At 60.5% G+C, this 57671-nt stretch carries 52 protein-coding genes (1 of these 52 running past the window's edge); 33 read left to right on the forward strand and 19 right to left on the reverse strand.

The genetic code is table 11. From position 1 onward, the window contains the following. The first annotated feature begins 895 nt into the window (after positions 1 to 895). From MCB86_RS17320 to MCB86_RS17440, 26 genes are all read left to right on the forward strand, one after another. On the forward strand, positions 896 to 1612 hold the full coding sequence (locus MCB86_RS17320) for a hypothetical protein (protein ID WP_239611678.1): 717 nt from the start codon (positions 896 to 898) through the stop codon (positions 1610 to 1612). A gap of 68 nt (positions 1613 to 1680) precedes the next feature. After that, positions 1681 to 2862, forward strand: coding sequence for a DegT/DnrJ/EryC1/StrS family aminotransferase (locus tag MCB86_RS17325; protein ID WP_045162510.1), 1182 nt, complete (start codon positions 1681 to 1683; stop codon positions 2860 to 2862). A 23-nt stretch (positions 2863 to 2885) separates the two neighbouring features. Continuing rightward, positions 2886 to 4412 (forward strand): oligosaccharide flippase family protein, encoded by a 1527-nt coding sequence (locus MCB86_RS17330; protein ID WP_239611645.1) that lies wholly within the window; start codon positions 2886 to 2888, stop codon positions 4410 to 4412. A 6-nt stretch (positions 4413 to 4418) separates the two neighbouring features. After that, the gene (locus MCB86_RS17335) at positions 4419 to 5342 is read left to right on the forward strand and encodes a glycosyltransferase (RefSeq protein ID WP_045162576.1); all 924 of its coding nucleotides are present in this window, start codon (positions 4419 to 4421) and stop codon (positions 5340 to 5342) included. Between the two features lie 56 nt (positions 5343 to 5398). Further along, the gene (locus tag MCB86_RS17340) at positions 5399 to 7609 is read left to right on the forward strand and encodes a polysaccharide biosynthesis tyrosine autokinase (protein WP_045162512.1); all 2211 of its coding nucleotides are present in this window, start codon (positions 5399 to 5401) and stop codon (positions 7607 to 7609) included. A 19-nt stretch (positions 7610 to 7628) separates the two neighbouring features. Next, a complete protein-coding gene (locus tag MCB86_RS17345) occupies positions 7629 to 8369 on the forward strand; it encodes a WbqC family protein (protein WP_155397640.1) in 741 nt (246 codons plus the stop codon). Between the two features lie 54 nt (positions 8370 to 8423). Next, entirely contained in the window at positions 8424 to 8948 is a 525-nt protein-coding gene (gene rfaH / locus MCB86_RS17350; protein WP_045162514.1) for a transcription/translation regulatory transformer protein RfaH, read from the forward strand. 16 nt (positions 8949 to 8964) lie between these two features. Continuing rightward, positions 8965 to 10221 carry a glycosyltransferase family 4 protein gene (locus MCB86_RS17355; protein WP_239611646.1) on the forward strand — a complete coding sequence of 419 codons (1257 nt, stop codon included), beginning with the start codon at positions 8965 to 8967 and terminating at the stop codon, positions 10219 to 10221. Further along, positions 10166 to 11482 (forward strand): hypothetical protein, encoded by a 1317-nt coding sequence (locus MCB86_RS17360; RefSeq protein ID WP_239611647.1) that lies wholly within the window; start codon positions 10166 to 10168, stop codon positions 11480 to 11482. The genes MCB86_RS17355 and MCB86_RS17360 overlap by 56 nt, the downstream gene beginning before the upstream one ends. After that, positions 11479 to 12801: a hypothetical protein gene (locus tag MCB86_RS17365; protein WP_239611648.1), complete on the forward strand. Its 1323-nt coding sequence runs from the start codon at positions 11479 to 11481 to the stop codon at positions 12799 to 12801. The genes MCB86_RS17360 and MCB86_RS17365 overlap by 4 nt, the downstream gene beginning before the upstream one ends. Positions 12802 to 12846: 45 nt before the next feature. Continuing rightward, positions 12847 to 13965 carry a glycosyltransferase family 1 protein gene (locus tag MCB86_RS17370; RefSeq protein WP_239611649.1) on the forward strand — a complete coding sequence of 373 codons (1119 nt, stop codon included), beginning with the start codon at positions 12847 to 12849 and terminating at the stop codon, positions 13963 to 13965. Positions 13966 to 14065: 100 nt separating this feature from the next. Then, complete coding sequence (locus MCB86_RS17375) at positions 14066 to 15283, forward strand: glycosyltransferase family 4 protein (protein ID WP_045162519.1); 1218 nt, start codon at positions 14066 to 14068, stop codon at positions 15281 to 15283. A gap of 33 nt (positions 15284 to 15316) precedes the next feature. Beyond that, positions 15317 to 15646, forward strand: coding sequence for a hypothetical protein (locus tag MCB86_RS17380; RefSeq protein WP_239611650.1), 330 nt, complete (start codon positions 15317 to 15319; stop codon positions 15644 to 15646). 23 nt (positions 15647 to 15669) lie between these two features. Continuing rightward, positions 15670 to 15882: a hypothetical protein gene (locus tag MCB86_RS17385; RefSeq protein WP_045162521.1), complete on the forward strand. Its 213-nt coding sequence runs from the start codon at positions 15670 to 15672 to the stop codon at positions 15880 to 15882. A gap of 108 nt (positions 15883 to 15990) precedes the next feature. Then, positions 15991 to 16989 carry a glycosyltransferase gene (locus MCB86_RS17390; RefSeq protein WP_239611651.1) on the forward strand — a complete coding sequence of 333 codons (999 nt, stop codon included), beginning with the start codon at positions 15991 to 15993 and terminating at the stop codon, positions 16987 to 16989. 46 nt (positions 16990 to 17035) lie between these two features. Further along, positions 17036 to 18106: an acyltransferase gene (locus tag MCB86_RS17395; RefSeq protein WP_239611652.1), complete on the forward strand. Its 1071-nt coding sequence runs from the start codon at positions 17036 to 17038 to the stop codon at positions 18104 to 18106. Positions 18107 to 18228: 122 nt separating this feature from the next. After that, entirely contained in the window at positions 18229 to 18708 is a 480-nt protein-coding gene (locus MCB86_RS23035) for a hypothetical protein (protein ID WP_345772246.1), read from the forward strand. Continuing rightward, entirely contained in the window at positions 18699 to 19832 is a 1134-nt protein-coding gene (locus tag MCB86_RS17400) for a sensor domain-containing diguanylate cyclase (protein ID WP_345772247.1), read from the forward strand. The genes MCB86_RS23035 and MCB86_RS17400 overlap by 10 nt, the downstream gene beginning before the upstream one ends. Positions 19833 to 19963: 131 nt before the next feature. Next, the gene (rimO, locus tag MCB86_RS17405; protein WP_239611653.1) at positions 19964 to 21286 is read left to right on the forward strand and encodes a 30S ribosomal protein S12 methylthiotransferase RimO; all 1323 of its coding nucleotides are present in this window, start codon (positions 19964 to 19966) and stop codon (positions 21284 to 21286) included. A 426-nt stretch (positions 21287 to 21712) separates the two neighbouring features. After that, complete coding sequence (locus MCB86_RS17410; RefSeq protein ID WP_239611654.1) at positions 21713 to 22516, forward strand: outer membrane protein OmpK; 804 nt, start codon at positions 21713 to 21715, stop codon at positions 22514 to 22516. 469 nt (positions 22517 to 22985) lie between these two features. Beyond that, positions 22986 to 23651 (forward strand): TetR/AcrR family transcriptional regulator, encoded by a 666-nt coding sequence (locus tag MCB86_RS17415; RefSeq protein ID WP_239611655.1) that lies wholly within the window; start codon positions 22986 to 22988, stop codon positions 23649 to 23651. A gap of 263 nt (positions 23652 to 23914) precedes the next feature. Continuing rightward, positions 23915 to 24652 (forward strand): SDR family oxidoreductase, encoded by a 738-nt coding sequence (locus MCB86_RS17420; RefSeq protein WP_045162528.1) that lies wholly within the window; start codon positions 23915 to 23917, stop codon positions 24650 to 24652. 10 nt (positions 24653 to 24662) lie between these two features. Next, positions 24663 to 25118, forward strand: coding sequence for a carboxymuconolactone decarboxylase family protein (locus MCB86_RS17425; RefSeq protein WP_045162529.1), 456 nt, complete (start codon positions 24663 to 24665; stop codon positions 25116 to 25118). A 250-nt stretch (positions 25119 to 25368) separates the two neighbouring features. Beyond that, positions 25369 to 26913, forward strand: a complete 1545-nt coding sequence (locus MCB86_RS17430; RefSeq protein WP_239611656.1) for an ABC transporter ATP-binding protein — start codon at positions 25369 to 25371, stop codon at positions 26911 to 26913. 10 nt (positions 26914 to 26923) lie between these two features. After that, positions 26924 to 28027: an ABC transporter permease gene (locus MCB86_RS17435; protein ID WP_239611657.1), complete on the forward strand. Its 1104-nt coding sequence runs from the start codon at positions 26924 to 26926 to the stop codon at positions 28025 to 28027. Between the two features lie 79 nt (positions 28028 to 28106). Next, positions 28107 to 29033 (forward strand): ABC transporter permease, encoded by a 927-nt coding sequence (locus MCB86_RS17440; RefSeq protein WP_045162531.1) that lies wholly within the window; start codon positions 28107 to 28109, stop codon positions 29031 to 29033. A gap of 148 nt (positions 29034 to 29181) precedes the next feature. Here MCB86_RS17440 and MCB86_RS17445 read toward each other — a convergent pair whose 3' ends face one another. Both MCB86_RS17445 and MCB86_RS17450 read right to left on the reverse strand, forming a co-directional pair. Then, a complete protein-coding gene (locus tag MCB86_RS17445) occupies positions 29182 to 29700 on the reverse strand; it encodes a nucleoside 2-deoxyribosyltransferase (RefSeq protein ID WP_239611658.1) in 519 nt (172 codons plus the stop codon). A 24-nt stretch (positions 29701 to 29724) separates the two neighbouring features. Next, complete coding sequence (locus tag MCB86_RS17450) at positions 29725 to 30813, reverse strand: calcium:proton antiporter (RefSeq protein WP_239611659.1); 1089 nt, start codon at positions 30811 to 30813, stop codon at positions 29725 to 29727. A 217-nt stretch (positions 30814 to 31030) separates the two neighbouring features. On the opposite strand from MCB86_RS17450, the gene MCB86_RS17455 reads away from it, so the two are divergent. Together MCB86_RS17455 and MCB86_RS17460 are read left to right on the forward strand one after the other, a co-directional pair. After that, the gene (locus tag MCB86_RS17455; protein ID WP_239611660.1) at positions 31031 to 32113 is read left to right on the forward strand and encodes a BMP family ABC transporter substrate-binding protein; all 1083 of its coding nucleotides are present in this window, start codon (positions 31031 to 31033) and stop codon (positions 32111 to 32113) included. A 100-nt stretch (positions 32114 to 32213) separates the two neighbouring features. After that, the gene (locus MCB86_RS17460) at positions 32214 to 33179 is read left to right on the forward strand and encodes a 2-oxoglutarate and iron-dependent oxygenase domain-containing protein (protein ID WP_239611661.1); all 966 of its coding nucleotides are present in this window, start codon (positions 32214 to 32216) and stop codon (positions 33177 to 33179) included. Positions 33180 to 33303: 124 nt separating this feature from the next. On the opposite strand, the gene betA is transcribed toward MCB86_RS17460, so the two are convergent. The 3 genes from betA to betT all read right to left on the reverse strand — a co-directional run bounded on the left by betA (position 33304) and on the right by betT (position 38644). Next, positions 33304 to 34980, reverse strand: a complete 1677-nt coding sequence (gene betA, locus MCB86_RS17465) for a choline dehydrogenase (RefSeq protein ID WP_239611662.1) — start codon at positions 34978 to 34980, stop codon at positions 33304 to 33306. Positions 34981 to 35017: 37 nt separating this feature from the next. Beyond that, positions 35018 to 36490: a betaine-aldehyde dehydrogenase gene (betB, locus tag MCB86_RS17470; RefSeq protein ID WP_239611663.1), complete on the reverse strand. Its 1473-nt coding sequence runs from the start codon at positions 36488 to 36490 to the stop codon at positions 35018 to 35020. 84 nt (positions 36491 to 36574) lie between these two features. Continuing rightward, positions 36575 to 38644, reverse strand: coding sequence for a choline BCCT transporter BetT (gene betT / locus MCB86_RS17475; protein ID WP_045162538.1), 2070 nt, complete (start codon positions 38642 to 38644; stop codon positions 36575 to 36577). A gap of 371 nt (positions 38645 to 39015) precedes the next feature. On the opposite strand from betT, the gene tsaA reads away from it, so the two are divergent. After that, positions 39016 to 39708: a tRNA (N6-threonylcarbamoyladenosine(37)-N6)-methyltransferase TrmO gene (gene tsaA / locus MCB86_RS17480; RefSeq protein WP_239611679.1), complete on the forward strand. Its 693-nt coding sequence runs from the start codon at positions 39016 to 39018 to the stop codon at positions 39706 to 39708. 17 nt (positions 39709 to 39725) lie between these two features. Here the strand turns inward: tsaA and MCB86_RS17485 are convergent, their stop codons facing one another. The 8 genes from MCB86_RS17485 to MCB86_RS17520 form a co-directional block, all read right to left on the reverse strand. Further along, positions 39726 to 42263 carry a penicillin acylase family protein gene (locus MCB86_RS17485; protein WP_239611664.1) on the reverse strand — a complete coding sequence of 846 codons (2538 nt, stop codon included), beginning with the start codon at positions 42261 to 42263 and terminating at the stop codon, positions 39726 to 39728. A 71-nt stretch (positions 42264 to 42334) separates the two neighbouring features. Continuing rightward, on the reverse strand, positions 42335 to 42799 hold the full coding sequence (locus tag MCB86_RS17490; RefSeq protein WP_045162541.1) for a DUF2489 domain-containing protein: 465 nt from the start codon (positions 42797 to 42799) through the stop codon (positions 42335 to 42337). A 7-nt stretch (positions 42800 to 42806) separates the two neighbouring features. After that, positions 42807 to 42998, reverse strand: a complete 192-nt coding sequence (locus MCB86_RS17495) for an SEC-C metal-binding domain-containing protein (protein ID WP_080890614.1) — start codon at positions 42996 to 42998, stop codon at positions 42807 to 42809. 9 nt (positions 42999 to 43007) lie between these two features. Beyond that, entirely contained in the window at positions 43008 to 43505 is a 498-nt protein-coding gene (locus MCB86_RS17500; RefSeq protein ID WP_045162542.1) for an LEA type 2 family protein, read from the reverse strand. Between the two features lie 193 nt (positions 43506 to 43698). Then, positions 43699 to 44436 (reverse strand): S-methyl-5'-thioinosine phosphorylase, encoded by a 738-nt coding sequence (locus MCB86_RS17505; RefSeq protein WP_239611665.1) that lies wholly within the window; start codon positions 44434 to 44436, stop codon positions 43699 to 43701. Between the two features lie 14 nt (positions 44437 to 44450). Next, positions 44451 to 45449: a beta-N-acetylhexosaminidase gene (gene nagZ / locus MCB86_RS17510; RefSeq protein ID WP_239611666.1), complete on the reverse strand. Its 999-nt coding sequence runs from the start codon at positions 45447 to 45449 to the stop codon at positions 44451 to 44453. Between the two features lie 16 nt (positions 45450 to 45465). Beyond that, positions 45466 to 45990, reverse strand: a complete 525-nt coding sequence (locus MCB86_RS17515; RefSeq protein ID WP_045162545.1) for a L,D-transpeptidase — start codon at positions 45988 to 45990, stop codon at positions 45466 to 45468. A gap of 39 nt (positions 45991 to 46029) precedes the next feature. Then, complete coding sequence (locus tag MCB86_RS17520) at positions 46030 to 46737, reverse strand: TetR/AcrR family transcriptional regulator (RefSeq protein WP_045162546.1); 708 nt, start codon at positions 46735 to 46737, stop codon at positions 46030 to 46032. Between the two features lie 194 nt (positions 46738 to 46931). Between MCB86_RS17520 and lexA the strand changes: the two genes are divergently transcribed. Beyond that, positions 46932 to 47540, forward strand: coding sequence for a transcriptional repressor LexA (gene lexA, locus MCB86_RS17525; protein ID WP_045162547.1), 609 nt, complete (start codon positions 46932 to 46934; stop codon positions 47538 to 47540). 11 nt (positions 47541 to 47551) lie between these two features. Further along, positions 47552 to 48034 carry an SOS-induced cell division inhibitor SulA gene (gene sulA / locus MCB86_RS17530; protein ID WP_045162548.1) on the forward strand — a complete coding sequence of 161 codons (483 nt, stop codon included), beginning with the start codon at positions 47552 to 47554 and terminating at the stop codon, positions 48032 to 48034. Between the two features lie 71 nt (positions 48035 to 48105). Here the strand turns inward: sulA and MCB86_RS17535 are convergent, their stop codons facing one another. Then, complete coding sequence (locus MCB86_RS17535) at positions 48106 to 48345, reverse strand: hypothetical protein (RefSeq protein WP_045162549.1); 240 nt, start codon at positions 48343 to 48345, stop codon at positions 48106 to 48108. Positions 48346 to 48550: 205 nt separating this feature from the next. Between MCB86_RS17535 and MCB86_RS17540 the strand changes: the two genes are divergently transcribed. Further along, positions 48551 to 49390 (forward strand): DMT family transporter, encoded by an 840-nt coding sequence (locus MCB86_RS17540; protein WP_239611667.1) that lies wholly within the window; start codon positions 48551 to 48553, stop codon positions 49388 to 49390. Positions 49391 to 49428: 38 nt separating this feature from the next. Here MCB86_RS17540 and MCB86_RS17545 read toward each other — a convergent pair whose 3' ends face one another. The 5 genes from MCB86_RS17545 to fadB form a co-directional block, all read right to left on the reverse strand. Beyond that, positions 49429 to 49947 carry a DUF6586 family protein gene (locus tag MCB86_RS17545; RefSeq protein ID WP_045162578.1) on the reverse strand — a complete coding sequence of 173 codons (519 nt, stop codon included), beginning with the start codon at positions 49945 to 49947 and terminating at the stop codon, positions 49429 to 49431. Positions 49948 to 50019: 72 nt separating this feature from the next. Then, positions 50020 to 52632 (reverse strand): type I DNA topoisomerase, encoded by a 2613-nt coding sequence (gene topA, locus MCB86_RS17550; protein ID WP_239611668.1) that lies wholly within the window; start codon positions 52630 to 52632, stop codon positions 50020 to 50022. A 304-nt stretch (positions 52633 to 52936) separates the two neighbouring features. Next, a complete protein-coding gene (locus tag MCB86_RS17555) occupies positions 52937 to 53164 on the reverse strand; it encodes a DUF1653 domain-containing protein (protein WP_045162552.1) in 228 nt (75 codons plus the stop codon). 80 nt (positions 53165 to 53244) lie between these two features. Beyond that, positions 53245 to 54420, reverse strand: coding sequence for an acetyl-CoA C-acyltransferase FadA (gene fadA / locus MCB86_RS17560; RefSeq protein WP_239611669.1), 1176 nt, complete (start codon positions 54418 to 54420; stop codon positions 53245 to 53247). Between the two features lie 16 nt (positions 54421 to 54436). Continuing rightward, positions 54437 to 56584, reverse strand: a complete 2148-nt coding sequence (gene fadB / locus MCB86_RS17565) for a fatty acid oxidation complex subunit alpha FadB (protein ID WP_045162554.1) — start codon at positions 56582 to 56584, stop codon at positions 54437 to 54439. A 464-nt stretch (positions 56585 to 57048) separates the two neighbouring features. On the opposite strand from fadB, the gene MCB86_RS17570 reads away from it, so the two are divergent. After that, positions 57049 to 57671, forward strand: partial view of a S9 family peptidase gene (locus MCB86_RS17570; RefSeq protein WP_239611670.1) — the 5' portion only. It continues 1411 nt past the right edge of the window; the window shows 623 of its 2034 coding nt (coding positions 1-623); its start codon is at positions 57049 to 57051; the stop codon falls past the right edge of the window.

Raw genomic sequence — 57671 nt, forward strand, 5'->3', positions numbered from 1 at the left:
GCTCATAACCCGAAGGTCGTCGGTTCAAATCCGGCTCCCGCAACCAAATACGAAAAGGCCACTCTTGCGAGTGGCCTTTTTCGTTTCTGTTTGCCAGACGCGCTGCTTAGCTCTTCCCCCCGCCTCTGCCCGCCTGGTCGTGCCACTCCGCTCGTTTAAAGCTGCCTAAGGCCGCCCCATGGATACTTGCTCATCTTTCAACTAAACATTGATAGATCGTTCGGCTTAGTTCCAAAGATGTATGCCCTTAAAAATAACTTTTATTGCTGATGCCCGCTGCAGTCGAGCATTCTTTTGTCTATCAATGCATTACGACAGGCGGTCAGAGAATCCATCAAAAAAACAAGGTTTTCGTCTTGACTGCCGCCTGGATCTGAATGATAACTAGATCACACAAATGAGACAGGACGTTTCCGGAGCCGCAAACCAAATAAAAACCAGGTATTGCAGCCAAGAAGTGCGCAGGGATGGCATCCCCGTTACAGCTTATTTGCTGTTCTGCGCTAACAGTATTCGCACCTTAAAGCTTCTCTCGAATCCCAGCCGAGTGCGGTAGCTTTGCCTAAAGCCCGCGCCATGCCTGGCGAGTACTGAGTTGGGTACCGTTCAGGAAGCAAGTCGGATGACGGCGTAACCCGGCAGTGGCGGTAGCTTTGCTTAATGAAAAAAAAGAAATTTGCGTGGCATCTTTTATACATTATCCGTTTAACTCGCCATTATATTGATCATTAACGGTTCGCTATTTCTGCACACGTTTTCATTCCGACTTGCGTACCTAACAAGCACCCCTCCCGGAAAATTCCCGTAGATTCATCCGCAGTTCAACTCGGAGTTCATCGTGACTATCCAGTTCCGCAGCCTCGACATCGAAGCGAAACAATTAATTGCCAAGGAAATGAACTTGAAAGGGAGCTCCTGCATCGCAAATTTCCTTACACCAGAACAACTATCGTCGCTGCAGCAACATGTCAGGATCGATGCCGAAAAACATAATGGTAAATACTTCGCTCACCATGGTGGAGCTGCGATAGAAAGTTCTCTAATAGGCGAGCTAGGCGCTGCGCCAGAGTTTCGGGAGCTACTGGCGAGCCTCTACCAGACAGGCATTGGAAAAGCTGCCTACAGCGACGAGATTCTCAAAGTGCTGCGCTGTGTGCAGGGAAATTCAGGCCGTCGCGAATCCAATTGCTTTCATTACGACGCAAGTCTTGTGACGGTACTGTTGCCCATCGAGATTCCTCAGAACGGCGTCGATCGCGGTGATCTGATTATTTTTCCCAATCTTCGAGGCGTGCGCTCGAGTGTGCTGGTCAACGTGTTTGAGAAAGCACTGTTGCAGAATGCAGTGACTCGAAAGCTGATAACCAAGGCAATCCGCCACCGTATTCTGAAGCCGGAGCGGCTGCAGCTGGTTCCCGGCAATCTGTATCTGTTCTGGGGCTACCGCACGCTGCATGCAAACGAGCCCTGCGACCCTGCCAGTCGCCGAGCAACCGCCATCTTGCACTATGGCGACCCTCATGCTGGCAGCTTTACGACCCGCCTGATTCTCAAGCTGAACCAACGCCGCGCCCGGCGCGCAACCGCCCTCGGTACACAACCAATCGCATGACCGAAGCAGGCCGACGCCGTTAGTTATCGCTTCCTGATCTCGATGTGACGACCGATAAGGACATCACGATGATCCATGTCACCAAATCGTATCTGGGTAACAAAGCCAAGTTTCTCGGCTATGTGGACAGCATTTATGCGTCCGGCTGGCTGACCAACCACGGGCCGCTGCTCACCGAGCTGGAAGATCGCCTGCGGGACTATCTGGGTGTCCGAAACATCATCCTCACGAACAACGGCACCCTGGCGCTGCAGATCGCCTATCGGGCATTGAACCTCTCAGGCAGCGCCATCACGACCCCATTCAGCTTCGTCGCCACCACCAGTTCGCTGCAGTGGGAAGGTATCCGACCGATATTCGCCGACATCGACAGGACCACCTGGAACATGGATCCACAGGCGATAGAAGCGAGGATCGACCGCGACACCTGCGCGATCGTCGCTACGCACGTGTTCGGCAACCCCTGTGATGTGGAAGGCATCGCGCAGATCGCCGAACGGCATCGCCTCAAGGTGATCTATGACGGCGCCCACGCGTTCAGTGTGCGCTACAAGGAGCGCTCGGTATTCAATTGGGGTGATATCAGCACGCTCAGTTTTCATGCAACCAAGCTTTTCCACACCATCGAAGGCGGGGCCATCGTCACCAATGACGATGCATTGGCCGCCAAGATTCGTTTGTTGTGCAATTTCGGCATTGTCGACACCGACATCATCGACGGCATCGGCATCAACGCCAAGCTCAACGAATTTGCCGCCGCCATGGGCCTGTGCATCCTCGACGACATGGCGATGATTCTCGAGCAACGGGAAGAGATCGCCAGGTTCTATGAAGAACGCCTGAGTGACCACTTCGATCTTCAGCAACAGCAACCACACTCCCTACGCAACCATAGCTATTTCCCGATTGCACTGGCCAACGAAGACCAGCTGCTACGTTGTCGCGTGGCGCTGAACGCCAAGGGCATCAACCCCAGGCGCTATTTCTATCCCTCTCTGGACACTCTCGGCTATCTGCAACCGCAACCGCCGCAGATCCAGTCGAGATCCTTGAGTCGCCGAGTGCTATGCCTGCCGATTTATCCCGGCTTGCCGCGGCATATCCAGAACACCGTGGTCCAGACGTTGCTACGCGACGCAACGGGGCGTGATCAGCGGCAAACCGAGCGTCTATGGCCACAAGTCAACGCAACTGGGTTGATGGAGCAGCGTTTCGGCTTGCCTGATTCCGAGCTCAAGAACATTTACTGATTCATTCTCGGCGGCCCGATTACATGTCCGATCGAAAGCTATCGATGATCCGCAACACCGGCTTGAGCTACGCCGGGCAGGCATATGCCCTGCTCATCGGCATTCTCATTCTGCCTTTCTATCTCGGACATCTGGGCGCGGAGGCCTACGGCCTGATCGGTTTCTTCGCGGTGCTACAAGCCTGGCTGCAGCTGCTGGACGCGGGTCTGTCACCGTCGCTGGTGCGTCAGATCGCCCATTTTCGCGGAAGGCAGAACACTGCGGCACAGCGCTACGAACCGGGGCGGCTGCTGCGCTCGTTCGAAATCATTTTCCTGCCGCTGGCATCGCTGACGGTATTGGCCATCCATTTTTCGAGCGGCTGGATCGCTCATCAATGGCTGCAAGCGCAGGAGTTGAGCACGGCCACGATTGTCCATTGCATCAGCCTGATGGGGCTGATGATCGGGCTGAAGCTGTACGCCACCCTTTATAAAAGTGGCTTGCAGGGGCTCGAACTGCATGCATGGCTGAACGGCGCGAATATCCTGATCGCCACCTTGCGCTACTTTGGCGGCCTGTTTCTGGTGGCCAGCATCAGCCAGGACCCTCTGGACTTCTTTCTCTTCCAGACGGCGGTCGCGCTGATCGAGACGCTGTTGTTCGCGGCCAAGGCTTATACCTTGATGCCCAACCCCAGATTGCTGACCGGCTTCGACTGGGCAGTGGTCAAGCCGGTGCTGCCCTTCGCCGCCGGCATGTCGCTCACTTCGGTGCTATGGATCATTCTGACGCAGCTGGACAAGGTGCTGCTTTCCAACGTGCTGCTGCTCAAGGAGTACGGTTATTTCTCGCTGGTGGCGCTCATGTCGACCGGAATCATGACGCTGACCAACCCGTTGGTACAGACGTTGCTGCCGCGCATGACGATGCTCGTCGCCGAAGGTCGGATCGCCGACATGCAGGCGCTCTACCTGAATGCCACCCGGTTCGTCTGCAGCTTCCTGTTTCCGTTAGCGGGCGTCATCGCCTTCCACTCCGCTGAGCTGATCTTCGCCTGGACCGGCGATGAGGAGGCGGCGCAATGGAGCCGGCTGGTGCTGCCCTGGTACGTACTCGGCAGCGCGATCATGGCGGTCACCGCATTTCAGTTCTATCTGCAATACGCTCACGGACAGCTACGCCTCCACGTCTGGTTCAGCCTGATCAGCGCTACGCTCAGCATTCCGCTGGTGGTGTATGCCGCGCTCGAGCATGGCGTGTATGGCGCAGCGCTGGCCTGGTTCGGGCTGCGCATGCTGACCTTCCTGATCTGGCCGCCAATGGTGCACAAGCGCTTTGCCGCCGGCGTGCACCGCCAATGGTTACAGGATTTGCTACGCATCACCGCCATGACCGGCCTGGGTCTCGTGATCGGCGAACCCGTGTTCGCGGCGATCGCCAGCGAGAACCGCTTCGACATCTTCCTGGGATTGGCCGTCAGCGGTCTTATCTGCCTGACGCTAGTCGCTTTCACCTCCAAGCCCGTCGTGTTGCGGCTTTACGTACTGATGACAAAGTCGAGTGTCTGAATGGATATTCAACCAAAGCGTGAACAAGAGCTCATGGCCGCCTGGGGTAATAGGTTCGCCCCCCTGGTGAGCATCGTCTGCTTGGCCTACAACCATGCACCGTTCATACGGGAAACGCTGGACGGCTTCCTCCTGCAGGAGACGGATTTTCCCTTCGAAGTGATCGTCCATGACGACGCCTCGACCGACGCCACCGCCGCGATCATCCGTGAATACGCCGCGCGCTACCCGAGCCTGATCAAACCGATCTATCAGCTAGAAAACCAGTACCGCCAGGGGGTTACCGTCAGCACTCAGCTGTTCGCGCAGGCGCACGGCAGGTATATCGCCTATTGCGAAGGGGACGACTACTGGACCGATCCGCGCAAACTGCAGATCCAGGTCGACTTTCTCGAACGGCATCGCGACTACGTGATGACGTACCACGATGCCTTCATGTTCAACGCCCAGGGGGTGGTCCGCAGTCCCCACATGCAGGGCAAGTTCCGCCGGGATGCCACCGCTCGCCAGCTGATGCAGGCGCGACCGGTTTCCACCCTGACGGCATGCTTTCGCAATCTGCTGCAGGAACTGCCGCCGGAGCTGCGCGGTGTCGAGGTGCTGGACATCTGCTGGTGGTCCCTGCTCGGTGCCTATGGCAAGGGCAAGTTCATCGCTGAAATCAAGCCCGCCGGCTACCGCGTGCATGAGGGCGGGATCTTCTCCATGCGCAGCAGCAAGCAACGCATCCAGATGTCCATGCACGCCTATTACAGCCTCGCCCGCTATTACCAACGGATCGGCGATCAGTCGCTCTACGAATATTTCATGATCCAGGTCTTCTCCCAGGCACTGGCATCGATATCGCCGCTCAGCAAGCTTCAGGCGCTGGGCCAGATATTCCAGAACATCAGCATCAATCTGTTACGCAGACTGACGCCCGGTGCCTGACCGGCATGGCTGGCTTCTGTCGCACTGATAGCGCAACACTCAAGGAAGGATCCGCAATGACTGTCATGGCCCGCTCTTCGCTGGAATACGAGGGAGACAATCGCATCGACCTGGCGCGCATCCTGCGCGTGGCGTTCGATCACAAAGCACTGATTTTCACCATTACCGCCCTCTTCGCCCTGCTTGGCGTGGCCTATGCGATCGTCGCCACGCCCGTTTACCGGGCGAGCGCGATGATCCAGATCGAACCGAAGAAGGCCGGGATAACGGGCATTCCGGAAGCTATTCCCAGGCCCAACTCGGTTTCCCAGGCGGTGACTGAAATCGAGCTTATCAAGTCGCGCTCGGTCCTTGGACGCACGGTTAACGCTCTTAAGCTCTACATCACTGCCCGCCCCAAATATTTCCCGATCCTCGGCAGCTACATGGCGCGTCTGCACGATCCAGAAAAGGACGGCGAGCTCGCCACGCCACTGCTGGGCATGGACAGTTACGCCTGGGGCGGAGAGAAGCTGGTGGTGTTTCAGCTGGACGTACCCGAAGCCTATCTGGGGGAAAAGTTGACGCTGCGTGCCGGCAGTGCAGGTGCATTCAGCCTGTACGACGAGGACGACCAACTGCTGCTGAATGGCAAAATCAACCAAGCCGTGCGGCACGAGGGTTTCCGCGTCCAGATCGCCGAACTCAAGGCCCGCCCGGGGACAGAGTTCTTCGTGGTGCGTAGCCGCCCGCAGACCACGGCGCTGGACTACCAGAAGCGGTTGAAGGTGGGTGAAGCCGGCAAGGACTCCGGAATCATCTACCTCACTCTGGAAGACCCGGACGCGGACAAGGCCAACCATGTGCTCGATCAGATCAGTCGGCTCTATGTGCGCCAGAACATCGAACGCAGCTCCGCCGAAGCCGCGCAGCGCCTGGAGTTTCTGCGTTCGCAGGTACCGCTGGTACGCAAGGAATTGGAAAAGGCCGAAGCCGCCCTCAATGCCTATCAGACCAGCGCCCAGTCGGTGGACATCAGCATCGAGACCAAGAGTGTGCTGGACCAGATCGTCGCGCTGGAGTCGCAGATCTCCGAGCACAATCTCAAGCGTACGGAGTACAACCAGCTCTTTACCCCGGAACACCCGACCTATCAGACGCTGATGACCAAGATCGCTCAGCTGCAAGCGCAGAAGAACGCGCTGATGAGCAAGATCGATACCTTGCCGATGACCCAGCAGGAACTGTTGCGCCTGAATCGCGACATGCAGGTCACGACTCGCACCTACACACTGCTGCTGGACAAGGCTCAGGAACAGGACATTCTGCGCGCGGGCACCATTGGCAATGTGCGCATCATCGACAGTGCCTACGCCGTGGTGGAGAAGCCGGCCAAGCCCATCAAGCCGCTGGTGGTGCTGATCGCCATCTTCGTCGGGCTGCTTGTGTCAGCGCTGGTGATTCTGATACGCCAGGTGTTCTATCGCGGCATCGAAAGCCCCGAGACGATCGAGCACCTGGGTATCCCGGTGTATGCCGCGCTGCCTTTCTCGGCGAAACAGGAGCACCTGTACCGCCTGAGGAAAATCCGCGATGGGCGAAGCAAGCTGCTGGGCGGAGCGGATCCGGCGGACCTGGCGATCGAGTCGCTGCGCAGCCTGCGCACCAGCCTCAAGTTCGCCATGCTCGAGGCCCGCAATCGAACCCTGGTGATCACCAGCCCCACGCCGTCGGTGGGCAAGTCTTTCGTTTCCAGCAACCTGGCGTCGGTTATCGCCCAGGCGGGCCAACGAGTGTTGCTGATCGATGCCGACATGCGTCGCGGCTATCTCGCGGGCGTGTTCGGTCAGGAGCCGCGCCACGGCCTGTCCGATGCGCTGGCCAGCGGACTGCGTCTCGCGGCGGTGACCAACAAGACCGACCAGGCCAACCTGCACTTCGTCGCCAGCGGCTTTTCCGCTCCAAACCCGTCCGAGCTGCTGATGCACGACAACTTCGCCAAGTTGCTCAAAGAGGCGGAGCGGGAATACGACTTCGTCATCATTGATACGCCCCCGGTATTGGCCGTTACCGATGCCGTGCTGGTCGCACAGCTGGCCGGCACCTGTCTGCTGGTCGCACGTTACGGGCTGAGCACGGCCAGCCAGGTCGAGACGTCCAAGCGACGTCTGGCACAGAACGGGGTATTGCTCAAAGGCGCCATTCTCAATGGCGTCAAGCGCAGGGCCTCGAGCACCGCCTATGAAACCGGCGCCTACGGTTATTACAGCTATTCTCAAAAAGCCTGACACATGCGAGGGAGACGCCGTGTTCGGAACCGCCGCGATGATGCAACCTTACCTGTTCCCCTACCTGGGCTATTTTCAGCTGATCGCCCGCAGCGATGTTTTCGTGTTGGGTGACGATCTCCAGTACGTCAAAGGTTCATGGATAAACCGTAACCGGATACTGGTGAACGGACAGCCGCAGCTGATCACCTTTCCCTTGCGCAAAGGCGGCGGGTTCGACCCGATCAACCAGCGTTGGCTGTGCGATGACTTCGCGCGCGAAGCCCAGAAACTGCTGAGGACACTGGAACTCGCCTATTCGCGCGCGCCGTACAAGGCTGAAGTGGTTCCGCTGATCCGCCAGATCCTGACGCATCCGGAACGCAATCTGGCCCGTTTTACCGAGCATTCGATCCGCTGCGTCTGTGCCTATCTGGACATCACGACGCCGATCCGTATCGGCTCCGAGCTGGGGCTGCCGGCTCGCATGGATAAGCAGGAGCGGGTCATCGGCATCGCGAAGAAGCTGGGTGCCGCGCTCTATATCAATCCAATCGGCGGTGTGGCGCTTTACTGTCCAGCCCTCTTCCGATCTCACGGCCTGTCGTTGCGATTTCTGCGCATGGACGACCTCAGCTATCCGCAGTTCAACCAGCCGTTCGTGCCTTCACTGTCAATCATCGACGTGTTGATGTTCAACAGCCAGAAAGATGCACAGGCCCTGCTCAAACGCTTTTCTCTGATCGAAGGGGTCGAGCAACAGACGGCACTGCAGGCATAAACGTCCTCGACAAAACGGACATCGGCAACCTCCCCTATGGAAGGCAGGTTTCACATGACAGCACTTGGCAGCAATCCGCACTGGTACCTGATTCAAACCAAACCCCGCCAGGAGGCCCGCGCCGAAGAGCATCTGGTGCGCCAGGCGTTCGAGTGTTACAGGCCGCAGAAGCCCAGCGGAAACGGCAAGACACCAGAAGCGCTGTTTCCGGGCTACCTGTTCATCCGCCTCGATCGTCAACTGGACAACTGGTATCCCATTCGCTCGACCCGTGGCGTCGCCCGGGTGGTGTCCTTCGGAGGCGAGCCGACGCCGGTCAGGGACGAACTTATCGAACAACTGCGTCAACGCCTCGCGGTGCCGGCCGAAAAGCCGCAGTTCCAACCCGGCGAGCGCGTGCAACTACATGGCGGCAGCTTTAGCGATCTCGAGGCGATCTTCGTCAGCGCCGATGGCCAGGAGCGTTCGGTGATCCTGCTGAAACTGTTGCAGCGTGAACAGAAAGTGCGCGTGCCAACGCGCTACCTCAGCGGTTGCGGCGTGTCTCACAGGGCCGCGCTTGGCTGCGGCGTCGATTGATTCGGGGACTGCAACCATGAAGATCTTGTTTCTGCACAGTCTCTATGAGCCCCATGTGGGCGGAGGCGCGGAGATCGTCGTACGCCAGCTGGCCGAAGGGCTGCAGGTTCGTGGCTATGATGTGGCGGTGCTGGTCACCGGACCGGAGCCCGGCGTTCAGAAGGAGACGTTAGACGGCGTACGGATCTATCGCGCCGGCCTGCACAACCTTTACTGGCATTTCACCCAAAACAGACCCAGCTCGTTGCGTCGCCTTGGCTGGCATTACCGGGATCGTTACAACCGCAGCATGCGCCAGCACGTTCGCGAAGTGATCGCATGCGAACAGCCGGACCTGGTGATGTGCCACAACCTGACGGGCTGGTCGATCTCGGCGTGGGACGAAATAAGTGCCGCCGGCGTGCCGATCGTTCAAGTGCTGCATGACCTCTATCTGCTGTGCCCCAAGGACACCATGTTCAATAAAGGCCGCAGCTGCGAGCGGCAGTGCACGCTCTGTTCGGCCTTTCGGCGGCATCACGCCGTAGCGTCCGCTCAGGTCGACGCGGTGATCGGTGTCAGCCGTTTCGTTCTGGACCGACTCACCGCCCAAGGCTATTTCGGCCGAGCCACCCGCCATGTGGTGCATAACAGCATCGTGCAGAGCGCCAGTGCGCCTCCTGAGCGCCACAGCCACAGCGGGCTGCTGCGTTTCGGCTATATCGGCACGCTGTCGGAAAACAAGGGCGTGGGTTGGCTGATCGAGCAGTTCCAGCAGCTTTCCATCGACGCCACCCTGGAAATCGCCGGGCGCGGCAAGTTGGACTACGAGGCACAGCTCAAGGCGAAGGCCGATCCGGCCAAGGTCCGTTTTGTCGGCTACCAGGATGCCAATGCCTTCATGCGCAACATCGATGTGCTGGTGGTGCCGTCCATATGGGCCGAGCCGTTCGGCCTGGTGGCGGTCGAGGCTTGCGCCCAGCACCTGCCCGTCATCGCGACGAGCATGGGCGGCCTAGGGGAAATCATCGAAGACAACCACAACGGCCTGCTCTGCACACCGGCCGATCCTGACTCGCTTGGCCGGGCGATGCTCAAACTCTACCTGGACAGCAGCCTGCGCCAGCGGTTGTCGCGGCAGGCGCGTACCAGCGTCGCGCCTTTTTTGAACATGGAGCGAATGCTCGATCAGTACCAGTCGATCCTGCATACCGCGCTACACGGCCGGAGAGCCCACGATGACCCCGAGTTCGCTGACCATCACGCGCCCCAGGTCGAGCCCGCTGGCGATTGACAAGCCAACCCTGCTGACCTTGATCGCGGCCTCGCTGCTGATCAGCGAAACCTTTGCCGGCGCGCTGCGCTATTACCTGGACATGGCTGGCATCTCCGCCCTGCTCTACGTGCCGAAGCTGGCGTGCCTGGCGGCGGTCGCGCTGGAACTGCCGCGTGCGCGAAACAAGCCCGGGGTGTGGCTGGTGTTGTTTGCCTTGGCAGTCTCGGGTTTGTTGGCGTTGCTGCACGGGGCCGCGCTGATGAACGTCGGCTTCAGCCTGTTCATCTACATCCCGCTGCTGTTCGGGTTGTTCTGCGGCGGCTACCTGGAAAGCAGAGCCACCCTGCTGGGATGGGTGGCCGGGCTGTGCCTGGTTGCCTCACTGTTCGGCATCGCGCTGGACATGTTCACCAACGTGCCATGGAAGGGCTATAGCTACATGATGGGTGACGTCGAGCTGACCGCGAACAAATCCTGGGCCTTTGGCAGTACCGACCGCCTAGCCGGCTTTGCCCGTATGTCGACCAACCTGGCGGTGATGATCGCGCTGTACAGCCTGTACCTGGCCGCGTTCCTGCATTCGCGGCTGCTGCGAATGCTGCTTTACCCGCTGGCCTTCGGCGCGATCTTCCTCACCACCAACAAGTCCACCGCGGCGGCTTACCTGTTGACCCTGATGATGCTGTTCCTCGCCGGCTACCGCATGCCCAGCGCTACGGCATTTTTCATCGCGGTGCTGACGGGGATGGCGTTGCCGATCGCCAGCCTGTTGCTGAACATTCCGCAGAGCGAAGCCTACAGCGCCAGTCTGCTTGCATCCTTCAACGACCGTCTGATCAACAGCTGGCCGAACTTCATCGACGTGATCACCAACGAAGGCTGGGGCTGGTGGGGCGCAGGGTTCGGTGCGGTCGGCAGCAGCGCAGCGGCCTTTCCGCTGGCCTGGCTGGAGCTGCTGAGCATCGCCGACAACACAGCGCTGTATCTCTGGGGAATGCTAGGGGTGTTCGGCGTCCTGCTATATCTGCTGCTGTTTCCGTTAATGCTGCGCCTGCACGACCGAGGCCCGCGCATCCGTCACGCCCTGCTGGGCATCGTTTTCTGTACCTGCCTGATCGGCTGGGCGACCGACGTCCTGGAGGTGACCACCTCCACCCTGTTCCTCGGAATGGCGATCGCCCATGCCCTGACGCCACGGGAAGTGCTGCACCGAGGGCCACACCACCCGATCGCTACCGCGCAACCGCATGCGCATAGACCCTGGGAAGCCCAGTCATGAGCACCCGCCTTCTTTTGTGCCGTTTGGTGTTTGTCTCAGCCGTGTCGGGCCTGGCACTGCAGGCTTCGGCAGTTGAGCCGGAAGAGCCCTTTATCGTCGGCGTCTGCTCGCATGACCTGCATCTTCGCGACAGCCGCAGCCAGGGCAACCAATTGTTACGGGACGCCGGTATCGAGTCGGTACGAACCGACGCGCATTGGGCGTTTCTTGAGCGTAACCGCGACCAGCTCAAGGTGGAGCCGCACTGGGATCGCTATCTCGCCGGTAACGAAGCGCAGGAGCTCGATAGCCTGTTCATTCTGGGGTACGGCAATCGTTTTCACGGCGGTGGAGAGAAGCCGCGCAGCGAACCGGTACGCGCCGCCTTCAATCGCTACGTCGCCTTCGTTGCCCAGCAGTTTCGGGGGCGGGTCAAGCACTACGAAGTCTGGAACGAGTGGGACGTCGAGGACCCGAGCGATCCTCAGTTCACTCAGGACTATGCCCGGCTGATCGCCGATGCGGCAGGCATCATTCGCCAGCACGATCCCGACGCCAAGGTGTTGGCCGGCGCGGTGACCACCAAGGGCATCGAGTCGGGTTTCGCCCTGCGCCTGATCGAAAATGGCGTAATGCAATCGATCGACGGCCTCTCGTTGCACCCGTACGTCCATTGTCGCGGCCGGGGAAAGAACACCCCGGAAGCCTGGATCGAGTGGCTTGCCGAGGTCGACCTGGAACTGTCCCGTGCGGCCGGTCAGCCGGTGCCCCTGTACCTGACGGAAATGAGCTGGCCGGCCTATCAGGGTTCCTGCGGCATCGATGAAGACCTGCAGGCTGCCTATCTGGCGCGCAGTTTCCTGCTCGTCAGGACGCTGCCGAACGTGCGGGGCATGTGGTGGTACGACTTCCGAAACGACGGGACCGACAAGCGCGAGCGAGAGCACAACTTCGGCTTGGTCCGTCAGGACTACAGCCTCAAGCCAGCCTACCGGGTGCTCGAGGCAGTCGGCCCGATCGTCCAGCACTACCAATTCCTTGGCCATCGCGAAAAAACCGGGAATAACACCGTTCTGATGCGTTTCGGCAACGCGGACGAGCAACTTCTGGTCGCCTGGAGCACCGACCAGGCCCGCGCTGTCAGCATCGAATCCACGGGCAAGGTCACCGGCCCTCTGGAACTGATCGATACCGCACACCCCGAAAACGGCCGAACCCTGGGCGACACGATGTGGACCTGTCCGGTCAACGCGAGCACCTGTACCGCCACTGTGGAGCTCAATGGGTTTCCCAAAATCATCAGCCTCGGCAAGTCCGCCGCGGCTCGTACCAGCCCCTAGCAGAAGATCTCGATTCGGGAACCGTTTTGAAAAGAGGATTTTCAGATGATTGTGATCAATGCTCGCTTTCTGACCCAGGAAATACGGGGAGTACAGCGCTTCGCAGAACAGATCAGCCTGCAACTCAAAACCCTACGCGACGATCTGGTGTTCGTCGCCCCCCAGGATATCCGCCTGCACGACAGTGCCGAGCAACTGCAGGTGCTTCGCATCGGCCGCCACCGCGGACATCTTTGGGAGCAGGTGGACCTCCCGCTGTGGCTGGTACGCAATGGCAGTCCGCCGCTGGTCTCATTTTGCAATACCGCCCCGCTGGTCTACGGCAACCAGATCGCGACCCACCATGACATCACCTATGTCAGGCATCCGGAAAGCTACTCGAGAGCATTCCGGGCCACCTATCGCAACCTGACCCCCCTCTTACTCAAACGAATCAAGGCCTTGATTACCGTGAGCGAATTTTCCCGGAAAGAAATAGCGCGTTTCTACGGCTATCCGGCGCGCCACATCTGGGTGGTGCCCAACGCAGTGGATGCACGCTTTCAGCCCTTCTGCGCAGAGCAATGTCCCCGGGCCTCGGCGCCTTACCTGCTGGCCGTGTCCTCTCATAGCGCGCACAAGAACTTCGCCAGGATGGTTGCCGCGTTCCTGCGAATGGAAGGGCTCGAGGACGTCGAGCTACGCATCATTGGCGACTCGAATCGAGTCTTCTCCGGCAGCCTCCACGACGTTGTCGGCAGCCGTCGAATCCGCATGCTCGGCCGGCTCACCGATGAAGAACTGGTGGAGGCCTACCAGGGCGCAACAGCCTTCGTGTTCCCGTCCGTTTACGAAGGTTTCGGCATCCCCCCGCTCGAGGCGCAGGCCTGCGGCTGCCCGGTCATCGCCGCACGTGCCGCCTCCATTCCGGAGGTACTGGGCGACAGCGCCCTGTACTTCGACCCGCTGAAGGTCAAGGACATCGCGGATTGCATGCAGCGGATCCTGCGCGACGAAGCCTTGCGCCAGGATTTGCGGCGGCGTGGCAAGGCGAACGTGGCACGGTACTGCTGGAATTCATCGGCCCGACAGGTTTCCCGGCTGATCGACCAGGCATTCACCAACGTACGCGACGGCAATAAGGCAGGCCTACAGCGACTCCCGTTCAGCCAGCCGAAGCATTGACCCCCTCGTCGACAGATGCCCATCGCCGCACTTCGATACCCCAGTCGCCGAACGCTCGACGATTGATCCCGCTGCCACCTCATCCCTGAAAGGCTATCGTATGAAAATCGCCATTGTTCATGACTGGCTGGTGACCTATGCCGGCGCCGAACGGGTGCTCGCCGGGCTGCTGGAGACCTGGCCGGAAGCAGACCTGTTCGCCGTGATCGACTTCCTCTCCGATGAAGATCGCAGCAGTCTCGGCGGCAAGCGCGCCACCACCACCTTCATTCAGCAGCTTCCCAAGGCCAAGACGCACTATCAGAAGTACCTGCCCCTGATGCCGCTGGCCATCGAACAGCTCGACATGTCGGCCTATGACCTGGTGATTTCCAGTAGTCACGCCGTGGCGAAGGGCGTACTCACCGGACCGAACCAGTTGCACATCAGCTACGTGCATTCGCCGATCCGCTACGCCTGGGACCTTCAGCATCAGTATCTGCACGAGGCCAGCCTGGACCATGGTTTCAAGGCCAAGCTGGCACGCATGCTTTTGCACTACATGCGTATGTGGGATCAGCGCACTGCGAGCGGCGTGGACGAGTTCATCGCCAACTCGCATTTCATCGGCCGGCGCATCAACAAGAGTTATCGGCGCGAATCAACCGTCATCTATCCACCCGTCGACACCCGTCAGTTCACGCTGTATGCGAACAAGGAAGACTTCTATCTGACGGCCTCACGGATGGTGCCCTACAAGCGCATTCCAATGATCGTCGAAGCGTTTTCCCGGATGCCTGACAAGAAGCTGATCGTCATCGGCGCAGGGCCCGAGATGGAAAAAGCGAAGGAGCTCGCAACGCCAAACGTGACGCTGATGGGTTATCAGAATTTCGCGGTGTTGCTGCACTACATGCAGCGCGCGCGTGCATTCGTTTTCGCCGCAGAGGAAGACTTCGGTATCGCGCCGATCGAAGCCCAGGCGTGCGGAACGCCCGTCATCGCCTACGGTCGAGGCGGAGTACTGGAAACCGTTCGGGGCATTGATCATCCGGAGCCGACCGGGGTGTTCTACCCCGAGCAGACGCCCGAGTCTCTGATCGCTGCGATCGCGGAATTCGAATCGGAAGCACATCACATCTTTCCTGATGCATGCCGAGCCAGCGCGGAGCGTTTTTCAACCGAACGATTCAGGCAGGAGATCAGGGCTTTCGTAGATACTAGGGTTCGAGAGGTTTCGTTGCTTCAAGGGCAGGACGCGCTATTGCACCGAACGACCGTAACTCCGGCAAGCGTTACGCCGGTTTACCCCGCCGCGGTTCCAATGAAGCAAGCCTGACCAAGACCTCATTACAATTGCGAGGTTTCAAGGATGAACACTGCAACCCAATGCATCCGCACCACGTGCGTACTGAGCATCGCCCTGCTGATCTGCGGGACGACCGTTGCCACGCAAATTTCCGAACGTGCCAAAGCAAAACTGTATCCGCAGGGATACGACAGTCTTGCGCGGGACACGTATAGCTGCGCCAGCGGTGACTCCGCAGCAATCGCCTTCGATCATGGTGTTCGCCAGGGCGTTCCCTCCTGCGATGACAGCAGTCGCCGCGTAACGGTATCCCCGTCCCCCGTACGCCTGGCGAAACCGCTCTCCGATAACCATTACATCCGCTCTGGCGACAGCATCCGCTACTCGTTCTAACCCTGCGACCTTTTGGAGGCGCTATGGACAGTGAAGACCAAAACAGGCAATCGCTGATTTATGCCGACGGGTATTCCTATACCGAAATATTCCAGGCCCCCGAACTACCGGGAATGCCTGGCGGCAGTCGGTTGATCAGTGTCTTTCATGCTTTTTTTACCGCAGACCGAGACAACGACATTCTCGACGCCGATCCGACTGCGCTGATGAGGATGAAAATGACCAGCGACCTCTGAAATTCGAACCGCACGCGTCCCGCTGCTGTCCCTAAGCGCCTCGTCAGACGGCCCTTCCGCGCCCTCTGACGCGGCGATCGTTCCCCCCGATTCATGCAGAGCCCCCCAATGACCCCGAAAACCTCCGTGGTGACCGTGACCTATGGAGATCGGCTGGCTTATTTGCAGCAGCTGATCGAGCGCGCGCTGGCGTTCGTCGAGATTAACGAAGTGATCATCGTGAGCAACGCCGCGCTCGCACCGCTGGAACAATTGTCAGAACGCTGGCCGGGAAAGGTCCGATTGATTCAGCTGCAACACAATACCGGCTCGGCGAATGGCTATGCCGTGGCGCTCGAAGCCGCGCTGGCCGGCGGCGCCGATTACATCTGGATGATGGATGACGATAACGCCCCGACGGCCGCCGCAGTGTCGATCCTGCATCGGGAGGTCGCGCGTCTGGGCAGCCTGCTCGGCCCGGATCGGGTGGCAGTACTGGGCTACCGGGCAACACAGCAGGCCGACATCGCCCAAGGCGTACCGCCGCGCTATATCTTGCAGCCGCGCTCCAGCTATTTCGGCTTTCACATCGCCCAGTTACCTTTCAAGATCTGGCGTAGGCTTCCTTGGGCCAAACGGCCCGGCAAGCGGCTGGCGAGTATCAGTCTGCCCTTCGCTCCCTACGGCGGCATGCTCGCGCATCGCAGTCTGTACCAGCGCATCGGCCTGCCATTGAAAGATTTGGTGCTATACGTCGACGACACTGAGTACACCCGGCGCATCACCGCAAGCGGGGGGCGATTGTTCCTGTTCACCGATGCGGTAATCGACGAGCTTGAGCAGTCTTGGAACATCAAGGCGCACACACGCAATATCTACGAAGCCTTTCTGCTCGGTGACTCGGACTTCCGCGCCTATTACACCGCACGCAATCAAGCCTGGTTCGACAAGAACGTCTGGGCCGCCTCCCCCCGGCTGCATCGCCTCAATCGGGCGATCTTTCTCACCCTGCTGCGCCTGATCGCCCGGTTGCGCAATACCCGAGAGCGCCTAGCGCTTATCGAACAAGCCATCCATGACGGCGAAAACGGCGTTCTGGGAATGAGCAAAACTTTCCCGTTGCGTTGAGCCCTGCCTGTAGCAGTGCTGGCGCCCGGATCACCAGGACTTGCCCATGGATATCGCTTCGACTCAGCGCGAGCAGAACAACTTCGACTTCTTGCGTTTTTTTGCCGCTTCGGCAGTGGTCCTTGGCCACTGCTATTGGCTGTCGGGGGCCGGCGAAGTCGAACCGGTACGGCTGTTTACCGGATCCATGGATACCGCTGACATTGCCGTGAACCTGTTCTTCGTCATGAGCGGATTTTTGATCGCCGCATCATGGATCAACAGTCGCAGTCCGCTGGACTTCGCCGCGAAACGCGCCCTGCGGATTTTCCCGGCGTTGGGCGTATCGGTACTTTTGACCGTGCTCATTGTCGGGCCGCTGGCGACCGAGCTGTCACTCGAGGAGTACTTTCTTAACCGCCAGACCTTGGGCTACCTCGGCAACATCGCGCTGATTACGCATTTCCATCTGCCCGAGGTGTTTACCGGCAATCCCTTTCCCGAAACCGTCAACGGCTCCGTCTGGACGTTGCCCTACGAAGTGCTGATGTACGTTTCCTTGCTGCTGATGGGATTGCTCCGTGTATTCGGCCGTATCGCAGTGCTGGTGGTACCTATCGCGTTGATACTGATCCATTTCCAGCTGGCACCGAGCCTGGGCCTGGAAAGCGACATTCTGCGCAAGTCGACCCGACTGGGCATGTTCTTCTTCCTGGGCTCGGCGTTGTACCTGTTTCGCCGCAGCGTGCCGTGGAACTGGAAGATCGCGCTGACGCTGCTGGCCGTATCGCTGCTCAGCGCGCAGACTGAATTGTGGCTGTTCGTCCACGTCCTGACCTTGCCTTACCTGACTATCTATCTGGCGCACCTGCCCATCCCGCGATTGTCCCGGTTCGGCAAATATGGCGATTTTTCCTACGGTATCTACATTTTCAGCTTTCCGATCCAACAGCTGCTGATGCACGGGTCCAGTCCGCAGTTGCCACTGGGTGCGTTCATGGCGATCAGCCTGTCAGCGAGTATCGCTATCGCGGCGTTATCCTGGCATTTGATCGAGTCTCCAGCGCTGCGATTGAAACGCTATCTGCCCGGAGCGCGAGCGAGCATCAGCCGTACAGACCTCAGCCCAGCCCCCTGACCAATGCGTCTGCCTCGCTTGATAGGCCCATCTCTCATAGATTTCGTTGCAGGTCTGGAGCCCTGTAGTCAAACGCCCTACCATGCATCACGATTCCTTCCTGCCTACCACAATCAGACCCCATGCCTTTTGCCCCACTGTTTCGCGTAGACCTGCGACGGCTGATCGTAATGCTGGCCATCCTCAGCGGGTTGATTACGCTGAGCATCAGCTTTTATGCGAGCTATCAGGTGCAGCGCGATTCACTCATCGACAGTACCCTCGAGGCCAACCGGGTCTATGCACTCAAGCTTGCAATCGGCACAGAAACCTTCTTCGATTCGGTACAGCAACAGCTCGCATACAGCGCGGGTATCCTCGGTGGGCAGTTCAACGATAACGGCAAGCTACTCAGCGAGGCCGAACGCCTACGATTGCAGACGAACAGCTTCAATACCGTGGTCGTCACCGATGCCTGGAGCGTAATACGCGCGACGTCGCGTAATGCCGAGCGGCTGATCGGTCAGCGGTTGGATTCGCCCGGTGCACGCGAAGCGCTTCGAGAGCGTAGAGCGCTGATCAGCAGCCCCTACATTTCAGCGATCGGTACGCTGTGGTCCTGATCTCGCATCCGATCGTGGACAAGGAAGGCACCTACCTAGGCTATATCGGCGGAGTCATCAGTCTCAAGGAGCCGAACATACTCAACAGCATGCTTGGCGAGCACTACTACCAGGACGGCTCCTATCTCTACGCCGTTGATCAGAACCGGCGCTTGCTGTACCACCCAGACCCCAAACGGTTAGGCACCGTCGTGAAGGGAAACCCAGTCATCGATCGGGTAATCCACGGCGAGTCGGGCAGCCAGCGGGTCATCAACAGCCAGGGGCAGGACATGCTAGCCGGCTTTGCAGCGGTTCCAACCGCCCGCTGGGGCATCGTCGCGCAACGGCCGACCGCGGTGACGCTGCACCCACTCGACAATCTGATGCTCGAGATCCTGCGGCAAACAGCCCCCCTCGCACTGCTGACGTTTATCGGCGTCTGGTGGTTGTCAGCGCTGATTTCACGCCCGCTCTGGCAGTTGGCGAGAAGCGCCGGCGAAATGGACGCCCCTACCAGCGCGGAAAGAATCCAACGTATCCGCTCCTGGTATTTCGAAGCCGCGCAGCTCAAGCGCGCCTTGAAGCTGGGGATCAGCCTGCTGCACCAACGCATCGGCAAGCTCAATCTCGATGCCCAGACCGACCCGCTGACCGGCCTGCACAACCGCCGCGGTCTTACCCTGGCTCTGGACGCGTTAAGCGCCGAAGGCCACTCGTTCGCCGTCATTGCTCTGGATATCGATCACTTCAAGCGCATCAATGACAACTACGGCCATGACGTTGGCGATCAGGTCATTCTTCATCTCGCTCAGCTGATGACCGCCTGCTCGCGTGGCGCCGACACGCTGTGCCGAAGTGGTGGCGAGGAGTTTCTGATGCTGCTGCCAAACACCAGCATCGAATCCGCACTACGGGTCGCCGAGCGCTTGCGCCAGTGTGTCGAGCAGGAGCAGATTGCACCGGTGGGGCATATCACCATTTCTCTGGGTATTGCCGTCTGGCCGGTACACGCCGACGGAATCGATCGCGTGTTCAAGCTGGCCGACGGCGCGCTGTACCGGGCCAAGCAGCAGGGCCGCAATCGATCAGAGGTCGCCGAACTGGATCGGGACCCAACGGAAGATTCCAACCGGGACGGCTAGCCGACAGGGGCACACCCTACTCGGCCGGCGTGGACTCACACCGGCCGAGCACGACGACCGACATGGCTAAAAAACATCCAGCTCTGTATACTCGCGCGCCTTTTTCATGCGCTGTTCCGAGGTCATTGTCGATGAGCAAAACGCCAACAGTCGGGTTCGTATCACTGGGCTGCCCCAAAGCCACGGTGGACTCCGAACGCATCCTGACTCAGCTGCGCATGGAGGGCTATCAGATCGTGCCCACCTACCAGGACGCCGACGTGGTGGTGGTCAACACCTGCGGCTTCATCGACAGCGCCAAGGCCGAATCGCTGGATGCCATCGGCGAGGCCATCGCCGAGAACGGCAAGGTGATCGTCACCGGCTGCATGGGCGTGGCTGAAGACAGCATCCGCAACGTGCATCCCAGTGTGCTGGCCGTCACCGGTCCGCAGCAGTACGAGCAGGTGGTCAATGCCGTGCATGAAGTGGTGCCGCCGAATATCGACCACGATCCCTTCATCGATCTGGTTCCGCCGCAGGGCATCAAGTTGACCCCGCGCCATTACGCCTATCTGAAGATTTCCGAAGGCTGCAACCACACCTGCAGCTTCTGCATCATCCCCTCCATGCGCGGCAAGCTGGTCAGCCGCCCGGTGGGCGATGTGCTGAGCGAAGCCGAGCGTCTGGTCAAGGCAGGCGTCAAGGAGATCCTGGTGATTTCCCAGGACACCAGCGCTTACGGCGTCGACATGAAATACAAGACCGACTTCTGGAACGGTCAGCCGGTCAAGACGCGCATGCTGGAGCTCTGCCAGGCGCTGTCGAGCATGGGCGTGTGGGTACGTCTGCATTACGTCTACCCGTACCCGAACGTCGACGACGTGATTCCACTGATGGCCGAGGGCAAACTGCTGCCCTACCTCGACATTCCCTTCCAGCACGCCAGCCCGAAAGTACTGAAAGCCATGAAGCGCCCGGCCTTCGAGGACAAGACCCTGGCTCGCATCAAGAAGTGGCGCGAGATCTGCCCGCAGCTGACCATTCGTTCGACCTTCATCGTCGGCTTCCCCGGCGAGACCGAGGAGGACTTTCAGTACCTGCTCGACTGGCTCACCGAAGCACAGTTGGACCGTGTCGGCTGCTTCCAGTACTCCCCGGTCGAGGGCGCACCGGCCGAGGCGCTGGGCCTGGAGCCGGTGCCGGATGAGATCAAGCAAGACCGCTGGGACCGTTTCATGGCCCACCAGCAGGCCATCAGCGCCGCGCGGCTGGAGCGCAAGGTCGGTCAGAAAATCGAAGTTTTGATCGACGAAGTCGATGAAGATGGTGCGATCGGTCGTTCCTACGCCGATGCCCCGGAGATCGACGGCATGGTCTACGTCGACAGCGAACATCCGCTGCAGCCCGGCGACAAGGTCTGGGTTCGTGTGACCAACGCCGACGAGTACGACCTGTGGGCCGAGACCATCTGATCAAAGTCGGCCAAAACCCCATAAAGACCTCGCCCCGGCGGGGCTCGAGGTGACAAAAGAACCCCGCCAATCGGCGGGGTTTTTCGTTTCTCCGGTAGCGATCATCATCGGCCACCTTAAGGAGCAATGGTGGCGCCGCGGCAGCCCTGACGTCGCGCCACGTTGAGTTCGGCCCTGATGGCCAATTGCCCGCATCAAATTGGGGCACTGTCGGTACGGTCAGGTTTTTTATGGAGCGGCATTAGGTAAAGGCGCTTGCAGAAATCGATCAAGCGCCTCATGAACTAAACTATGTACTTGAAATAAAAAGATATTCAAAGAGCCCCCATCGTTAAATAATACTTGGCGCAGGTCTTGCTTAAGCAGCAACATCTGACCATCCGGCCAAGAAAAACAAGCCACATAACGCAATAGGAGCTCTCCTCTATGAAGTCCATTCTGACCATCGCCGCGCTCACGGGCAGCCTGACGCTCGCAGGCCAGGCGGCCGCCGCACCAATGCTGTGGCAAAACAACAGCCTGACCTATCTCTACGGCAAGAACTTCTCTGTAGACGGTGCCGGCGGCAAAGAAGGCGATATCCAACAGACCATCACCTTCGAACATGCCAGCGGTTGGACTTGGGGGGACATGTTCCTGTTCGTCGATAACAAGTGGTACAACGGCATCTCCGGCAGCGACGGCCACACCTACTACGGTGAGTTCAGCCCGCGCCTGTCGCTGGGCAAGATCACCGGCGCCGATCTCTCCTTCGGCCCGGTCACGGACGTGCTGCTCTCGGCCACCTACGAACGCGGCGAAGGACGCAATCGCAACTATCTGCTCGGCCCAGCGGTGGATCTGGAAGTGCCCGGCTTCGACCGGCTCTCAATCAACACCTACTACCGCAAGCCTGACGGCATCACCGGCGCGCCGAGCGGCCAGTGGCAGATCACACCGACCTGGGCCATGACCTTCCCGGTGGGCAACTCAGACATCCTGTTCGATGGCTTTATCGACTGGGTCGTCAACGACGCGGGCTCCAAGGCCAAGGGGGACTACCTGGCCAAAAACTTCCACTTCAACCCGCAGGTCAAGTACGACCTCGGCAAGGCGCTCGATTACACGCCAGGCAAGCTCTACGTCGGTATCGAATATGACTACTGGACGAACAAGTATGGAATCGAGGACAGCAGTGCCTTCAATACCGACAACAACGTCACCAACTTCATCGTCAAGGCTCATTTCTGATACGAACGGCCACGCGCTTCGCCCCTCGGCGTTCGGTTGGAAGTCGTATCTGACATAGCCTGAGACCATGGCGGTCGTTATCGGATGATGACTGCCATTGCTACGAGGCGGCACAAGTAGTTTCGGCCGGTCCGTTGCGAGCCGGCCTTGCCGACAGCGGAGACAGATGCGCTACAAAAGAGGGCAAGCCTCGCCCCATGATCCCATTTTGGTGCACGAATGCGGGTCGGACGCCCGTGCAGCCGGCAGACAAGGGAGTCAAAATCGACGTGCCAGAGCCCTTCGGGTACACGACCCGAATCGCACCGGTAAACCTAAGCGGCTGGTCAGTTTCTTGCAGCCCCGACTCCTGAACGACTGCGACAAATCTGCTCGATCTGCTGCTGTCGCGAGGAAAATCAGCCGATGCCGCCTACGCTAGCATTAGGAAGCGCATCGGGCTGATACCGCCACCACAGGGAACGGACTTATGAATACTTTCGACGCAACGCTCACCCAGCCGTCTGTTGCCAGCAAACGCACCGGCCGGATTCGCCAGAAAAACGAAGAACTGATTCTCTCGGCGGCTGCAGAAGAATTCGCCCGCTATGGCTACAAGGGCACGAGCATGAACGCGATCGCTTTGCGTGCAGCGCTGCCCAAGGCCAATCTGCACTACTACTTCAACAACAAGCTGGGACTTTATGTCGAGGTGATGCGGCATATCCTCGAGCTTTGGGACAACGCTTTCGATAACCTCACCGTCGAGGATGATCCGGCCACCGCGCTGGCGCACTACATCCGCGCCAAGATGGAGTTTTCGCGTAGACAGCCTCAGGCCTCGAAAATCTTCGCCATGGAGGTCATCAGCGGCTGTGAATGCCTGTCGGAGCATTTCAACGAAGACTACCGCGAGTGGTTCCGCGGCCGCGCTGCGGTGTTCCAGGCCTGGAGCGACGCGGGCAAAATGGACCCGGTCGACCCCATGCATCTGATCTTCCTGATCTGGAGCAGCACCCAGCATTATGCGGACTTCTCCGACCAGATCCGCCGCATCACCGGCCAGCGCCGGGTGACCAAGGATGATTTCGAGCGCGGCACGGAGACTCTGATCCGGGTCATCCTCAAAGGTTGTGGCCTGACACCGCCAGCCTGACGTTGCCGCGCAGTCCCGCCGTTGCAGGCTAAGCCGCTATGTCGCAATGACAGCCGTTCGCCGAGGCCGGCCTCCCAACGTCTGAATGATCGGCCATGGGCCGCAAGCGAAAGCGACTGGTCCGTACCAAGGCGTCCGATAGCGCACACACCAGCATCAGGCAAGCGCCCGGCAGGATCGACATAACGCAGCGAACGCCCTCCGCGACAAGATTCATTCGACGGCGCCACCGACGCCGGCACCCAATGAACCGCGGAGGACACATGTCGAACATCAACGGAAAAATCGTACTCATCACCGGCGCCAGCAGTGGTATCGGCGAAGCAACGGCGCGCCTGTTGGCCGCGCAGGGCGCCAGCGTCGTGCTGGGTGCTCGCCGCCTGGATCGCCTGGAACGGCTTGTAGCCGACATCAACGAGGCTGGCGGCGTGGCCGCATGCAAGGCGCTGGACGTCACCCGGCGCGAAGATGTGCAGACCTTCGTCGACTTCGCCGAACAGCGCTTCGGCCGCGTCGACGTGATCGTCAACAACGCCGGGGTCATGCCGCTGTCATCGCTCGATGCACTAAAGGTCGAAGAATGGGACCGGATGATAGATGTGAACATCCGCGGCGTGCTGCATGGCATCGCCGCCGGTCTGCCACTGATGCAACGCCAGCGCTCAGGCCAGTTCATCAATATCGCTTCGATCGGCGCCTACACCGTCAGCCCCACCGCGGCGGTGTACTGCGCGACCAAATATGCGGTACGTGCCATCTCCGAAGGGTTGCGCCAGGAGGTCGGCGGCGACATCCGCGTCACCCTGGTCTCGCCGGGCGTGACCGAATCGGAACTGGCCGAGAGCATTTCGGACAACAACGCCCGGGCGGTCATGGACGATTTCCGGCGCATCGCCATTCCGGCCGAGGCCATCGCCCGCGCCATCGCCTATGCCGTCGATCAACCTGCCGACGTCGATGTCAGCGAACTGATTGTCCGCCCTACAGCCAGCCCTTACTGAGGTCGCTGCGATGAGGATTGCAAATAGCACGCTAATGTTTGCCACTTGGTTAGGCATCTTCGGCCCGCTCGCGCTCGCTTCACCAGAAACAGTTGGCAGCGAACGGCGCGAACGTGGCTTGCAAGTCATGGATCATCTGTCCGGCGGTGCCGGTCAGCCAGTACTCGAGGCGTTGCGACGGGATTATCCGTTTCTTGCCGAGGGCATCACCGATTACGCGTTGGGCGACGTATGGGGCCGTACGGCTCTGGACGCTCGCACCCGGCAACTGGCGGCCGTTGCCGCCTTTGCCGCCCAGGGCAACCTGCCGTACCTGAAAATCCACGCGGGCTATGCACTGCGCCACGGGGTCACGCGTGACGAGCTGAAGGAGGTGATCTACCTGACCACCGTCACGGCGGGCTTTCCTCGTGCCATTGACGCGGCCCAGGCGCTGCGTGAAGTACCGGACCCGGCCGAGCAGTAACACCAAGGCGCTACGCCTACAGGCGTAGCGCCTTCACCTCCGATTTGCATCTGCCCATGTCGTCCCGCCCAGAAACGGTGCGCGCACACCGCACTTCGTACGAACAGGCACCAAAGCGAAGCACAGACTACCCTCGTCCTGTGGTTGCTTGATCACGCAGCCTGCTGATCCATGCTTCGCAGCATTTTCCTGACTACCTGGCCAGTTTTTTGCTAATGCTCTGGTCATGAAGTATCCAGCGGACGCCTATATGCCCGAATCACATACTGCACGCCTGCAACTGGCTGGCATCACCAAACGGTACCCTGGCTGCCTGGCCAACGACCGCATCGACCTGTCGATCCAAGCAGGCGAAATTCACGCGCTGCTGGGCGAGAACGGCGCTGGTAAAAGCACCCTGATGAAAATCATCTACGGCGTGACACAAGCGGACGCCGGCGAGGTTCGTTGGGAAGGGCAGCCGGTGACCATGCGGGACCCGGCACAGGCGCGCGCGTATGGCATCGGCATGGTGTTTCAGCACTTTTCATTGTTCGAAACCCTCAACGTCGCCGAAAACATTGCACTGGCGATGGGTGCCGAAGCCGGCACGCCGAAGCAGCTGGAGCCGAAGATCCGCGAGGTATCGCAACGCTACGGCATGCCGTTGGAGCCGCAGCGGCTGGTGCACAGCCTGTCGATCGGCGAACGCCAACGAGTGGAAATCGTTCGCTGCCTGATGCAGGACATCAAGCTGTTGATTCTCGATGAGCCGACATCGGTGCTCACGCCGCAAGAGGCCGACGATCTGTTCGTCGTGCTGCGCCGGCTCGCTGCCGAAGGCTGCAGCATCCTGTTCATCAGTCACAAGCTCAACGAGGTTCGCGCCCTTTGCGAGCGCGCAACGGTGCTGCGTGCCGGACGCGTATCGGGCGAGTGCGTACCGGCCGAGTGCACCGACATGGACCTGGCGCGCCTGATGGTCGGTGATGCCGAAGGGCTCGAAGCCGAATATCCCAAGGCCCGGGGCGGTGCGCCTTTCCTGCGGGTCGAGGGATTGTCTTGGCATAACGTCGACCCGTTCGGCGTATCGCTGGCGGATCTGATGCTGGAGGTACGCGCTGGCGAGATCGTCGGCATCGCGGGAGTCGCCGGCAACGGCCAAGACGAACTACTGGCGCTGCTCAGCGGCGAGCAGCGCCTGGCTCGCGGCCAGGGTGCGCGCATTCGCTTTCTCGATGCGCCGGTGGCGCACCTGCGTCCCGACGCGCGCCGTCGCCACGGTATGGCCTTCATCCCGGCCGAGCGCCTGGGGCATGGCGCCGTGCCTGACATGAGCCTGTCCGACAACGCCCTGCTCACTGCTTTCCAGCAGGACGATCTGATCGGCGGCGGGCTGATCCGTCATGACCGGGTCGAGGCCTTCGCTCGGCGCATCATCGAACGTTTCGCGGTGAAGACTCCCGGCACCCATACGCCGGCGCGCAGCCTGTCCGGCGGCAACTTGCAGAAGTTCATTCTTGGCCGAGAGATCCTGCAGCAACCGAAACTGCTGGTCGCGGCACACCCGACCTGGGGCGTGGACGTCGGCGCCGCCGCGGCGATTCATCGTGAGCTGATCGAGCTGCGCGACGCCGGTGCCGCCATTCTGGTGATTTCCGAAGACCTGGAAGAGCTGTTCCAGATCAGCGACCGCATCGCGGCATTGAGCCATGGCCGCCTGTCGGCGCTGCGTGCGACGGCCGAGACCACCACAACCGATGTCGGCAGCTGGATGGCCGGCCAGTTCGATCAACCCACGCCCACCGCCGCCTGAGAGCCTTCGCATGCTGTTATCCCTCGAACCACGTGGTCAGCAGTCGCGACCGATGTTCTGGCTTTCGCCGCTACTGGCCGCGTTGCTGACTCTGCTCAGCGGCGCGCTGCTGTTCGCCGCGCTCGGCCATCCGCCACTGGAAACCCTGCGCGTGCTACTGATCGATCCGGTCAGCGATCTCTACGGCGTCTCCGAACTGTTGGTCAAGGCGCTGCCGATCCTGCTTTGTGCGCTGGGCTTGGCGGTGGTGTACAACGCGCGCATCTGGAACATCGGTGCCGAGGGCCAGCTGCTGATCGGCGCGCTGGCCGGCAGCGCACTGGCGGTGCATATCATCGACTGGGATTCGCGCTGGGCGCTCGTCCTCACGCTCGCAGTCGGCACCCTCGGCGGCGCGGTCTGGGCCGGACTCTGCGCCTGGTTGCGCACCCAGTTCAACGCCAATGAGATTCTCACCAGCATCATGCTCAACTACATCGCCTTGAACCTGTTGCTGTTCGCCGTGCACGGGCCGTTGAAGGATCCGCTAGGCTTCAACTTTCCCGAGTCGGCGATGTTCGGCGACGCCACGCGCCTACCGCAACTGTTCGAGGAGCTGCGCGTGCACGCCGGTTTCTATTTCGCCCTGCTGGCGCTCGTAGTGGTGTGGGTTCTGCTGCAAAAGAGCTTTCTCGGCTTCCAGATCAAGGTGCTGGGACTGGACAAGCGCGCGGCCGGTTTCGTCGGTTTTCGCGAGAGGCGCCTGGTCTGGGTCGCCCTGCTGATCAGTGGCGCACTGGCTGGCCTGGCCGGCGTTGCCGAGGTGACCGGGCCGATCGGTCAACTGGTACCACAGGTTTCGCCTGGTTACGGCTATGCGGCCATCACCGTGGCGTTTCTCGGCCGGCTCAACCCACTCGGCATCGTCTTTGCCAGCCTGCTGATGGCACTGCTCTACCTCGGCGGCGAAAACGCACAGATGGCGGCCAACCTGCCGCAATCGATCACGCAGCTGTTTCAGGGCATGGTGCTGTTCTTCCTGCTGGCGTGCGATGTACTGATTCTCTATCGGCCGCGCCTCGGGCGAAACCTGAAGCCGAAAGCTGGCAGCCTGCAGCCAGCGGTGCAGCCATGAACGCCGCGACTCGCTCCGCCAATGCAGTTGCCGCTTTTACTTCCAGCTTCCCGCTTCTGGCTTCCCGCTAAGGAACACCATGGATATCGATCTACTGACCAATATCTTCTACGCCATGATCCGCACCGGTACACCGCTGCTGCTGGTGGCGCTCGGCGAGCTGGTCTGCGAAAAGACTGGCGTACTCAATCTCGGTCAAGAAGGCATGATGCTGTTCGGCGCAGTGGCCGGTTTCATTGCCGCGTTCGCCACCGGCAACCTCTGGCTGGGTGTGGTCTTTGCCTGCCTGGGCGGGATGCTGCTTTCGCAACTGTTCGCCCTGGTGGCGCTGGGTTTCAACGCCAACCAGGTGGCGACCGGGCTGGCGCTGACCATCTTCGGTGTTGGCCTGTCGTCGTTCATCGGTGCCGGCTGGGTCGGCAAGCCGCTAGCGGGCTTCGAACCCATCGCCATTCCTTTCCTGAGCGACATCCCGCTGATCGGTCGCATGCTGTTTGCCCAGGATCTGCTGGTCTATCTGTCCTTCGCACTCTTCGCCCTGGTCGCCTGGGTGCTGCTGAAAAGCCGTATGGGTCTGATCATCCAGGCGGTCGGCGAGAATCCCAACGCCGCCAGCGCCATGGGCCTACCGGTGCTGCGCGTGCGGGTACTGGCGGTGCTGTTCGGCGGCGCTATGGCCGGGCTGGCCGGCGGCTACCTGTCGCTCGCCTATACGCCGATGTGGGCGGAGAACATGACCGCCGGGCGTGGTTGGATCGCCTTGGCGCTTGTTGTGTTCGCCAGCTGGCGAGTGGGTCGCGTACTGCTCGGCGCCTATCTGTTCGGCTTGGCCAGCATTCTGCACCTGGTCGCCCAAGGGCTCGGCCTGTCGATCCCCGGTAATCTGCTGGCGATGCTGCCGTACGTCGCAACGATCATGGTGCTGGTGCTGCTGTCGCGAGACGCGATCCGTACTCGCCTGTATGCACCGGTGTCGTTGGGCCAGCCGTGGAAAGCAGGTCATTGACCGATGACCCGGCACTCGCCCTGGTGGACTGAAGCCCACCCTCGCGCAGACTCGTCGGGCTGAAGCCCCTAGCCCGCTCCGCCCGGTGGGCGCGACGGTGTTCCGCGTTAGCCCGACGACTCGAGGCGCATTGGCAAACCGAGTGGGCCTAGGATCGCTCCGCCAGTTCGTCAGCCAGGCATAACAACGCCTCGCGAGCGCCGCCCGCAACCAACCGGGCCGGCACCGCCAGCATCAGATTCACCGGCAGATCGAAGGCTTCCAGTTGTAAGCCGTCGCAGTCCAAGCCTGGCTGTCCGCACAGATGCGGCAACTGGCGCTGCAGGCGCTCGGCATAGCTGCCCGCGCCGTCCAGATATCCCACCACTGGCTTGCCACGAGCCACGGCATAACCCACTTCGAAGCTGGTGCCGCTGTCGGGCTCACCGCCCCGGAAGAAGTTGAGGTCGGCGATCACCGCATCGGCTTGCTCCAACAGGTCCAGATTGGCCTGGTAGATCCAGGCAGCCTGCTCGCGCGCACCGACGATGTGGCGCGGCACCTGCTTGTCCAGCGGGTACAGCCCAATGAAGCCGAAGTCGGCGCAGAGCGCCTTGAGTCGCTCGCCATGCTCGAGTGCATCGGCGCGGAACACGCCGGGACCGGCGAGGTAGATATGTACGTCCATGAAAGTCCATCTGGCTGATGGGCGTCAGAGCCCTATCAGCGAAAGCATGATGAAGGTGGCGAACAACACGAAGTGGGTCATGCCCTCGATCGCGTTGGTCTCGCCGTCGTTCAGGTTGATCGCGGCCACGATCAGGGTGATGAAAATCATCACCGTCTGCACCGGCGACATCGCCATCTGAAACGGCTGTCCACTATACAACGCCAACGCTTCCATCACCGGCACCGTGAGAATGACCGTGGACAGCGAAGCGCCGAGCGCGATATTGACCACCGACTGCATACGATTAGCTAGCGCTGCTCGCAAGGCGGTGAGTATTTCCGGGCTGGCAGAAATGGCCGCGACCAGCAGCGCGGCCAGCATAGGCGGCGCGCCACTGCCTTCCAACCCGACATCGAGCGCCTGGGACATCACCTCGGCGAGCGCGCCGATGATCACGATGCCGGCACATAGCAGACCGATCGAGCGGCCACGGCTGGTCGTCGCCTCAGACACCACTTCGCCTTTGCGCCGTCGCTTTTCCGGATAGCTGTAGCTGAAGAAGTAGCTGTGCGCACCGACCTGCATGCGCAAGAACAGGCCGTACAACAACAGCATGGCGCCAATGGTGAACACCGAGTACGCCCGCCAGTCTTCACGCGGAATGAACTCCGGCACCACCATCGACACACCCATGGCGGTAAGAATCATCACGCTGTAGGTACGCGCCGAATCGTCGTTGTACGGCTGCTCGCCGTGGCGAAGGCCACCCATCAATGCGGCAAGGCCCAGAATACCGTTGAGATCGAGCATCACCGCCGAGTAAATGGTGTCACGCACCAGCGTTGGTGACGGGTGGTGGGTCATCATGATGCCCAGGATGACCACCTCGACCAATACGGCGGAGAGCGTAAGGATCATCGTTCCGTAGGGATCTCCGACCTTTTCCGCGAGGATCTCGGCGTGGTGTGCGACCCGTATCGACGCCATCACGATCATCAACACGAGTGCGCCGACGGCGGTCAAAGCGACGACGCGTCCGCCACTGAGCAAGCTGCCTTCAACCACGTAGGCGACGACGGCGGCCAACAGGGCCAGGAGCAGGAAGCGCTCTTCTCGCAATAGCGTCAGCATGAAAGATCTCCCGTGGTCTATCGTTCTGATGCACCAAACTGTGGCAGCAACGCTGCCTGTCGCACCTAGCCGGATCCACCATTGGCTCGGCCAGCAACTGCCGGAGAGGTGGATTGGGAACCTCAGCGGGTATCTGTCCAGTTGGTCAGTTTTTTGCAAACCAAACCGCAGCCTCACAGCGGACACGCAAAAAAATATGCAACCAGGAGCAACACCCATGCAGAAGAACACCCGGAAATCCCTGTTCCGCGGCCTCACCGCAGCGATTGGTTTGAGCACTGCCCTTTCCGCCGTTGCAGCCGATCCGCTCAAAGTCGGCTTCGTCTACGTGGGCCCGATCGGCGACCACGGCTGGACCTACCAGCACGAGATGGGTCGTCAGCATCTGGAAAAGGAGCTCGGCGATCAGGTTGAAACCACCTTCGTCGAGAACGTTGCCGAGGGCGCCGACGCCGAGCGAGTGATCCGCAACATGGCCAAGGGCGGCTACGACCTGATCTTCACCACGTCCTTCGGGTATATGAACCCGACGCTCAAGGTGGCGAAACAGTTCCCCAAGGTCACCTTCGAGCACGCCACCGGCTACAAGCAGGACAAGAACCTCGGCACTTACCTGTCTCGTTCCTATGAGGGCCGCTACGTGGGTGGGTTCCTTGCGGCGAAGATGACCAAGACCAAGAAGGTCGGCTATATCGCCTCGTTCCCGATTCCCGAAGTGATCCGCGACATCAATGCCATCCAGCTGGCGCTGGACAAGTACAACCCCGGCACCGAAATCAAGGTGGTGTGGGTGAGCTCCTGGTTCGATCCGGGCAAGGAAGCCGATGCCGCCAACGCGCTGATCGACCAAGGGGTCGACGTGGTTTTCCAACACACCGATAGCCCGGCGCCGATCCAGGCTGCCGAACGTCGTGGTGTCTATTCGGTCGGCTATGCCTCGGACATGGCTCACTTCGGACCGAAGGCGGTACTGACTTCCATCGTCAACGACTGGGGACCGCACTACGTCAAGTCGGCACAAGCCGTGATCGATGGCAGTTGGAAGCCGCAGGACTTCTGGGGTGGACTGGCCGAAGACACCATCAGCCTGCCGATCAGCGACCTGGTGCCGGCGGAGGTGAAGACCGAAGCGGAACAGATCATCGCCGCCATCCGCAGCGGGGAGTTGCACCCCTTCACCGGTCCGATCAAGGATCAGTCAGGTACCGTGCGCATCGCCGATGGGGTGACCGCCAGCAATGGAGATCTGGCGTCGATGAACTACTACGTGCAAGGCATTACCGCTGAGTTGCCGAAGTAGCCGATAAGCAAGCTTGTCGCTTGAGGCCGGGCGCTAGATGCTGCGCGAAGTCGCGTGGGCTTCTAGCTTCTGGCCTCTGGCTGCGACCGAGAGATCCGAAATGAACCAACTGCCCATCATCGATATCGCCCCGCTCTACGCCACAGACGAAAACGGCTGGAACGAGATCGCCCAACAGATCGACGCCGCCTGCCGTGACTGGGGCTTCTTCTACATTCGCAACCATCCGATCGATGCGGCGCGCATCTGTGAGCTGAAGGCACGTGCGCAATCCTTCTTCGCACTGCCGGAAGCCGAAAAGCTCGCCATCGACATCACTAAAAGCCGGCACCACCGCGGCTACGGAGCGATCGCCACCGAGCAGCTCGACCCGAGCAAGCCGAGCGATCTGAAAGAAACCTTCGACATGGGCTTCCACATGCCAGCCGATCACCCGGAGGTGCTCGCCGGCAAGCCGCTGCGCGGCCCCAATCGACATCCGGCCATCGACGGCTGGGAATCCTTGTTCGAACAGCATTATCAGGACATGCATGCGCTGGCCTGCACGCTGTTGCGCGCAATCGCCACGGCGCTGGGTATCGACCGGGACTTTTTCGACCAGCGCTTCGTCGAGCCCATCAGCGTGTTCCGCATGATTCATTACCCACCACGGCAAAGCGCGACCGCCCCCGAACAGCAGGGTGCAGGCGCCCACACCGACTACGGCTGCATCACCTTGCTCTACCAGGATCAGGCCGGCGGACTGCAGGTGCAGAACGTACACGGCGAGTGGATCGACGCACCGCCCATCGAGGGAACCTATGTCGTGAACATCGGCGACATGATGGCGCGCTGGAGCAACGACCGGTACAAGTCCACGCCGCACCGGGTGATCAGCCCACTGGGAGTGGACCGCTATTCGATGCCGTTCTTTGCCGAGCCGAATCCCGACACGGTCATCAGCTGCCTGCCCGGTTGCCAAGGGCCGGGCAACCCTCCTCGCTACCCGGACACCACCTGCAGTGCCTATATGCTCTCGCGCTTTGCCGAGACCTACGCCTATCGGCGCGAGCCATCACCGGTCTGAGCTGGCCGTCCGCTTACGGCGGGGACTCCAAAGTCCGGCATGCCACCGACGGTCGCAACGGGTCGGTTGGATCAATGCCGTTTTCGCCGCTGAAAACGGCAAACCAGGTGTTCTCGTTGCCGCCTCAGTTGCGCAGCGATGGCTGGCGCACCGGCGCGCCATTGGCGACGTAATAAGCGGCGGTGCTACGAGGCAACGGCTGTCGCCCACGAATTCGATCGGCGATCTTTTCGGCGATCATGATGGTGGTGGCGTTGAGGTTGCCGGTGATGATCTGCGGCATGATCGATGCGTCGACGACCCGCAAACCCTCCACGCCATGCACCCGGCCCTGCCCATCGACCACGGCCATCTCATCCGTGCCCATCTTGCAGGAGCAGGACGGGTGATAGGCCGTTTCGCCATGTTCACGAACGAAGGCGTCCAGCTCCGCGTCGCTCTGTGCTTGCGCACCGGGGCTCAGCTCCTTGCCGCGATACGGGTCGAGCGCCGGCTGGGCGATGATCTCGCGGGTCAGGCGGATGCTGTCGCGAAACTCCTGCCAGTCCTGCTCGTGGGACATGTAGTTGAACAGAATGCTCGGATCGACCCGTGGATCGATCGAACGGATCTGAACGCGTCCGCGGCTGGGTGAGCGCATCGAGCCGACGTGGGCCTGGAAGCTGTGACCGTCATGGGCATTGCTGCCGTTGTAGTTGACCGCGACCGGCAGGAAGTGGAACTGGATATTCGGCCACTCGAACTCATCGCGGCTGCGAATGAAGCCACCGGCCTCGAATTGATTGCTGGCACCGATTCCTGAGCCGAGGAATAGCCACTCGGCACCGATCGCCGGTTGATTCCACCATTTCAGTGCCGGGTAAAGGGAGACCGGCTGCTTGCACTCGTACTGTAGATACATCTCCAGGTGGTCCTGCAGATTCTGGCCGACTCCAGGCAGGTCCTGGACGATCCCGATGTTCAGGTCGCGCAGCAGCGCCGCCGGCCCGACTCCGGAGCGCTGCAGTATTTGCGGCGAGGCGATGGCGCCGCCACAGAGCAGCACCTCGCGGCGGGCGCGAACAATGGTCGGCTGTTCCCGCCCGCGCAGGTATTTCACACCAACCGCCCGCGTGTTCTCGAACAGCACCCGGTCGGTTACGGCATGGGTGACGATGGTCAGGTTCGGTCGCTCCTTGGCCTGGTCGAGATAGCCGCGCGCGGTACTGGCGCGACGGCCATTGGGCGTGACCGTGCGATCCATGGGGCCGAAGCCCTCTTGCTGATAGCCGTTCAGATCGTCGGTCTTCGGGTAGCCGGCCTGCACGCCGGCCTCGACCATGGCATGGAACAACACATTGTTGTCGGGTTTGGGCGTGGTGACGCTGACGGGGCCGTCACCGCCGTGGTAATCGTTGGGGCCGATATCGCGGCTTTCGGCCTTGCGGAAGTACGGCAGGCAGTCGTGGTAGGTCCAATCCTCGAGCCCTGGCATACGAGCCCAGTTGTCGTAATCCAGCGCATTGCCGCGGATGTAGCACATGCCGTTGATCAGTGATGATCCACCCAGCCCCTTGCCACGGCCGCAATCCATGCGACGGTTGTTCATGTGCGGTTCGGGATCGGTCCTGTATGCCCAGTTGTAACGGGTCCCCTGCAGCGGATAGGCCAGCGCGGCGGGCATCTGGGTGCGGAAGTCGAAACGGTAATCGGGGCCACCGGCCTCCAGCAGCAGCACGCTGACGTCAGCATCCTCGGTCAGACGCGCCGCCAGTGCATTCCCGGCGGAGCCGGCGCCGATGATGATGTAGTCGTATTCCATGAATCCTCCTTCATACAGGCCGGCGCGTTCGTGCGGCTCAGAACACCGAGGCGAAATCGCCCAGCTCCACTTGCACCGACTTCAGCCGGGTGTAATGCGCCAGGGAAGAAATTCCGTTCTCGCGGCCGATGCCGGATTGCTTGTAGCCGCCAACCGGCATCTGCGCGGCCGACTCGCCCCAGGTATTGATCCAGCAGATACCGGCTTCCATCTGGTGAATGATGCGGTGGGCGCGCGCCAGATCGCGCGTCACCACACCAGCAGCCAGGCCGTAGTCGCTGTCGTTGGCGCGACACACCGCCTCTTCTTCGTCGTCATAGGCCAGCAGGCTCAGCACCGGGCCGAAGATCTCTTCACGGGCGATGATCATGTCGTCGGTGCAGTCGCTGAAGATGGTCGGTTCTATGTAGGCGCCGCGGCCGAACTCACCGTGGGTCACCCGCTCGCCACCGCATAGCAGCCGGGCCCCCTGCGCCTTGCCCTTGGCGATGTAGCCCAGCACGCTCTGCATATGGCCGAAGCTGACCATGGGGCCGAAGGTGGTCTGCTCGTTCTGCGGATCGCCCATGCGGATCCGCTGGACCCGCTCCAGCAGCTTGGCTTCGAACTCGGCCAGCTGCTTACGCGGTACGAAGACCCGAGTGCCATTGGTGCAGACCTGGCCAGAGCTGAAGAAATTAGCCATTACGGCGATATCCGCCGCCCGGTCGAGGTCGGCATCGTCACAAACGATCAGCGGCGACTTACCGCCCAGTTCCATGGTCACGTCCTTGAGCGAGGAGCTGGCAGCGCTGGCCATGACCTTCTTTCCGGTCGCCACGCCGCCGGTGAAGGACACCTTGGCGATGCGCGGATGCTCGGTGAGCATGGCGCCGATTGCGGCACCGGCGCCGGTCAGCACGTTGAACACACCGGCCGGCAGGCCCGCCTCGGTAAAGATTTCGGCCAGTTTGAGCGCGCTCAGCGAGGTCACCTCACTGGGTTTGAAGATCATCGCGTTACCGGCCGCCAACGCGGGCGCGGCCTTCCACAGGGCGATCTGGATCGGGTAGTTCCAGGCGCCGATCCCAGCCACCACGCCGAGGGGCTCGCGTCGGGTATAGACGAAGCTGGTTTCGCGCAGGGGAATCTGTTCGCCCTCGATGGCTGGCGCGAGACCGGCGTAATACTCGAGCACGTCGGCACCGGTAACGATATCGACGCTGCGGGTTTCCATCAGAGGCTTGCCGGTGTCCAGGGTCTCCAGCAGGGCCAGCTCGTCGTTGCGCTCGCGCAGCAGATCGACCGTCTTGCGCAGAATGCGCGAACGTTTCATGCCGGTCAGCGCCGCCCAGAGCTTCTGTCCTTTCTCGGCGCTGGTCACCGCACGTTCGAGATCGCTGCGGGTCGCCTGAGCGACTTCAGCGAGCACTTCGCCGTTGGCAGGGTTGATGCTCTCGAACACCTCGCCGCCGCTGGGATCGACATAGTTTCCGTCGATGTAGAGTCGTTGCCGTGGATAACAAGCCATATTCACCTCTCTCGAATCCGTTTGGGGCGACCGAGTCGCCCGTGTCGGCGAGCCACGGCGAACCTGCCGTTCGCCGCGCCGTGATCAGCTGGCGCCTGGGGCGGTGCCCGGTTCGGATGCGCTGTCGGCCAGCGTGCCTTTCTCGCGCTGCAGATGCAGAAACTGCATGTGATGCTCGTAGTGGTCGAGGATGTCCTCGATCAGTTGCCGTTTGGAGTAACCCATCAGGTCATAGCCGAGACTCCCCTGCCGCAGGTGCACTTCGAGACGGTAGTAGTGCGCCCGGCTACTCTGGGTCCGTACGGCGAACGACGGCATCGCGCTGCGTACCGGCCAGATCTGGTAGGTGAAGTCCAATTCACTGCCCAGGTTGACGTTGAGAATCAGATGCTCGTTGCCCCTCTCGCCCTCGATGATGTCCACCGGCACGCCCTTCTCACCCAGCGCCTGACGTATCTCCTCCATCGCCGGCTTGCCCACTTCCCTCAGATAGCGGCGGATCTGCGACTGGCTGGGAAAGCTCATCGCGCGCGAAAGGCGCTGGCTCCAGTTCAGGTTCGCATGCTCCAGCGTCGCCCGACCGGACAGCTGGCCGGAAAGGCTCTTCTGGTAACTGTCCGCCATCACACCTTCGACATGCAGGGCCTTGAACAATCCCACCATCATGAACAGAAGGACGATGGAGAACGGCAGCCCCATGATCACCACGGTCCCCTGCAACGCCGTCAGCCCACCGGCGATCAGCAGCGCCAGGGTCAACACACCGATGATGGCTGCCCACAGAACGCGCATCCATACCGGTGCGTCGCTGTTCACGTCCTTGAGAATCGAGGTGAAATTGGACAGCACCAGCGAACCCGAATCGCCCGAAGTGACGAAGAAGACGATCGCCAGGATGGTCGCTACCGCGGTGGTCAGGCCGGCCCAGGGCATGCTCTGGAGAAACAGATAGATCGACGAACCCGGATTGCTGACCGCCTGCGCGCCGAACTCGACAGCGCCGTGCATGACCATGTCGATGGCGCTGTTCCCCATGATCGACATCCAGGCCATCATGAAAGCCAGCGGCAACAGCAAGGTGCCAACGACGAACTCGCGAATGGTCCGGCCACGCGAGATGCGCGCCAGAAACAGACCGACGAAGGGGCCCCACGCGATCCACCAGGCCCAGAAGAACACGGTCCAGGCATTCAGCCAGTCGGTGGGCTGATCGTAGGCGTAGGTATCGAACGACAAGCTGATGAAATTGGAAAAGTAGTCGCCAATGTTCATCACCAGCGCGTTGAGCAGAAAGGTCGTCTTGCCGGCGAACAGCACGAACAACAACAGCAGGACCGCCAGCAGCATATTGAACTCGGACAGCCGGCGGATCCCGCGCTCCACCCCCGTGGCGGCCGAGATCGCCGAAAACACCACGATCAGCACCACCAGCACCGCCTGGGTGAAGGTGCCCTCCGGTACGCCGAAAATGTAGTTCAGGCCGAAGTTCAGCTGAATGATGCCAATGCCGAGGCTGGTGGCGATGCCGAACACCGTTCCCAGCACCGCTGCTGTGTCCACGGTGTGTCCGATGGGGCCGTATATGCCTTTGCCAAAAATCGGATAGAGCGACGAGCGAATCGATAGCGGCAGGCCTTGGCGAAAGCTGAAATAGGCCAGGGACATGCCCACCAACGTATAGACGCCCCACCCGGACAGCCCCCAGTGAAGGAAGGTCAGCTCCAGCGCATGGCGCGCTGCCTGTACGGTGCTGCCCTCGCCCACCGGTGGTTCGAGGAACTGAGTGATGGGTTCGGCGATGCAAAAGAACAGCAGGTCTATGCCGATGCCCGCCGAGAACAGCATTGCCGCCCAGGTGATCACGTTGAACTCAGGCTTTGAATGATCGGGCCCTAGCCGGATCTTGCCATAACGGGTGGTGGCGATGACTACCACGAAGAGGAGATAGACCAGCACGGCAAGAAAATAGAACCAGCCGAAGGTGTTGGATATCCAGCCTAGAACGGCGTTTATGACTGAAAGGGATGACGTCTTGAAGAACATCGCCCAGATGGCGAACAGCACAATGGCGATTGCCGAGCTGTAGAAAACCACGGGATTGATGCGGTCGTGAGATGCGTTGGTGTTTCCGGGTGAGAGCTCAGCCTCGTTCATCAGTTCTGTCTCCTGAACTTGTTCTGGCTTTTATGACATCGCAACGCGATGAATGGCGTCAGGCTGGGCGCATAGTTGCAAGGGAACGTCATGATCGCCTGATAAAGACGCAATGCTGAGCGGGACGTCAGCGTCTGCGAGGCACAGGGGGCGCCCCATGATGGATGGGAAGGACAGCGACACCTTAAAAATAGTCTATGTCCGAAAAACGGCTGACCATAGATCCCACCACGCGCTGCAAACGCGCGCCGCTGGCGACACCGAGCGGCTATTCACAGACGTCCAAGGCTCTGAATACGGCCTCGATGGCCGGTGCACCGACACGGGAGCAGGTAAGATGGCGGCCCACGTTTTCACATCACAGCCTCGACATGCCCTATTCCGTCACGCCAATCGGTGTCGTCCGTTCCTGTTTCAAGGAAAAATTCGCCATCCCGCGGCAGCCACAGCTGGCACCGGCGGCCCGGGGCATACTGGAACTGCATCCACCGTTCGATCAGGCGCACGCGCTGGAAGGGCTTGAGCAGGTCAGTCATGTCTGGCTGCTGTTTCTGTTCCACCAGGCGCTCGAGGCCGAGCCCCGTCTACGGGTCCGCCCGCCGCGCCTAGGCGGCAACCGCATGGTCGGTGTGTTTGCGACCCGCTCGACGCACCGCCCCAACGGCATCGGCCAGTCTGTGGTCAGGCTCGAGCGGATCGAACCCGGCCGCCTTCATCTGTCGGGGATCGACCTGCTCGATGGCACGCCAGTGCTGGATATCAAGCCTTACGTTCCTTACGCCGATGCCGTCGACGACGCGCACAATGGCCTGGCCAACGATGCCCCGGAACTCATCCCCGTGCGCTGGACGGAGACGAGCCTGGAACAAGCCCGTTGCGAAGCGCTTCGGCTCGGCGAACCCCTGCAGGCACTGATCGAACAGTGCCTGGCGCAAGATCCGCGACCGGCCTATCAAACGCCGACACCGGAGCGCCGCTACGGGACGCGGCTATGGGATGTCGAGGTGCGCTGGCATTACCCGGACCCGGCGTCCATCACGGTAGTGGAAGTGCTGCGGGTGTAACGCTAGGCGCCGCGAGGCTACTGGCGTGCCGGGGTCAGTAGCAACCGTTCGGTGCCGTAGACCTTGTCCAGATTCTCGGACTTGAACGGGAAGCTCATATAGCCGCCCTTCAACCAGGCGTCGATACCGTCGGCGTAGTGCGGGCTGGCCGGATTGCCGGATTGACCGGAGCTGTTGAGCCCGATCATCGGCTCGTCGCGCCCGAAATCGACGATGATGCGCATCGCCGGGATTAGCCAGGTATCGAAGTTATCGCCCCAGCGGTAGGCCGATACGTTCAAGGTGCTGTGGTCGCCGCCCGCCGCGTATGGCCCGCGGTCCAGATAGCCGCTGATCGCATTGATGCCGGTGCGCTGGCTGGACGGCAGGTAAGGTGCCAGCTGCGTGCTGCCGGTGCGCCAAGTATAGGTGTGCAGTTTTCCCCAACGCCAGGCATCGCGATCAGCCCCCTGCGCGGCTTCCATGCGGCTGAACGCGGCGGCGAGTGAACGCGCCAGGATTGCGGGTTTGTCTTCCCGGCGTGGCGTGTTCCGGTCATCCCAGAACGGACTGTCATCGCGGCCCAGCAGATGATCAGCCTGCGCGGAGTATGAGGCGTTTGCGGTTTCCACCAGCGCCTTCCATGGAGCACTGCTTTCCGGCCCCAGCTCGTCCAGAAACGTCTGTCGCGCCGATTCCATCAGGAAGCTTTCATAAAGGGCCGCATCGGCAGAGTCCGCGGCGAGCTTGCCATCGAAGCTCAGCAATCGCGAGAGCGCTACGCGCGCCCTGCCCCGCTCCGGTTCGGCGAGCGCATCGATGGCGGCTTTCAGCGGCTCCGCCATCCCTGGCGCCTGAAACATGGCCTGCAGCTTGGCGGCGAAGGTTGTTGTCTGATCGTACTGCATCGCCATCACGCTGCGGCTGTCCTGCTTGCCCTGCGCAAGCAGCTCGGCCACGCGCTCGGCACGCTCCGGGTAATACCAGGAGTTGGACAGCTGCATACCGTAGCCCTTGGGCACGGTGCGCTGATTGGCCGTCGCCAGCCAGCCTTGCGGCGGGTCCTGGTCATAGGGATGCAACATGGGATCGGCGAAGCCATCCCAGTCGTAACGCCCATCCCAACCCGGCGATGGCAACAATCCCAGGCCTTCGCGGCGATTCGGGTAGCGACCGGTCACTTGCCAGCCCGTGCTCTGCTCGTCGGCAAACATGATATTGAGCGCGGCCGCGCGGATCTCGCGGGTTGCTTCGAAAGCCTGATCCACCGACTGCGCGCGGGTCAGGTCAAAAAACGCATCCAGCGACTGGTCAGCCTCGAACTGCGTCGTTTTCAGCGCCAACCCGTAGCCACTGCTCAGTTGCAGCGGTTGCAACGGGTGCTTGCGCTCGCCGAGTACGCTGTTCAGCAGCGGGCCGTTGCGGGTTTCGTAGATCGTTTCACGGATCGGTCTTCCACCCTTGATGAAGAAGGTCTCGTGGCGCTCGCGCGCCGGGATCCATCGGCCATCGGCGAGGTACAGCAATCGCCCGCCTTCGCGGCGCACCTGTTCCAGAAACAGGTCTTGGGTATCGCCCATGACCATGGTCATGCCCCAGCCCAGCTTGCCGTTGAAGCCCGCGATCACCGCAGGCACGCCTGCGATCGTTACCCCGGCGGCCTGGAATTTCGGCGAGCGGATCTGCACGAAATTCCAGTACGAGGGCATCGACAGCGGCAAGTGTGTGTCGTTGGCCATCAGCGGCTTGCCGCTGCGGGTGTTGCTGCCGGATATCGCCCAGTTGTTGGAAGCGGCGACCCCCAACATGTTCAACGAAGCAACCCCGGAGGCCGCGTTGTTGAGCGCGGCGAGCCCTGGTATCTCGCCGCTCAGCTTCAACCCCTTCAGCTTGTCGGCTTCATCGAAGGGTAGCGGCTCGTCGGGATAGGTCGGTAGCAGCCAAGCGACCTTATCGCTGCCTACCTGCTGAGCCATGACCAACGACGCGATCTCTTCCTGCAGATTGACCGCCAGTCCGAAGTTCAACAGGCAGAAGATCAGCACCGAATCTTCAGGCTTCCAGTATTCCGGGGTGTAGTCGGCGGCAGCCAGATCCATTGGCAGCTTTTCGCGATGGCGGAACAGATAGGCATTGACGCCGCGAGCATAGACCTCGAAAAACCGCTTCATCCGCGGCGAGCTTTCTCGATACAGCACGGTAGCGCTTTGCCGAAGATTCACCGCCCGCATGAAACGGTCGATCTCCAGCACACCAGGCCCAGCCATCTCCGCCAAACGTCCCTCGGCCATGAGCCGCAAGTTAACCATCTGACTCAGACGGTCAGTCGCATGCACGTATCCGAGACCGAACAGCGCATCGTGGAATGTCGCCGTCTCGATCAAGGGCATGCCCAACGTATTGCGCCTGATGCTTACGCTCTTGTCCAAACCAGTGATGGCCTGGACGCCATGCGCGGGTGGCAGGCTATCGCTGTAGCGGCTGTCCAGATAAGACTGACAGCCAATGAGGCCGCCAGCTACCAATGCAACGCCCAAGGTCAGGCGAACCAGAACGAACGGCAGACGCAAAGACATCGACGGCTCCTTACAGACAGGGCACTACGGAACAGAAGGATAGATGGGTGTGACGCGCGATGCCGTCGCGCTCAGGCAGCTTCGCGGTTCTTCGGCAACACTTCGTCGAGCAACCAGCGGGCGGACCGGCGAGCCTCAGCCTTGTGTTGTAATTCGAGCGCACTGAAGTTGGCTTCGTGGCGGCGCCGTTCGGCTTTGTCCAGCGCCTTCCAGGCAGCGTGTGTCGGCACCTTTTCAGTCGCCTCGAATAGCACTTGGAAAACCTGGCAGCGCGGATCCTGGCCAAGATTCGAGTCGTAATTATCCAATAGCACCTTGATCCGGATCGCGCCTTCGATCAGCGGTACCTGCTCGTCGAGCAGGCTGCCGGCAAGCACACGCAGATCCGCCGCAAGCGCGGCATGCTGCTGCGCTTGCATATCGGCCAGCTGCCGCTCTCTTCGCCAAACCCGGCGCCATAGATGCAAGGCGTATCCAGCCAATGCCGCGATCAGCAGCAGAGCGGCAACCAGCAACGTTATGGCGAGCGGCGTCATGAGCGGATCAGGCTCCGTGGCACTTCTTGAATTTCTTCTGGCTTCCGCACGGGCACGGGTCGTTGCGGCCGACATCCTTCAGCGGATTTCGAACCGGGTCGTGGCTATGGTTGCAATGCGGTCCATGGACATGGGGGGCATGGTCGTGATCGTGATCGTGGCTGCAATCGGGGCCGTGCACATGGGCGTCTTGGTTCATCAGTGTTGCTCACTCCGGGATAAAGTTGCCGGGGATTATCTCGCCATTGGTTGCAATGTGCACGCGTCGACCGAGCATCAGGCCCGTTTTCAGCTCGCCCTCCAGACGATAGGCAATCGGACGGTCCGGTTTTTCCAGCAATCGCACGATGTACTTCATATGCCGCCACAGGTTGGTATAGATCGGCACTTCGTAGTACTCGAAGCCATGCGCGGGGACGGTTGTCCAGCCACTGGACTCACCGCTCGCCAGCTCGATGTCGTTGAGGTGGACGGTGTAGACGAGGCCGCGCACAGGCAAACTCTGCTCATTGGGGTTGTCGATGCGGAAACGCAGCATGAACTGCTGTTCGAGGAGCCTCGCCTTGATGATCTCGACATCGGTGAGCTGGACACCTGGGTCTTGGAAATCACTGCTGAACCAGGTCGAACAACCGGCAAGGCCTGACAGCAAACCCAGCAAAACCACTGCTCTCGATATTCTTCTTATAGGTGCGTGGCAAAGCATTCCGGTACTCCAAAGGACGGCCAAGTGTAGCAAGCGGCAGATTGCCTGCAATGGGGTTGTTTGGCGAATTTATCGCGTCCCTGCTACGCCTTTGCGACCGCTCTCATTGCGGTACTGGAAGACCGCTAGCCCCCTTCCCATCGCTGCGGCCTTCCGGTGCTGCAAGCGCTGCGCACCTCGTGTCGGTAACTTTTTAGCCTGCCAGCGCGCGCGCCAGCACGGCACGGGTTTTGACGATTCCCTCCGCCAGCGCAGCCTCGATATCCGCCATGGTGATGATGCCTGACGTTTTACCGGCGGCCGGATTGACTACCAAGGCCAGGCAGGCATATGGCAGCTCTAGCTCGCGGGCTAGAACCGCTTCGGGCATACCGGTCATTCCGACGATATCGCAGCCATCGCGCTCCATCCTGGCAATTTCGGCAACCGTCTCCAGCCTCGGCCCCTGAGTGCAGCCATAAACGCCGTGGCTGCTGAACAAAAAGCCCTCGGCTGCCAGACCGGCGATCAGACGCTGGCGCAATGACTCATCGTAGGGGTAGCTAAAGTCGACATGGGTGACATGCTCGATGTCGCCTTCGAAGAAGGTGTGTTCGCGGCCATAGGTGTAATCGATCAGTTGATGCGGTACGCATAGGTGGCCTGCGCCCATCGCCGAATGAATGCCACCAACCGCATTCACCGCAATGATCGCCTGTGCCCCGGCGCGTTTCAGGGCCCACAGATTGGCGCGATAGTTCACCTGATGCGGCGGGATACGGTGTGGATGGCCGTGGCGAGCCAGAAACAGCACCTCTCGCCCCGCATATGTGCCACGAAGAAGGTCGGCCGATGGTGAGCCGTAGGGTGTTTCCATGGGCACCGCTTCATCCAGGGTGAGCCCGGGCAGCTCCGTGAGGCCGGTGCCGCCGATAATGGCGTGGACAGTCATGATTGTTTCCTTGGTCAAGCGATCAGTTCCGCTGCTTTGAGCGTGGCGATGGACGCATGCCAACGCGGATCCTGCTTATACTCCAGCGAGCCCGCCGCGCGGCGGCGCATCGTCGCCAACGCCGGTGATGGCTGCACGCCGAGACGCTGCAGCGCCGATAGTGCCAACTCGGCCGCTCCCCTGTCGTTGCATACCAGGCCCATATCGCAGCCTGCCGTCAACGCCGCCTCGATCCGGCTCGCCGCATCGCCGGCGACATGGGCACCGGCCATCGACAGGTCATCGCTGAAGATCACCCCGCGAAAGGCCAGCTCCGTACGCAAGATGCTCTGCAGCCATCGCTGGGAGAAACCGGCCGGCTTGTCATCCACCTGCGGGTAGATCACGTGCGCGGGCATCACCGCATCGAGCTGGCTCGCCAGCCGCTGGAACGGGACCAGGTCATGCTCGCGAAGCGCTTGCAGCCCCCGTTCATCGACGGGGATCGCCACGTGGGAATCGGCCTCAGCCCATCCATGGCCCGGGAAGTGCTTGCCGGTTGCGGCCATTCCGGCGCGATGCATCCCCTGGATGAACGCCCCGGCGAGCTCGGTGGCTCGCTGTGGATCACCTTCGAACGCACGGGTACCCACCACGGCGCTGCGCTGGTGATCGAGATCGAGCACCGGCGCGAAACTGAAATCCAGTCCAACCGCCAGCACTTCCGTGGCCATTACCCAACCGCAGATGTCTGCTAGGACCTTCGCATCAGCACGCGACGCGAATTCGCGCATCGCTGGCAGACGAATGAAGTCGCGCCGCAACCGCTGAACGCGCCCGCCCTCCTGATCGACGGCCAGCAAGATATCGGGCCGTACCGCTCGAATTGCCCGACAAAGCTCCTGCACCTGATGAGGATGTTCGATATTGCGGGCAAACAGAATCAGCCCGCCGACTTCCGGCTGACGCAGCAACTGGCGATCCTCTGCGGTCAGCCAGATGCCGGCGATGTCCAGCATCAATGAACCTTGCATGATAGTGAGCAGATCCTTAATTCAATGTCGCGCTCGACCAATCCGGACAGGCCGTTTCGCCTATCTGTACGGCACAGCCAACCGGCACCCGAGGGAAAAGATCGAGCAAGTCGGCATTACGCAGCCTGATACAGCCATGGGAAAGCGGTACGCCCATGGGCTCCGAATCAGGCGTGCCATGCAAATAGATATAACGACGGAAGGTGTCGACCGCACCCATACGGTTGAATCCGGGCTCGCACCCGCTGAGCCAGAGGATTCGGCTCAAGATCCAGTCGCGTCCAGGAAAGCGGTCGTGTAGTTGCTGATTCCAAACTTCCCCGGTCCAGCGGCGGCCACGCAGAACGGCCCCGCACGGCAATCCCTCGCCGATACGCGCGCGTACCCGGTGCAGGCCACGCGGCGTGCAGCCGGACCCGTTGCGCTCACCGGCACCGTTACGCGCTGTAGAGATGGGCAGCCGAACACACAGCCTGCCACTGGAAAACCCGTAGAGCAGCTGGTCGGCAATGGAAATATGAAGAAAATCGAGATCGGGCATAGACGGCAAGCTTAGCCGATCCCCCCTTGAGCATGCACGTTAACCCTTCGCGGGCATCGCCAACGCGTTACGCCGGGCGATCGGATGCGCCTGTACCAGGCTTGGATCCTCCACGCCCGAATCGGCCCGCATACCGGCCGCGAGAAACGGGACCATCATGCGCATGACCTGCTCGATGGAAGTTTTGGCGCCGAAATCGTTCTCGGCGATGGCTCGCAGCGCCTTGATTCCCGACATGCTGAACGCTGCGGCGCCGAGCATGAAATGCACGCGCCAAAACAGTTCGATCGGCGGAATCGAAGGTGCGGCCTCATGCACGCGCAACATATAACGACGAAACACCTTGCCGTACATATCTTCAAGATAACGACGCAGGTGGCCCTGGCTCTGACTGAAGGAGAGGCCCAACAGCCGCATGAAGATCGACAGGTCGTCACCGCTACGTGGCGTTACGGCGAGCGCCTGTTCAACCAGAATCTCCAGCAGTTCCTCGAGATTTTCCTTTCGGTCAGACTCGGCTTCACGTCTATCCAGTTCACGCTCGAGGCTTATGCAGAAGGGTCCGAGGAAACGCGAGAAGACCGCCTGGATAAGGGCCTTTTTCGAACCGAAGTGATAGTTCACCGCCGCCAGATTCACCCCGGCCTTGCTGGTGATCAGGCGCAACGAAGTCTCGGCGAAGCCTTTCTCAGCGAACAGTTGTTCCGCTGCATCAAGAATACGCTCCACTGTTTCAGACTGCGCCATGCCCCCTCCCCTGACAAACAATCGTTTGAAACTTACGTTTCAACCTGTTCCAAGTCAACCAAGAAAGCGCCTGAACACTCTTTTGGCCGCCAAAGCTTGCACCAAGCCGGCCCAGCCCTCAACCAAACAAAGATTGCCAAGCATCAAGCACTGTATATAATCCCAGTCACTGTATAAAAGAACAGAGACCGCTCATGATCAAGCTGACCCCACGCCAGTCGGAAATTCTCGCCTTCATCAAGCGCTGCCTGGAAGACAACGGCTATCCGCCGACACGTGCGGAGATCGCTCAGGAGCTGGGTTTCAAATCACCCAATGCCGCTGAAGAACATCTCAAGGCTTTGTCTCGCAAAGGCGCTATCGAAATGACGCCGGGCGCTTCGCGCGGAATACGTATTCCCGGCTTCGAACCAACTACTGAAGAGAGCGGGTTACCCGTCATTGGCCGGGTTGCCGCCGGTGCACCAATTCTTGCGCAACAACACGTTGAAGAATCCTGTCAGATCAATCCTTCATTTTTCCATCCCAAGGCCGATTACCTACTGCGTGTACACGGAATGAGCATGAAGGATATCGGCATATTCGATGGCGACCTGCTTGCGGTTCATACCACACGGGAAGCACGCAACGGTCAGGTCGTCGTGGCTCGGATCGATGATGAAGTCACGGTGAAGCGCTTCAAGCGCGAGGGTGACAAGGTCTGGTTATTAGCCGAAAACCCGGAATTCGCGCCCATCGAAGTGGATCTCGAACAGCAGGAACTGGTTATTGAAGGTTTAAGCGTCGGCGTGATTCGCCGCTAAAGGAGAGGCTCATGCAGTACCACCCTCAACTCAGCACAAGCAAACCACCACAACTGACCTTGTTCGAGGGGCTGATCGCACATCGTCTGACGCCATTCGAAGATGTCGCTACCGCGCCCAAGGACCCTGCCGATGATTGTCTGAGCGAAATGACTCTGAGCGGAAGCGGCGATCACTGTCGCCTGTTGCTTTCCCCGATCCTGCGCGAACTCAGCGGGGCAGCCGATATACGATGGCTGACACTGATCGCACCTCCTGCGTCGCTTTCGCAAAGCTGGCTTCGAGAAACCGGTCTTAATCGCGATCGCATCTTGCTGCTGCAGGCCCGCGAAACCCAGGGTTCCCTTGAGTTGGCGTGCAAGGCGCTCTCGTCCGGCTGCAGCCATACGGTCATTACCTGGTTCCCGCGCCTCGACAAGGCCAGCCGACTGAAACTACGCGTAGCGGCCACTCAGGGCAACGCGCAAAGCCTGAACATTCGCTTGGGTCATTGACGCCCGAATCGTCGAGCACACGGACGTGCCGAAATCTGCCTAGCCGCAACGGCTACCAGGCAATCCGATCCTTAATGCAGGACGCGCGGCCCCTCTTCGTCGTCTCGTTCGAGCTCTCCTTCCGATACTCGCCCCGCCATCTGCACGCCGACGTTGAACATCGCCTTGGCAATTTCGACATGCTGACCTTGCAGAAAAACCTTAGCATCGTCAGAGAAGTCCAACGTAACCAGTACGCCTTCGTCTTCAGCGCGACGCAGCACAATGCTCCCGTCGGGTAGCTCGACGATTTCCAGAAAAGACGTTGGCATGAATCTGCTCCCCGTGAAACGGCGCATTGTAACAGCCGACCGACCTGTAGACAGCACTGGTCGTTCTCCGTTTGGACATACGCCGCATAGCGTCAGGCTGGTATTCGGCGAAGAAGGTGCGTCATTACGCAACGGCACAGTAGGATAATGCCTTACCAAGCCATGCCAGCGGTCAGGGCATCCCACTGGCTCCAAGGAATTCAGGATGACCTTCAGAACCCTTCTGCTGACAGCACTGGCCATGCTCGCCTTTGCCGGCAACTCGTTACTTTGCCGCGCGGCACTACGCGACAGCCAGATCGATCCGGCCAGTTTTACCGCGCTGCGCCTGTTTGCCGGAGCGCTGGTGCTGTGGCTGTTGCTGTGGCTGCGCAAAAGCCCGTCGAGGGTGGCCGGCAATTGGTACGGCGCCCTGGCGCTCTTCACTTATGCCGCTGCGTTTTCCTATGCCTATCTGCACCTCGATGCCGGTGCCGGCGCGCTGCTGCTGTTCGGCGCGGTTCAGCTGAGCATGATCGTCTGGGGGCTGTTCGAAGGAGAGCGACTGCATCGTTTGCAAACGGTCGGGATAGTGTTGGCTGCGGGCGGACTGGTCGCGCTTCTGCTTCCTGGTACGAGCACACCGTCGTTGTCAGCTTCGCTGTTGATGGCCCTGGCAGGGGTCGCCTGGGGGGCGTACTCGCTGTTGGGAAAAGGAACGCCTGATCCACTGGCGGCCACCGCCGGAAACTTTATTCGCAGCCTTCCGATCATGGCCGTACTGGGCCTGCTGGCGCTCAATGGGCTCGAGTGGAACAGCGCCGGGGTAGTCTATGCGCTGTTATCCGGCGGGCTTACGTCGGGTATCGGCTACGCCATCTGGTATGCCGCCCTGCCGGGCCTGGCGGCCATCCAGGCGGCCAGTGTGCAACTGAGCGTGCCGCTTCTCACCGCTTTGGCGGGAAGCCTGCTTCTGGGGGAATCCCTAACGGGCAGATTGGTGGCTGCGGGCCTTGCCATTCTGGGTGGGATCGCCCTCGTATTGCGATTCAAGCACCGAGCGTGAGGTGACACCTGAGACACGAGGATCGCTCGCCTGCCCGCTTACCATTCGGTAAGCGATTCGCGAAAACGCAAGGCCAGGTCCTTCAGACTGCGTCGCCAGGACTCCACCTCTTCACGCGTCAGCGCTGGAATTTCTTCGCCTACGCTGACGGCCTCGATCAACGGCATGGTCGGGTCGGTCTTGGGCTTGGCCGGCGCGCGTGGCGGCGCGAACAACGCCGCATGGGCGTTCAACAACTGCGCAAGCCAAGTCCCGGAGTGGTCAGCCAGCTCGATCAGTTCAGCCAGTTCGGGGCTCGGCGAAGAATCCTGCGAGGGACGTGACAGCAGCAATTCCGCACGCGGCGCACTGGCATCTGGCAAACGATAGTAGCCTGCAACCTCGTGACAAAGGCCAAGCACCGCGCCGTACAGATGGAACAGGCTGGCCTCTCGCTCCGCCTGGATCAGCCCCGGAGCGTTCATCGCGCCTTTTTCTTCGGCCCGTCGCCAACTCTCGAGGGCGAGGCCGGCAAAGTAGATTTTTTGATTGGTACGGGTATACAGCTCGTGAGCCATGGCGACGGCCTCCCAACAGTTGAAACGCTGCACGTTGAGACCGGGGTACCCGGCTCAACGTGGCGCTGTCGCTTATTTACCGGTGCTCTTGTCTTCTACCTTCCACTTGTTGCCATCGTAGAATGCCTTCCAGCCAGTCGGTTTACCGTTGACTTCGGTCTGCACGTATTGCTCCTTGGTCTTTCGGCTGAAGCGGATCACGGCTGGACGGCCTTCGGGGTCCTTCTGCGGTGCACTCAATAGGAAGTGATACTTCGGATCGATCTCATCTTTGTGCGGAATCAGCTCCACCACCAGCGGGGCACGAGTCTCCCGATTCTTTGGGAACTGACTGGCGGCGAGGAACAACCCGGACGCACCGTCACGCAGAACGTAGGTATCGTCGACTTTTTCGCACTTGAGTTCTGGCATCTTCACCGCGTCCATCTTTGGCGGCGCCGCCTCGCCGCTTCTCAGCAGCTTGCGCGTGTTCTTGCACTCAGCGTTGGTACAGCCGAAGAACTTGCCAAAACGGCCTGTCTTGAGTTGCATTTCGCTGCCGCACTTGTCGCACTCCAGGCTCGGTCCCTCGTAGCCCTTGATGCGGTACTGACCTTCCTCGATCTCATAGCCGCTGCAATCCGGGTTGTTGCCGCAGATGTGCAGTTTATGGGTCTCATCGAGGAGATAGGCGTCCATGGCCGTAGTGCAGATCGGGCAGCGATGCTTGCCAAGTAGCACACGGGACTCTGACTCGCCCTCATCGTCGGCGGCGATTTCATCGCCAGGGATCAGGTTGACGGTGGACTTGCAACGCTCTTTCGGCGGCAGGCTGTAGCCGGAGCAGCCGAGGAACACGCCGGTGGAGGCGGTGCGAATCATCATCGGCCGGCCGCAGACCTTGCATGGAATATCGGTCAGAGTCGGCAGATTGGCGCGCATGCCATTGTCGCTGGCTTCGGCCACATCGAGCTTCTTGCGGAAATCACCGTAGAACTCGTCAAGCACATGCTTCCACTCGCGCTCACCCTGAGCGACGTCGTCGAGGTTTTCCTCCATACCGGCGGTGAAGCCATAGTCCATCAAATTATTGAAACTCTCCGAAAGGCGTTCGGTGACGATGTCGCCCATCTTCTCCGAGTAGAACCGCCGATTGTGCAGCGAGACGTAGCCACGGTCCTGGATGGTCGAAATGATGGCGGCGTAGGTGGACGGCCGACCGATACCGCGCTTTTCCATTTCCTTGACCAAGCTGGCTTCGGAGTAGCGTGCCGGCGGCTTGGTGAAGTGCTGGCTCGGATCGAGCTTGATCAGCTTCATCCCGTCGCCCTTGTTCATTTCGGGCAGCACGTCATCCTCACCGCTCTTGCTCTGCTGCGGCATGACCTTGGTGTAGCCGTCAAACTTGAGAATCCGGCCCTTGGCGCGCAACTCGAAGTTGCCCGCAGTGACGGTCACGCTGGTAGACAGGTACTGCGCAGGTGGCATCTGGCACGCCACGAACTGACGCCAGATAAGGTCGTAGAGGCGCTCGGCATCGCGCTCCATGCCCGATAACTGGGCCGGGCGCAGATTGACGTCTGACGGGCGGATCGCCTCGTGGGCTTCCTGCGCACCTTCCTTGCTGGAGTAGAAATTCGGTTTCTCCGGCAGGTATTTGTTGCCGAATTCATCCTCGATGAAGCTGCGCACCATGCTCAGGGCATCCGCCGAGAGGTTGGTCGAGTCGGTACGCATGTAGGTGATGTATCCCGCCTCGTAGAGCCGCTGGGCCATCATCATGGTTTTCTTCACGCCAAAGCCAAGGCGATTGCTCGCCGCCTGCTGCAACGTGGAAGTGATGAATGGCGCCGAGGGCTTGCTGCTGGTCGGTTTGTCTTCACGTTTGGCGACGCTGTAGCTGGCGTCCTTGAGCTGTTCCAGCGCGGCCATGGCATGGCTTTCGTTCAGCGGCTTGAACGCCTCGCCGTTCTCGCGAGCGACCTCGAACCGCACCTTCGCCTGCTCGGCGGTCGCCAGGTCGGCATGCACTTCCCAATACTCTTCCGGAACGAAGGCGCGGATCTCGCGCTCGCGCTCGACCACCAGCTTTACCGCAACCGACTGCACACGGCCAGCGGAGAGCCCGCGGGCGATCTTCTGCCACAGCAGCGGCGAGACCATGTAGCCCACGACACGATCGAGGAAGCGTCGAGCCTGTTGCGCGTTGACCCGGTTGATATCCAGGTCGCCCGGTTTCGAAAACGCCTCCTGGATCGCCTTCTTAGTGATCTCGTTGAAAACTACCCGCTTGTAGCGACTGTCGTCGCCACCGATGGATTCACGCAGGTGCCAGGCAATGGCCTCCCCCTCTCTATCCAAGTCGGTCGCGAGATAGATGGTGTCGGCTTCCTTGGCCAGCCGGCGCAGTTCCTCGATGACCTTTTCCTTGCCTGGCAGGATTTCGTACTTGGCCTTCCAGCCGTGCTCGGGGTCGATCCCCATGCGGGCGAACAGCTGACGCTTGGCTTTCTCCTTCGGCGACAGCGCAGGGGCTTCGGCAGCCGCCGCCTTGCCGCGCTTGACGGGCTCCTTGTTGGCAGAGCCGCTGGTGGGAAGGTCGCGGATGTGGCCGATACTCGACTTCACCACGTACTGGTTGCCCAAATACTTGTTGATTGTCTTGGCCTTGGCCGGTGATTCCACGATGACCAGCGATTTACCCATGGAGAGGAGAGTTCCTGAATCGAAAGATGAACTGAGAAATAATGAACCGGCAGTAGCCGAACGCTGCAAATGACGCTCAGTCTGCCAGAGAGAAGCGAAGCAGTCCTTTTTACGGGACTGCAAAGAGCATTCAATTGCTCCGGAAAACTTTCATGTTCACGCAGCAAGCGGCTTGCTCGGCGCAGGCTTTACCGGCCAGAAACCGAGTGAAATCGCTTTCACGCGGTCCGAAAGCACCGCTATATATAGTGGCGACAGAGTCGAGGTCAAGCGCAAGGGTTAAGCCCGCCCACCGAGATAGCATTCAAAAACGGCTGGGTTCGGCCTCGATCAAGGCGAAACGGGGAAGCGTTTCGCCGTCGACCTCCACCGTTTCGGTAAACATCGAGAGCGGACGCACCCAAAGGCCGAAATCCCCATATAACGCCTGATAGAACACCACCGACTCTTCTGTTTCGGAATGGCGGGCAACTGCGTATACCCGATATTCGGGGCCTTTGTAGTGACGATAACGGCCTGGCGTGACCTGCATCTCGGCTGCCTCTGAAAAATGCGTACCCATCAAAATGAAAACCGGGGCACGTGGCCCCGGTTTCCGTGTCACCGAACAGCTTAGACGCGTTCGAACACCGTGGTGATACCTTGGCCCAGACCGATGCACATCGTGGACACGCCCAGGGTACCGCCCTTCTGCTTCATCACGTTCAACAGGGTGCCGGAAATACGCGCTCCGGAGCAACCGAACGGATGCCCCAGTGCGATGGCGCCGCCATGCAGGTTGACCTTCTGCTCCATCTTGTCGAGCAGCTTCAGATCCTTCAGCACAGGCAGTGCCTGGGCAGCGAAGGCTTCGTTGAGCTCGACGTAATCGATGTCGTCCATGGTCAGACCGGCACGCTTGAGCGCCTTTTGAGTCGCAGGCACCGGACCGTAGCCCATGATCGCCGGATCGACACCGGCCAGGGCCATGGAGCGAATTACAGCCATCGGCTGGACGCCCAGGTCCTGCGCACGCTGCGCCGACATCACGATCATGCAGGAAGCGCCGTCGGTGATCTGCGAGGAAGTACCCGCCGTCACGGTGCCGCCTTTGGGGTTGAACGCCGGCTTGAGTGCCGCCAGGCTCTCGAGGGTCGTTTCCGGACGAATGGTTTCATCGTAGTCGAAGACCTTGAGGAAACCGTTTTCGTCGTAACCTTCCATCGGGATGATCTCGTCCTTGAACATCCCTTCAACCGTGGCCTTGTGCGCCAGACGATGCGAGCGCTCGCCGAAGGCGTCCTGCTGCTCGCGGGTGATGCCATGCATCTTGCCCAGCATTTCGGCGGTCAGGCCCATCATGCCGGACGCCTTGGCGGCATACAGCGACAGCTGCGGGTTCGGATCGACGCCATGCATCATGCCGACGTGGCCCATGTGCTCGACACCACCGACGATGAAGACATCACCGTTACCGGTCATGATCGCCTGAGCGGCGGTGTGCAGCGCGCTCATCGACGAGCCGCACAGGCGACTGACGGTCTGCGCGGCGCTGGTGTGCGGAATGCGGGTCAGCAGCGACGCCATGCGGGCAATGTTCCAGCCCTGCTCCAGAGTCTGGTTGACGCACCCCCAGATCACATCTTCCACTTCGGCCGGATCGATTTTCGGGTTGCGTGCCAACAAGCCATCGATTAGGTGCGCGGACATGGTCTCGGCGCGGGTGTTGCGGTGCATGCCGCCCTTGGAACGACCCATCGGGGTACGGCCGAAGTCGACAATGACGACGTCTCTCGGATTAAGGCTCATTCTATTCTTTCCTCAATTAACCGTAGAAGCTCTGGCCGCTGGCAGCCATCTCACGCAGCTTCGCAGTCGGGTGATACAGCGGGCCCAGGTCGGCGTACTTGTCGGCCAATGCCACGAACTCGGCGACACCGATCGAATCGATGTAGCGCAACGCGCCACCACGGAAGGGTGGGAAGCCGATGCCGTAGATCAGGCCCATGTCGGCCTCGGCTGCGGTTTCGACGATCTTGTCTTCCAGGCAGCGGACGGTTTCCAGGCACAACGGGATCATCATGTAATTGATGATGTCCTCGTCGGACAGCTCGCGGGTCTCGCTGACGACAGGCTTGAGCAATTCGTAAGCCTGGGGATCGACCACCTTCTTCGGCTTGCCCTTCTTATCCATCTCGTAGGCATAGAAGCCCTTGCCGTTCTTCTGGCCGAGGCGGTTGGCTTCGTACATGACGTCAACGGCGGTCCTGGTGTCGTCCTTCATGCGATCCGGGAAACCCTCAGCCATAACATCACGGCCGTGGTGGCCGGTGTCCATGCCGACGACGTCCATCAGATAGGCGGGCCCCATGGGCCAACCGAACTTCTCCATCACCTTGTCGGCACGAACGAAGTCGACACCATGGGCGATGGCGCGGGCAAAGCCGCCGAAGTAAGGGAACAGCACGCGGTTGACCAGGAAGCCCGGGCAATCGTTGACCACGACCGGGCTCTTGCCCATTTTCTTGGCGTAGGCGACGGTGGTGGCGATGGCGGTTTCGCTGGTCTTCTCACCACGAATCACTTCCACCAGCGGCATCATGTGTACCGGGTTGAAGAAGTGCATGCCGCAGAAGTTTTCCGGACGCTTGAGCGCCTGGGCCAGGTAGCTGATGGAAATCGTAGAGGTGTTGGAAGCGATGATCGCGTCTTCGCGAACGTGCCCTTCCACCTCGGCCAGCACGGCGTGTTTGACCTTCGGGTTCTCGACCACGGCTTCAACGACGATATCGACGTTGTCGAAATCACCGTAGGACATGGTCGGGCGGATCGCGTTGAGCGCCTGAGCCATCTTGTCAGCGGTCAGACGGCCTTTTTCGACACGCTTGCCGAGCAGCTTGGAGGCCTCGTCCAGGCCCATCTGGATACCTTCCTCGCGGATATCCTTCATCAGGATCGGCGTACCCTTGACGGCCGATTGATAGGCGATACCACCCCCCATAATGCCAGCACCCAATACGGCGGCCAGCTTCACGTCACGGGCCTGCTTGTCGTAGGCCTTGGCTTTCTTCTTCAGTTCTTGATCGCTCAGGAACAGGCCGACAAGGCTCTGCGCGACCGAGGTCTTGGCCAGTTTGACGAAGCCAGCAGCCTCGACCTCGATGGCCTTGTCGCGACCAAAGTTGGCAGCCTTCTGAATGGTCTTGATCGCTTCGACCGGCGCCGGGTAATTCGGACCAGCCTGACCGGCAACGAAACCCTTGGAGGTTTCGAAGGCCATCATCTGCTCGATGGCGTTGAGCTTGAGCTTGTCCAGCTTCGGCTGGCGCTTGGCCTTGTAATCCAGCTCGCCGGAGATAGCGCGTTTGACCAGATCCAAGGCGGCAGCTTGCAGCTGCTCCGGAGCGACGACCGCATCCACGGCGCGAACCTTGAGCGCGTCTTCGGCGCGGTTTTCCTTACCGGATGCAATCCACTCGACGGCGTTATCCACACCGATCAGGCGCGGCAGACGAACGGTGCCACCAAACCCCGGGTAGATACCCAGCTTGACTTCCGGCAGGCCAACCTTGGCGACGGTCGACATGACGCGATAGTCAGCGGCCATGCACATCTCGAAGCCACCGCCGAGGGCGATCCCATTGATGGCTGCGACGGTCGGGACGCCGAGGTCTTCGAAATCGCTGAAGATCTTGTTCGCTTCCAGGTTGCCGGCTACCAGCTCTTCGTCGGACAGCTTGAAGTTGTCGACGAACTCGGTGATGTCGGCGCCGACGATGAACACGTCCTTGCCGCTGGTAACGATGACGCCCTTGACCGAAGCGTCGGCCTTGATGGCGTCGACGGCCTGGCGCAGGTCGTTGAGGGTGAGGCGATTGAACTTATTGACGGACTCACCCTTGAGGTCGAAATTCAATTCGACGATGCCGCTCTCAAGAGCCTTAACCGTGATGGCTTTACCTTCGTAAATCATCAACTGATCTCCACGGTATGGAAGCTGAACGTTACGCGTCGCACGTCATCGGCCCGAAGACCGTCACCGGATACTGATATAGCGACATCCGGTGAAACGACACCCACCGACACGATAAACCGGGCTGACGGCATTTGCGTGGCAAACGCTCGATTCATACGCCCGTTTGATTTGGGTGAGCACACCTTCATGGAAAAGCGATCGATTGTCAATCGGCTGGCCGATCAGTCAGTGGCGCTCACTCGCGATCAGACCGATAAGCCTAGCCAAGCCCTGCGATGCTGCCGCTCGAGATGTCTCGATTTATGCATCGACAGCCATTCACGCCGATGATTGCCGGCGAGTAGCTGATGAACCCACACCGCCCTGTACCGTCACACGCTGACGAGCCACCTTGTACACTCTGCGCCTGCCCCCAACCTCGTTAGCCGCGTCAGCTCGCGGCCGTGTTTCAGGAGTTATGCATGTCTGCCCCCATCGCCCGCGTCGCTACAGGCCAGGATCCCTACAAGTGGCTGGAGAACCGTGACGCCCCCGAGGTGCTCGATTACCTGAAATCGGAAAATGCTTATCTGGACCGGCAACTGGCCGATCAGGCCGAACTGCGCGAGACGCTCTTCCAAGAAATTAAAGGACGTATCCGCGAGACAGACCTGTCGCTGCCTTCACCCTGGGGACCCTGGCTCTACTACCAGCGCACCACTGCGGGCGACGAATATCCGCGCCATTACCGGTGCCCGCGGCCGTTAGATGGCTCTTTCACAGTGGATGAAAGCGCCGAGCAACTGCTACTCGACCCCAATGAACTGGCCGCTGGCGGGTTCTTGTCGCTGGGGGCCTTCAGCGTTAGCCAGGATCACAGCAAACTGGCCTACAGCCTTGATACCCAAGGCGACGAGATCTACCAACTGTTCGTTAAAGACCTCACGACAAACGAGGTGACCACCCTGCCGTTCGAGGATTGCGACGGCAGCATGACCTGGGCCAACGACCACCAGACGCTGTTCTTCGGCGAGCTCGACGACACCCACCGCCCCCATAAGATCTACCGCCATCGTCTGGGCGAAAGCGGCCGTACCGAGGTCTA

The organism is Pseudomonas sp. KSR10, assembly GCF_022355455.1.
In the GTDB taxonomy this organism is placed as follows: Bacteria; Pseudomonadota; Gammaproteobacteria; order Pseudomonadales; family Pseudomonadaceae; genus Stutzerimonas; species Stutzerimonas stutzeri_E.

Excerpts from the sequence above, each read along its gene's own strand:
- MCB86_RS17320 (WP_239611678.1), top strand. The coding sequence starts at position 896 with ATGAACTTGAAAGGGAGCTCCTGCATCGCAAATTTCCTTACACCAGAA.
- MCB86_RS17325 (WP_045162510.1), top strand. The coding sequence starts at position 1,681 with ATGATCCATGTCACCAAATCGTATCTGGGTAACAAAGCCAAGTTTCTC.
- MCB86_RS17330 (WP_239611645.1), top strand. The coding sequence starts at position 2,886 with ATGTCCGATCGAAAGCTATCGATGATCCGCAACACCGGCTTGAGCTAC.
- MCB86_RS17340 (WP_045162512.1), top strand. The coding sequence starts at position 5,399 with ATGACTGTCATGGCCCGCTCTTCGCTGGAATACGAGGGAGACAATCGC.
- rfaH (WP_045162514.1), top strand. The coding sequence starts at position 8,424 with ATGACAGCACTTGGCAGCAATCCGCACTGGTACCTGATTCAAACCAAA.
- MCB86_RS17355 (WP_239611646.1), top strand. The coding sequence starts at position 8,965 with ATGAAGATCTTGTTTCTGCACAGTCTCTATGAGCCCCATGTGGGCGGA.
- MCB86_RS17360 (WP_239611647.1), top strand. The coding sequence starts at position 10,166 with ATGACCCCGAGTTCGCTGACCATCACGCGCCCCAGGTCGAGCCCGCTG.
- MCB86_RS17365 (WP_239611648.1), top strand. The coding sequence starts at position 11,479 with ATGAGCACCCGCCTTCTTTTGTGCCGTTTGGTGTTTGTCTCAGCCGTG.
- MCB86_RS17370 (WP_239611649.1), top strand. The coding sequence starts at position 12,847 with ATGATTGTGATCAATGCTCGCTTTCTGACCCAGGAAATACGGGGAGTA.
- MCB86_RS17375 (WP_045162519.1), top strand. The coding sequence starts at position 14,066 with ATGAAAATCGCCATTGTTCATGACTGGCTGGTGACCTATGCCGGCGCC.
- MCB86_RS17380 (WP_239611650.1), top strand. The coding sequence starts at position 15,317 with ATGAACACTGCAACCCAATGCATCCGCACCACGTGCGTACTGAGCATC.
- MCB86_RS17385 (WP_045162521.1), top strand. The coding sequence starts at position 15,670 with ATGGACAGTGAAGACCAAAACAGGCAATCGCTGATTTATGCCGACGGG.
- MCB86_RS17390 (WP_239611651.1), top strand. The coding sequence starts at position 15,991 with ATGACCCCGAAAACCTCCGTGGTGACCGTGACCTATGGAGATCGGCTG.
- MCB86_RS17395 (WP_239611652.1), top strand. The coding sequence starts at position 17,036 with ATGGATATCGCTTCGACTCAGCGCGAGCAGAACAACTTCGACTTCTTG.
- MCB86_RS23035 (WP_345772246.1), top strand. The coding sequence starts at position 18,229 with ATGCCTTTTGCCCCACTGTTTCGCGTAGACCTGCGACGGCTGATCGTA.
- rimO (WP_239611653.1), top strand. The coding sequence starts at position 19,964 with ATGAGCAAAACGCCAACAGTCGGGTTCGTATCACTGGGCTGCCCCAAA.
- MCB86_RS17410 (WP_239611654.1), top strand. The coding sequence starts at position 21,713 with ATGAAGTCCATTCTGACCATCGCCGCGCTCACGGGCAGCCTGACGCTC.
- MCB86_RS17415 (WP_239611655.1), top strand. The coding sequence starts at position 22,986 with ATGAATACTTTCGACGCAACGCTCACCCAGCCGTCTGTTGCCAGCAAA.
- MCB86_RS17420 (WP_045162528.1), top strand. The coding sequence starts at position 23,915 with ATGTCGAACATCAACGGAAAAATCGTACTCATCACCGGCGCCAGCAGT.
- MCB86_RS17425 (WP_045162529.1), top strand. The coding sequence starts at position 24,663 with ATGAGGATTGCAAATAGCACGCTAATGTTTGCCACTTGGTTAGGCATC.
- MCB86_RS17430 (WP_239611656.1), top strand. The coding sequence starts at position 25,369 with ATGCCCGAATCACATACTGCACGCCTGCAACTGGCTGGCATCACCAAA.
- MCB86_RS17435 (WP_239611657.1), top strand. The coding sequence starts at position 26,924 with ATGCTGTTATCCCTCGAACCACGTGGTCAGCAGTCGCGACCGATGTTC.
- MCB86_RS17440 (WP_045162531.1), top strand. The coding sequence starts at position 28,107 with ATGGATATCGATCTACTGACCAATATCTTCTACGCCATGATCCGCACC.
- MCB86_RS17445 (WP_239611658.1), bottom strand. The coding sequence starts at position 29,700 with ATGGACGTACATATCTACCTCGCCGGTCCCGGCGTGTTCCGCGCCGAT.
- MCB86_RS17450 (WP_239611659.1), bottom strand. The coding sequence starts at position 30,813 with ATGCTGACGCTATTGCGAGAAGAGCGCTTCCTGCTCCTGGCCCTGTTG.
- MCB86_RS17455 (WP_239611660.1), top strand. The coding sequence starts at position 31,031 with ATGCAGAAGAACACCCGGAAATCCCTGTTCCGCGGCCTCACCGCAGCG.
- MCB86_RS17460 (WP_239611661.1), top strand. The coding sequence starts at position 32,214 with ATGAACCAACTGCCCATCATCGATATCGCCCCGCTCTACGCCACAGAC.
- betA (WP_239611662.1), bottom strand. The coding sequence starts at position 34,980 with ATGGAATACGACTACATCATCATCGGCGCCGGCTCCGCCGGGAATGCA.
- betB (WP_239611663.1), bottom strand. The coding sequence starts at position 36,490 with ATGGCTTGTTATCCACGGCAACGACTCTACATCGACGGAAACTATGTC.
- betT (WP_045162538.1), bottom strand. The coding sequence starts at position 38,644 with ATGAACGAGGCTGAGCTCTCACCCGGAAACACCAACGCATCTCACGAC.
- tsaA (WP_239611679.1), top strand. The coding sequence starts at position 39,016 with ATGCCCTATTCCGTCACGCCAATCGGTGTCGTCCGTTCCTGTTTCAAG.
- MCB86_RS17485 (WP_239611664.1), bottom strand. The coding sequence starts at position 42,263 with ATGTCTTTGCGTCTGCCGTTCGTTCTGGTTCGCCTGACCTTGGGCGTT.
- MCB86_RS17490 (WP_045162541.1), bottom strand. The coding sequence starts at position 42,799 with ATGACGCCGCTCGCCATAACGTTGCTGGTTGCCGCTCTGCTGCTGATC.
- MCB86_RS17495 (WP_080890614.1), bottom strand. The coding sequence starts at position 42,998 with ATGAACCAAGACGCCCATGTGCACGGCCCCGATTGCAGCCACGATCAC.
- MCB86_RS17500 (WP_045162542.1), bottom strand. The coding sequence starts at position 43,505 with ATGCTTTGCCACGCACCTATAAGAAGAATATCGAGAGCAGTGGTTTTG.
- MCB86_RS17505 (WP_239611665.1), bottom strand. The coding sequence starts at position 44,436 with ATGACTGTCCACGCCATTATCGGCGGCACCGGCCTCACGGAGCTGCCC.
- nagZ (WP_239611666.1), bottom strand. The coding sequence starts at position 45,449 with ATGCAAGGTTCATTGATGCTGGACATCGCCGGCATCTGGCTGACCGCA.
- MCB86_RS17515 (WP_045162545.1), bottom strand. The coding sequence starts at position 45,990 with ATGCCCGATCTCGATTTTCTTCATATTTCCATTGCCGACCAGCTGCTC.
- MCB86_RS17520 (WP_045162546.1), bottom strand. The coding sequence starts at position 46,737 with ATGGCGCAGTCTGAAACAGTGGAGCGTATTCTTGATGCAGCGGAACAA.
- lexA (WP_045162547.1), top strand. The coding sequence starts at position 46,932 with ATGATCAAGCTGACCCCACGCCAGTCGGAAATTCTCGCCTTCATCAAG.
- sulA (WP_045162548.1), top strand. The coding sequence starts at position 47,552 with ATGCAGTACCACCCTCAACTCAGCACAAGCAAACCACCACAACTGACC.
- MCB86_RS17535 (WP_045162549.1), bottom strand. The coding sequence starts at position 48,345 with ATGCCAACGTCTTTTCTGGAAATCGTCGAGCTACCCGACGGGAGCATT.
- MCB86_RS17540 (WP_239611667.1), top strand. The coding sequence starts at position 48,551 with ATGACCTTCAGAACCCTTCTGCTGACAGCACTGGCCATGCTCGCCTTT.
- MCB86_RS17545 (WP_045162578.1), bottom strand. The coding sequence starts at position 49,947 with ATGGCTCACGAGCTGTATACCCGTACCAATCAAAAAATCTACTTTGCC.
- topA (WP_239611668.1), bottom strand. The coding sequence starts at position 52,632 with ATGGGTAAATCGCTGGTCATCGTGGAATCACCGGCCAAGGCCAAGACA.
- MCB86_RS17555 (WP_045162552.1), bottom strand. The coding sequence starts at position 53,164 with ATGCAGGTCACGCCAGGCCGTTATCGTCACTACAAAGGCCCCGAATAT.
- fadA (WP_239611669.1), bottom strand. The coding sequence starts at position 54,420 with ATGAGCCTTAATCCGAGAGACGTCGTCATTGTCGACTTCGGCCGTACC.
- fadB (WP_045162554.1), bottom strand. The coding sequence starts at position 56,584 with ATGATTTACGAAGGTAAAGCCATCACGGTTAAGGCTCTTGAGAGCGGC.